The organism is Deinococcus aquaticus (assembly GCF_028622095.1).
GTDB lineage: Bacteria > Deinococcota > Deinococci > Deinococcales > Deinococcaceae > Deinococcus > Deinococcus aquaticus.
In genome coordinates this window covers 172,864-230,534 of the sequence record NZ_CP115166.1, presented here as the reverse complement: position 1 = coordinate 230,534, position 57,671 = coordinate 172,864, and the positions used below count along the sequence as shown (strand labels likewise).

The 57,671-nt window shown below is 70.2% G+C and carries 46 protein-coding genes (2 of these 46 only partly in view); 21 read left to right on the top strand and 25 right to left on the bottom strand.

Features of this window, described 5'->3' with window-relative positions:
• Together allE and M8445_RS15925 are read left to right on the top strand one after the other, a co-directional pair.
• On the top strand, positions 1-474 hold the 3' portion of the coding sequence (gene allE / locus M8445_RS15930) for a (S)-ureidoglycine aminohydrolase (RefSeq protein WP_273990968.1). The gene continues 303 nt to the left of window position 1, outside the view; 474 of the gene's 777 nt are visible here — the last part of the coding sequence; its start codon lies beyond the left edge, outside the window; the stop codon is at positions 472-474.
• Between the two features lie 11 nt (positions 475-485).
• Positions 486-2,198 carry an NAD-dependent malic enzyme gene (locus M8445_RS15925; protein WP_273991275.1) on the top strand — a complete coding sequence of 571 codons (1,713 nt, stop codon included), beginning with the start codon at positions 486-488 and terminating at the stop codon, positions 2,196-2,198.
• A 58-nt stretch (positions 2,199-2,256) separates the two neighbouring features.
• On the opposite strand, the gene M8445_RS15920 is transcribed toward M8445_RS15925, so the two are convergent.
• From M8445_RS15920 to urtA, 12 genes are all read right to left on the bottom strand, one after another.
• Positions 2,257-4,299, bottom strand: coding sequence for a beta-galactosidase (locus tag M8445_RS15920; RefSeq protein ID WP_273990967.1), 2,043 nt, complete (start codon positions 4,297-4,299; stop codon positions 2,257-2,259).
• A 192-nt stretch (positions 4,300-4,491) separates the two neighbouring features.
• Complete coding sequence (gene rocD, locus M8445_RS15915; protein ID WP_273991269.1) at positions 4,492-5,727, bottom strand: ornithine--oxo-acid transaminase; 1,236 nt, start codon at positions 5,725-5,727, stop codon at positions 4,492-4,494.
• A 241-nt stretch (positions 5,728-5,968) separates the two neighbouring features.
• Positions 5,969-6,739 (bottom strand): ABC transporter substrate-binding protein, encoded by a 771-nt coding sequence (locus M8445_RS15910; protein WP_273991268.1) that lies wholly within the window; start codon positions 6,737-6,739, stop codon positions 5,969-5,971.
• Between the two features lie 193 nt (positions 6,740-6,932).
• Positions 6,933-8,456: a MocR-like pyridoxine biosynthesis transcription factor PdxR gene (gene pdxR / locus M8445_RS15905; protein ID WP_273991267.1), complete on the bottom strand. Its 1,524-nt coding sequence runs from the start codon at positions 8,454-8,456 to the stop codon at positions 6,933-6,935.
• A 157-nt stretch (positions 8,457-8,613) separates the two neighbouring features.
• Positions 8,614-9,387 (bottom strand): ABC transporter permease, encoded by a 774-nt coding sequence (locus M8445_RS15900; protein WP_420704112.1) that lies wholly within the window; start codon positions 9,385-9,387, stop codon positions 8,614-8,616.
• A 58-nt stretch (positions 9,388-9,445) separates the two neighbouring features.
• Positions 9,446-10,228 carry an ABC transporter ATP-binding protein gene (locus M8445_RS15895; protein WP_273991273.1) on the bottom strand — a complete coding sequence of 261 codons (783 nt, stop codon included), beginning with the start codon at positions 10,226-10,228 and terminating at the stop codon, positions 9,446-9,448.
• Between the two features lie 47 nt (positions 10,229-10,275).
• Entirely contained in the window at positions 10,276-11,283 is a 1,008-nt protein-coding gene (locus M8445_RS15890) for an ABC transporter substrate-binding protein (RefSeq protein WP_273991266.1), read from the bottom strand.
• Between the two features lie 94 nt (positions 11,284-11,377).
• Positions 11,378-12,082: an urea ABC transporter ATP-binding subunit UrtE gene (urtE, locus tag M8445_RS15885; RefSeq protein WP_273991265.1), complete on the bottom strand. Its 705-nt coding sequence runs from the start codon at positions 12,080-12,082 to the stop codon at positions 11,378-11,380.
• 75 nt (positions 12,083-12,157) lie between these two features.
• A complete protein-coding gene (gene urtD, locus M8445_RS15880) occupies positions 12,158-12,928 on the bottom strand; it encodes an urea ABC transporter ATP-binding protein UrtD (protein ID WP_273991264.1) in 771 nt (256 codons plus the stop codon).
• A complete protein-coding gene (gene urtC, locus M8445_RS15875; protein ID WP_273991263.1) occupies positions 12,918-14,006 on the bottom strand; it encodes an urea ABC transporter permease subunit UrtC in 1,089 nt (362 codons plus the stop codon). The genes urtD and urtC overlap by 11 nt, the downstream gene beginning before the upstream one ends.
• Positions 14,006-14,908, bottom strand: a complete 903-nt coding sequence (gene urtB, locus M8445_RS15870; RefSeq protein WP_273991262.1) for an urea ABC transporter permease subunit UrtB — start codon at positions 14,906-14,908, stop codon at positions 14,006-14,008. Before urtB ends, urtC begins: the two co-directional genes overlap by 1 nt.
• Positions 14,909-14,985: 77 nt before the next feature.
• Positions 14,986-16,170: an urea ABC transporter substrate-binding protein gene (gene urtA, locus M8445_RS15865; protein ID WP_273991261.1), complete on the bottom strand. Its 1,185-nt coding sequence runs from the start codon at positions 16,168-16,170 to the stop codon at positions 14,986-14,988.
• Between the two features lie 245 nt (positions 16,171-16,415).
• Here urtA and M8445_RS15860 point away from each other — a divergent pair, with 245 nt between their 5' ends.
• The 8 genes from M8445_RS15860 (at position 16,416) to M8445_RS15825 (ending at position 22,695) form a co-directional block, all read left to right on the top strand.
• Entirely contained in the window at positions 16,416-17,102 is a 687-nt protein-coding gene (locus M8445_RS15860) for an urease subunit beta (protein ID WP_273991260.1), read from the top strand.
• A 163-nt stretch (positions 17,103-17,265) separates the two neighbouring features.
• Complete coding sequence (gene ureC / locus M8445_RS15855; RefSeq protein WP_273991259.1) at positions 17,266-18,987, top strand: urease subunit alpha; 1,722 nt, start codon at positions 17,266-17,268, stop codon at positions 18,985-18,987.
• Positions 18,988-19,035: 48 nt separating this feature from the next.
• The gene (locus M8445_RS15850; RefSeq protein ID WP_230286857.1) at positions 19,036-19,398 is read left to right on the top strand and encodes a hydrogenase maturation nickel metallochaperone HypA/HybF; all 363 of its coding nucleotides are present in this window, start codon (positions 19,036-19,038) and stop codon (positions 19,396-19,398) included.
• A complete protein-coding gene (hypB, locus tag M8445_RS15845; RefSeq protein WP_273991258.1) occupies positions 19,395-20,060 on the top strand; it encodes a hydrogenase nickel incorporation protein HypB in 666 nt (221 codons plus the stop codon). The genes M8445_RS15850 and hypB overlap by 4 nt, the downstream gene beginning before the upstream one ends.
• Positions 20,057-20,518 (top strand): urease accessory protein UreE, encoded by a 462-nt coding sequence (locus M8445_RS15840; protein ID WP_273991257.1) that lies wholly within the window; start codon positions 20,057-20,059, stop codon positions 20,516-20,518. Before hypB ends, M8445_RS15840 begins: the two co-directional genes overlap by 4 nt.
• Positions 20,515-21,159 (top strand): urease accessory protein UreF, encoded by a 645-nt coding sequence (locus M8445_RS15835; protein ID WP_273991256.1) that lies wholly within the window; start codon positions 20,515-20,517, stop codon positions 21,157-21,159. The genes M8445_RS15840 and M8445_RS15835 overlap by 4 nt, the downstream gene beginning before the upstream one ends.
• A gap of 25 nt (positions 21,160-21,184) precedes the next feature.
• A complete protein-coding gene (gene ureG, locus M8445_RS15830) occupies positions 21,185-21,853 on the top strand; it encodes an urease accessory protein UreG (protein ID WP_273991255.1) in 669 nt (222 codons plus the stop codon).
• Positions 21,781-22,695: an urease accessory protein UreD gene (locus M8445_RS15825; RefSeq protein ID WP_273991254.1), complete on the top strand. Its 915-nt coding sequence runs from the start codon at positions 21,781-21,783 to the stop codon at positions 22,693-22,695. Before ureG ends, M8445_RS15825 begins: the two co-directional genes overlap by 73 nt.
• Before the next feature lie 30 nt (positions 22,696-22,725).
• Here the strand turns inward: M8445_RS15825 and M8445_RS15820 are convergent, their stop codons facing one another.
• Positions 22,726-23,604 (bottom strand): LysR substrate-binding domain-containing protein, encoded by an 879-nt coding sequence (locus tag M8445_RS15820; protein WP_273991253.1) that lies wholly within the window; start codon positions 23,602-23,604, stop codon positions 22,726-22,728.
• Between the two features lie 103 nt (positions 23,605-23,707).
• On the opposite strand from M8445_RS15820, the gene M8445_RS15815 reads away from it, so the two are divergent.
• Positions 23,708-24,832: an SLAC1 family transporter gene (locus tag M8445_RS15815; protein WP_273991252.1), complete on the top strand. Its 1,125-nt coding sequence runs from the start codon at positions 23,708-23,710 to the stop codon at positions 24,830-24,832.
• A 55-nt stretch (positions 24,833-24,887) separates the two neighbouring features.
• On the opposite strand, the gene M8445_RS15810 is transcribed toward M8445_RS15815, so the two are convergent.
• The 10 genes from M8445_RS15810 to M8445_RS15765 form a co-directional block, all read right to left on the bottom strand.
• A complete protein-coding gene (locus M8445_RS15810; protein WP_273991251.1) occupies positions 24,888-26,816 on the bottom strand; it encodes an ATP-binding protein in 1,929 nt (642 codons plus the stop codon).
• 11 nt (positions 26,817-26,827) lie between these two features.
• The gene (locus M8445_RS15805; RefSeq protein ID WP_273991250.1) at positions 26,828-27,139 is read right to left on the bottom strand and encodes a hypothetical protein; all 312 of its coding nucleotides are present in this window, start codon (positions 27,137-27,139) and stop codon (positions 26,828-26,830) included.
• A 317-nt stretch (positions 27,140-27,456) separates the two neighbouring features.
• Entirely contained in the window at positions 27,457-29,541 is a 2,085-nt protein-coding gene (locus tag M8445_RS15800; protein ID WP_273991249.1) for a hypothetical protein, read from the bottom strand.
• Positions 29,542-29,573: 32 nt separating this feature from the next.
• Positions 29,574-31,355, bottom strand: coding sequence for a VgrG-related protein (locus tag M8445_RS15795; protein WP_273991248.1), 1,782 nt, complete (start codon positions 31,353-31,355; stop codon positions 29,574-29,576).
• Between the two features lie 133 nt (positions 31,356-31,488).
• On the bottom strand, positions 31,489-32,127 hold the full coding sequence (locus tag M8445_RS15790) for a CIS tube protein (protein WP_273991247.1): 639 nt from the start codon (positions 32,125-32,127) through the stop codon (positions 31,489-31,491).
• A gap of 76 nt (positions 32,128-32,203) precedes the next feature.
• Positions 32,204-36,994: a protein kinase domain-containing protein gene (locus tag M8445_RS15785; protein WP_273991246.1), complete on the bottom strand. Its 4,791-nt coding sequence runs from the start codon at positions 36,992-36,994 to the stop codon at positions 32,204-32,206.
• Complete coding sequence (locus tag M8445_RS15780) at positions 36,991-37,977, bottom strand: FHA domain-containing protein (RefSeq protein WP_273991245.1); 987 nt, start codon at positions 37,975-37,977, stop codon at positions 36,991-36,993. Before M8445_RS15780 ends, M8445_RS15785 begins: the two co-directional genes overlap by 4 nt.
• Positions 37,977-40,106, bottom strand: a complete 2,130-nt coding sequence (locus M8445_RS15775; RefSeq protein WP_273991244.1) for a putative baseplate assembly protein — start codon at positions 40,104-40,106, stop codon at positions 37,977-37,979. The genes M8445_RS15780 and M8445_RS15775 overlap by 1 nt, the downstream gene beginning before the upstream one ends.
• Positions 40,107-40,209: 103 nt before the next feature.
• Positions 40,210-40,722 carry a GPW/gp25 family protein gene (locus tag M8445_RS15770; protein ID WP_273991243.1) on the bottom strand — a complete coding sequence of 171 codons (513 nt, stop codon included), beginning with the start codon at positions 40,720-40,722 and terminating at the stop codon, positions 40,210-40,212.
• A gap of 196 nt (positions 40,723-40,918) precedes the next feature.
• The gene (locus M8445_RS15765) at positions 40,919-41,824 is read right to left on the bottom strand and encodes a Pvc16 family protein (RefSeq protein WP_273991242.1); all 906 of its coding nucleotides are present in this window, start codon (positions 41,822-41,824) and stop codon (positions 40,919-40,921) included.
• Between the two features lie 304 nt (positions 41,825-42,128).
• On the opposite strand from M8445_RS15765, the gene M8445_RS15760 reads away from it, so the two are divergent.
• From M8445_RS15760 to M8445_RS15735, 6 genes are all read left to right on the top strand, one after another.
• Positions 42,129-43,769, top strand: coding sequence for a phage tail sheath family protein (locus tag M8445_RS15760; protein ID WP_273991241.1), 1,641 nt, complete (start codon positions 42,129-42,131; stop codon positions 43,767-43,769).
• A gap of 92 nt (positions 43,770-43,861) precedes the next feature.
• Complete coding sequence (locus M8445_RS15755) at positions 43,862-44,320, top strand: phage tail protein (RefSeq protein ID WP_273991240.1); 459 nt, start codon at positions 43,862-43,864, stop codon at positions 44,318-44,320.
• A gap of 23 nt (positions 44,321-44,343) precedes the next feature.
• The gene (locus M8445_RS15750; RefSeq protein ID WP_273991239.1) at positions 44,344-44,814 is read left to right on the top strand and encodes a hypothetical protein; all 471 of its coding nucleotides are present in this window, start codon (positions 44,344-44,346) and stop codon (positions 44,812-44,814) included.
• Positions 44,811-44,996, top strand: coding sequence for a hypothetical protein (locus tag M8445_RS15745; protein WP_273991238.1), 186 nt, complete (start codon positions 44,811-44,813; stop codon positions 44,994-44,996). Before M8445_RS15750 ends, M8445_RS15745 begins: the two co-directional genes overlap by 4 nt.
• A gap of 175 nt (positions 44,997-45,171) precedes the next feature.
• On the top strand, positions 45,172-45,852 hold the full coding sequence (locus M8445_RS15740; protein WP_273991237.1) for a phage tail protein: 681 nt from the start codon (positions 45,172-45,174) through the stop codon (positions 45,850-45,852).
• A gap of 4,262 nt (positions 45,853-50,114) precedes the next feature.
• Positions 50,115-51,890: an eCIS core domain-containing protein gene (locus M8445_RS15735; protein WP_273991236.1), complete on the top strand. Its 1,776-nt coding sequence runs from the start codon at positions 50,115-50,117 to the stop codon at positions 51,888-51,890.
• Positions 51,891-52,067: 177 nt separating this feature from the next.
• On the opposite strand, the gene M8445_RS15730 is transcribed toward M8445_RS15735, so the two are convergent.
• A complete protein-coding gene (locus M8445_RS15730; RefSeq protein ID WP_273991235.1) occupies positions 52,068-52,355 on the bottom strand; it encodes a PAAR domain-containing protein in 288 nt (95 codons plus the stop codon).
• Positions 52,356-52,406: 51 nt separating this feature from the next.
• Positions 52,407-52,718, bottom strand: a complete 312-nt coding sequence (locus M8445_RS15725; protein ID WP_273991234.1) for a recombinase family protein — start codon at positions 52,716-52,718, stop codon at positions 52,407-52,409.
• A 276-nt stretch (positions 52,719-52,994) separates the two neighbouring features.
• Between M8445_RS15725 and M8445_RS15720 the strand changes: the two genes are divergently transcribed.
• The 4 genes from M8445_RS15720 to M8445_RS15705 all read left to right on the top strand — a co-directional run.
• Positions 52,995-53,588 (top strand): TetR/AcrR family transcriptional regulator, encoded by a 594-nt coding sequence (locus tag M8445_RS15720; protein WP_273991233.1) that lies wholly within the window; start codon positions 52,995-52,997, stop codon positions 53,586-53,588.
• Positions 53,589-53,928: 340 nt separating this feature from the next.
• The gene (locus M8445_RS15715; RefSeq protein ID WP_273991232.1) at positions 53,929-55,410 is read left to right on the top strand and encodes a TolC family protein; all 1,482 of its coding nucleotides are present in this window, start codon (positions 53,929-53,931) and stop codon (positions 55,408-55,410) included.
• Positions 55,407-56,507 carry a TolC family protein gene (locus M8445_RS15710; protein WP_273991231.1) on the top strand — a complete coding sequence of 367 codons (1,101 nt, stop codon included), beginning with the start codon at positions 55,407-55,409 and terminating at the stop codon, positions 56,505-56,507. Before M8445_RS15715 ends, M8445_RS15710 begins: the two co-directional genes overlap by 4 nt.
• Positions 56,504-57,671: the 5' portion of an efflux RND transporter periplasmic adaptor subunit gene (locus M8445_RS15705; protein WP_273991230.1), read on the top strand. Its footprint extends 179 nt past the window's final position; the window shows 1,168 of its 1,347 coding nt (coding positions 1-1,168); it begins with the start codon at positions 56,504-56,506; its stop codon lies beyond the right edge, outside the window. The genes M8445_RS15710 and M8445_RS15705 overlap by 4 nt, the downstream gene beginning before the upstream one ends.

Below are 57,671 nucleotides of genomic sequence, written 5' to 3'. Positions count from 1 at the left end.
CCGGCAGGCGTGGCGCACACGCTGGCAGCACGCGAGGCCACGCGGCTGGCGGTGTTCGAGAAGCCGTACGAGGCTGCGCCGGGCGTGGACGCCCCCCCGGTCTGCTGGGGGAACGAGCGGGAGAATCCGGGTACGCCGTTCGAGGGCGATGAAGGGCTGATCGCCCGCAAGTTGCTGCCGGACGACCCGCGTTTCGATTTCATGATGAGCACCATGAGTTTCGCGCCGGGCGCGACCCTGCCGTACCCCGAGATTCATTACATGGAGCACGGCCTGCTGATGCTGGAGGGCGAGGGCCTGTACAAACTCCAGGAGGCGTACTACCCCGTGACGAGCGGCGACGTGATCTGGATGGGCGCGCACTGCCCGCAGTGGTACGGCGCGCTGGGCAAAGTATGGAGTAAGTACCTGCTGTTCAAGGACATGAACCGCCACCCGCTGACCGTCCTGCCTCAACCCGGAGGAACCCGATGAGCCGACGCACCCTGCCCCTGACCGACCATTACGACGTGAGACGCGGCGAGGACGGCCACCGCCGCCTGCATCCGCTGGTGCGCGGCTTTCCGCTGCTGCGTTACCCGCTGCTGAACAAGGGCACGGCGTTCACCGAGGAGGAGCGCGTGGCGCTGGGCCTCGACGGGCTGCTCGCGCCGCAGGTGGACACCCTGGAGGCGCTGGTGGAGCGGCAGTACGCCGAGTACCGCCTGATCGCGGACCCGCTGGACCGGCACGTATTCCTGCGCAACCTGCAGGACCGCAACGAGGTGCTGTTCTACGCGCTGCTGTCCGCGCACGTCGAGGAGATGCTGCCCGTCGTGTACACGCCCACCGTGGGACTGGCCGTGCAGAAATTCAGTCAGATCTACCGCTACCCGCGCGGCCTGACACTCAGCACCCGCAACATCGACCGGGCCGCGCAGGCGCTGGCGAACGTGCCGCTGAACGACGTGCGGATCATCGTGGCGACCGACTCCAGCGCGATTCTGGGTATCGGGGATCAGGGGTTCGGGGGCATGGCGATCAGCATCGGGAAGCTCTCGCTGTACACCGTGGCGGGCGGCGTGGGGCCGGACAAGACCCTGCCGGTCGAACTGGATGTCGGCACCGGCCGCGCCGACCTGCGCGAGGACCCCGCGTACCTGGGCGTGAAACACGACCGCCTGACGGGGGGCGAGTACCTGAGTTTCATCGACCGCTTCGTGGAGGCCACGCTGGAACGCTACCCGAAGGCGATCATCCAGTGGGAGGACTTTTCAAAGGACGCCGCCTTCACCATCCTGCACCGCTACCGGCGGGTCGTGCCGAGCTTCAACGACGACATTCAGGGCACGGGCGCGGTCGTGCTGGCGGGCGTCCTGAACGCCTGCCGACTCAAGGGCGAAGCGCTGAAGGATCAGGTCGTGGTCGTGCACGGGGCTGGGGCGGGCGGGGCGGGCGTGGCCGCCGCCATCCGCGAGGGCATGCGCCGCGAGGGCCTGAGCGATGAACAGATCGCCGCGCGGGTGTTCGTGCTCGATTCACGCGGCCTGCTCACCGACGACCGCGCCATGGAGGACTACAAGAAGCCCCTCGCCACGCCCCGCGCCCTCACAGGTGGCTGGGCCGGACTGGACCTGGAAAGCGTGATCCGCGAGGGCAAAGCCACCGTGCTGCTGGGCCTGAGCGGACAGGCGGGCATCTTCAGCGAGGCCGTCGTGCGGGCCGCGCACGCCAACACGCCCAGGCCGCTGGTGTTCCCGCTCAGCAACCCCACCGCGTTCGCGGAGGCGCTGCCGGCCGACATTCTCACCTGGACGGACGGGCAGGCCATCGTCGCCACCGGCAGTCCCTTCGACCCCGTCACGCATGCGGGCGTCATGCACGAGATCGGGCAGGGCAACAACGCCTTCATCTTCCCGGGGCTGGGCTTCGGGGCGGTCCTGGCCCGCGTGCGCGAGATTACCGACGAGATGGTCACCGCCGCCGCCTACGCCCTGGCCGGGTACACGGCCGCGCACTGGCCGGAGCGCACCTACCCGCCCGTGTCCGAACTCGGCGCGGCCAGCGTGCAGGTGGCCGTGGCCGTCATCCGGCAGGCCCTCGCGGACGGCGTCGCCACCGAGTTCAGCATCCGCGACCTGGGGGACGCCGACCTGCTCGCCCTGGTGCAACGCAAGTTCTGGCAACCCCGGTACCTGCCGTTCCGCACGGAGGGTTGATGGTTGATGGGCGTCCCCGCTTGCCACGGGGACGCCCATCATCGTAGGTGGGGCTGGTCTAGCTTCCGCTGACCTGCACGTCACTGATCTGCACGGCGTGCGGGTAGTGGATCAGCGTGACGCCGTGGGGCGGCAGTTCGATCCAGGTGCCGGCGTCGCCGCCGTCCGGAAAGAGAGTGCCTCCGGACGGAACGGTTAGGGTCAGGGTCTCGTGAGGGTGGGCGTTCAGGACGTGCAGCAGCTGCGTGCCGTCCGGGAGGGCCGAGACGCTCAGGTCAGCGTGGGTGGGCAGCAGGGTGTAGGGCACGCCCGCGCCGTCCAGCACGCCACGCAGCACGTCCCGCAGCGCGGGTTGCGGCAGTTCGGTGCCCACGTACCACGCCGTTCCCTGCCCGGTGGCGTGGCGGGTCACGGCGGCCTGCCCGGCGTAGAAGCGTTCCCCGTACGTGGCGACCGCCTCGGCGCCGTCCAGGTGCAGTACGTCACACCAGTCGGTGACGGTCACCGGGGCGCCGTTCAGGGTGACGGTGTTCGTCTGGCCGGGCAGCAGCACGTCCCATTCCTCGACCCACAGGCCCAGCACGTCCCGCAGCGGGCCGCCATAGCCGCCCAGGTGAATGTGTTCCTGGCCATCCACGACGCCCGTGAAGTACCCGGCGATCAGGTGCCCGCCTCGCTGCGTGAAGGCGCGCAGGTCCGCGCCGGTCGTGTCGTCCATCAGGTACAGGTTCGGGAGGACGACCACGTCGTAGGCGCCGAGGTCGCCGCCGGGCGCGACGAAGTCCACGTTCTGCCCGAGCGTTCTCAGCGCGGCGTACCAGCGGCCCAGCAGCGGCAGCAGCGGGATCACACCGGGTTTACTGTCGATGTTCAGCGCCCACCAGTTGTGCCAGTCGAACATCACGGCGACCCGCGCGGGCACGCGGGCGTCCAGCAGGGGCGTCAGGGTCTTGAGTTCCGCGCCGAACGCCGTCACCTCACGCCACACCCGCGACCGCTCTGGCCCGACGTGCTGCACGAGGCCGCTGTGGAATTTCTCCGCGCCGGCTTTCGAGGCCCGCCACTGGAAGAACATGATCCCGCTGGCCCCCTTCGCCAGCGCGAGGTGGTTGAGCATCCGCATCTGCCCCGGCGCCTTGGGAGCGTTGCGCGTTCGCCAGTTCACGGCGCTCGTCGCCTGCTCCATCAGGATCCAGCGGTTCCCGCCGCCCAGCGACCGGGTCAGGTCGAACACCATCCCGGCCTCCAGGTGCGAGTCCGGCTGGCCGGGGTCCGGGTAGGCGTCCAGGGACACCACGTCCTCCTCCTGCGCCCAGCGGAAGTAATCCAGGCCCGGCAGGAACCCCAGGAAGTTCGTGGTGGCGGGCACGTCCGGCGTCACTTCGGTCAGGATGCCGCGTTCCAGGGTGTGCAGTTCCAGGATGTTGTCGCTGGAAAAGCGCCGCCAGTCGAGCTGCTGCGTGGGGTTGGCGTAGGTGGGCGCGCGGCGCGGGGGTTGAATCTCGGCCCAGTCGGTGTAGCGCTGACTCCAGAAGGCGGTGCCCCAGGCGTCGTTCAGCGCGTCGATGGTCACGTAGCGGGCTTCCAGCCACGCGCGGAAGCGGCGGGCGCAGTGCTCGCAGTAACACTGGTCAATGTGGCAGCCGTACTCGTTGTTGATGTGCCAGAGTTTCAGCGCCGGGTGCCCGGCGTAGCGGGTTGCCACCGCGCGCGTCAGGCGGGCCACGCCTTCACGCAGCGCCGGGTGGCTCGGGCAGTACAGTTGCCGCCCGCCGACCTCCAGCCGCACGCCGTCCACCGTCACCGGACGGGAATCCGGGTACTTCAGCGAGAACCACGGGGGCGGCGAGGCCGTCGCGGTCGCCAGGTTCACGTCCACCCCGCCCGCGTGCAGCAGGTCCATCACCTCATCCAGCCACTCGAAGGTGAACTCCCCCTCGGCGCGTTCCAGCAGCGCCCACGAGAAGATCCCCAGCGACACCAGATTCACGCCCGCCTCGCCCATCAGGCGGACGTCCTCGGCCCACACCTCACGCGGCCACTGCTCCGGGTTGTAATCCGCTCCGTAAATCACGCCATCAAACCGACGAATATCGAACATACGCACGCCCCTCAGAGCCGGGCCGCCCCCACCCACGGCGGGAACGCCCGGCACCACACTGCAAACTGACCCGGACTGTAGCAGGCGAGTCCCGCTGCGAACAGCGGGGGGGGTATGGGCAGCTGGACAGCGCACCCAACTGGTAGCGGCCCCGCACCGTGAAGGAGGGGGCCGCTGCCGGGCAGGAGGGGGTCAGCCTCGCAGCACCTGTTCGATGCGTTCCAGCGCCCAGTCGAGGTCCTCGCGGGTGGTGACCAGGGGCGGGGCGAGGCGCATGGTGGTCTCGTGGGTTTCCTTGCACAGCACGCCCAGGTCGCGCAGCGCCTCGCAGTACGGGCGGGCCGGAACGTGCAGTTCCACGCCGATCAGCAGGCCGCGCCCGCGCACTTCCTTGACCAGGGGGCTGTTCATGGCGCGCAGGCGCCCCCGCAGGTACTCGCCGAGTTCGGCGGCGCGGGCGGGCAGGTTCTCGTCTTCCAGCACTTCCAGGCTGGCCTGCGCCACAGCGGCCGCCAGGGGGTTGCCGCCGAAGGTGCTGCCGTGATCGCCGGGCTGGAACAGGTCCATCACGGCGCGGCTGGCCAGCACGGCGCTGACGGGGTACACGCCGCCGCCCAGCGCCTTGCCGAGAATGACCACGTCGGGGCGCGCGGACTCGTGATCCCCGGCCAGCCACTGTCCGGTGCGGCCCAGGCCGGTCTGGATCTCATCGGCGATCATCAGGACGCCGTGACGGTCGCACACGCCGCGCAGCGCGGTCAGGAAGCCCTCGGGGGGCACGATCACGCCCGCCTCGCCCTGAATGGGTTCGTACAGCACGGCCGCCGTGTTCGGCGTGATGGCCGCCTCGATGGCCGCCGCGTCACCGTACGGAACGCGCACGAAGCCGGGCGTCAGCGGGCCGAAGGCGTCCTTGTACTGACCCTCGCTGCTGAAGCTGACCAGGGTGGTGGTGCGCCCGTGGAAGTTGCCGTCCATGACGATGATCTCGGCCTGGTGGTGCGCCACGCCCTTGACCTCGTACGCCCACTTGCGCGCCAGTTTGATGGCGGTCTCCACGGCCTCGGCGCCGGTGTTCATGGGAATCACGGCCTCGAAGTTCAGCAGACGGGTGACGGTCTCATAGAACGCGGCGAGGCGGTCGTTGCGGAACGCGCGGGAGGTCAGCGTGACCTGCTGCGCCTGCTCGGTCAGCGCGCCGATGATGCGCGGGTGGCAGTGCCCCTGGTTCACGGCGCTGTACGCCGAGAGGCAGTCCAGGTAGCGGCGGCCGTCGGTGTCCCACACCCAGGAACCCTGGGCGCGGTGAATGACGACGTTCAGCGGCTTGTAGTTGTGCGCGCCGAGGGCGTCCTCGCGGCGCAGCAGGTCGGCGGCGGTGCCGGGGCGGGCGGGCGTCTGGCGGGTCTGTTCGAGGGTACTGGTCATGGTGCTCCTTCGCGGCGCGCGGGCCACGGTCCGGGTCAGTGAACGGCCCACGGGGAGGGCCGGTGCGGTTCTTCACCCTGATGGTAAGGGCCGAACTGGCTGGCGAAAAGAGCCAGAACCCGCCAGAAATGACCAGCCAGTTGCACATGGCCCGGCGCAGAAGCGACCGGAAAAAGCCCCCTCCCACGCGGGAAGGGGGCCGGGACCGGCAGCGCGGGTCAGCCAGTTACTTGCAGGGCGCTCACTTGCAGCGCACGTCCTGCCCGAAGTACGACTTCGAGATCTTCGCGTACGTGCCGTTCGCCTGCACGGTCTTCAGGTTCTGGTTCACGGCGCTCAGCAGGGTGCTGTTGCCCTTGGCGACCGCCATGGCCAGTTTCTCCTGGAACATCATCTCGCCCTGCTGCAACTTCTTGCCGTTCAGTTTCAGGGCTTCCAGACCGTAGAACTTCTCGTTCACCATGGCGTCCACGCGGCCGCTCATCAGGGCCTGCAGGGCGTTGGCGTTGTTGGGGTACACGCGCAGGTTCTTCTCACCCGTGACCTTCTTGATCTGATCGACGTAGGTGGTGCCGACCTGCGTGGCGACCGTCTTGCCTTTCAGGTCCGCCGCCGTTTTCGGGCCGCCGGGACGGCTGACGATCAGGCCGCCGCTGCAGTAGTGCGGGGCGCTGAAATCCACGGCTTTGGCGCGCTCGGGCGTGACGCCGTGCGAGGAGATCACGAGATCGAAGCGGTTCTGGTTCAGGCCGATCAGCAGGCCGTCGAACGGCTGGTTGATCCACTCGGCCTTCACGCCCATCTGCTTTGCGATGGCGTTCCCGAGGTCGTACTCGAAGCCTTTCATGGTCTTGCCCTCGAAGTACGTAAACGGTTTGAATTCGGCGTTCGTGCCGATCTTGATGGTGCCGGAGGCCTTGATTTCCTTCAGGGTGCGGGCCTGCGCGCCCGTGGACAGCAGAGCGGCGGAAAGAACGGCGGCGCCGGTCAGCAGGGGAAGAATTCGGGTCATGATGCCTCCAGGGGAGCGGGGTAGGGGGAGCAGGTGGGGAGTGGGCGGTGCAGGACGTGCGGGGGCCGGTGCCCCGTGAACCCCGGTCGGGCCGGGGGCCGGAACCCGCAGGGGATCATAGCCGAGGTTTCTGTTGAGGATCTGATAGGAGGGTTCAGGCTGACCGGACGCTGCCAGTCTCTTCGCAGCCCGTCTATTCGCGGCTGGCCTGCTCGATGGCGCGCACCAGCACCGCCGCGCCGCGCCGCAGGTCCGGCAGGCTCAGGCCGCCGTACCCGAGCAGCAGGCCGTTACGGTCCGGGGCGTTCAGGTAGTACGGGCTGAGGCTGGGGACCGTCACGCCCTGCGCGCGGGCCAGTCCGGTCACGCGGGCCGCGTTCAGGTGCGGCGCGAGTTCCAGGTGGGCGTGCAGGCCAGCTTCCAGGCCCATCAGCCGGGCGTGCCCGTCGGCCGTGTGCAGGGCCTCGCTGAGGGCGGCGCGGCGCGCGGCGTACGTCTTGCGCATGCGGCGGATGTGGCGTTCCAGGTGCCCGTCCGTGATCATCAGGGCCAGGGCGCGCTGCACCGGCCAGGATGTGTGGAAGTCCGCCTTGCTCTTGATGCGCAGCAACCGCTCGCGCAGCGGCCGGGGCGCGACGACGTACCCGACCCGCACGGACGGGGCCAGCACCTTCGAGAAGGTGCCCAGGTACACCACGTTCCCGCCGGTATCCAGGGACGCCAGCGATGGCAGCGGACTGGCCCCGTAGCGGAATTCGCTGTCGTAGTCGTCTTCGAGGATCAGGGCGTCGTGCGTCTGCGCCCAGTCCAGCAGCGCCAGCCGGCGGGCCACGGACAGCCGCACGCCCAGCGGGAACTGGTGGCTGGGCGTGGTGTACAGCAGGATCGGGGCGTGTGCGGGCCGCGCGGTCAGCAGCGGCTCCAGGCTCAGGCCGTCATCGTCGACGGGGAGCGGCACGATCCGCGCGCCCGCCTCCTGAAAGATCTGCCGGGCCAGTCGGTAGCCGGGTTCCTCGAACGCCACGTGGTCACCGGGTTGCAGGGTCGCCTGCGCGATCAGGTTCACGCCCTGCACCGCGCCGCCCGTGATGATCACGTCGTCCGCGCGGCACGCGAAGCCACGGGCGCGTTTCAGGTACGCGGCGACCGCCTCCCGCAGCGCCGGGTCGCCCGCCGGGTCCCCGTAATCGCCGGGCAGCGCCGTCAGGGCCGCCTCGCGCCACACGCGCCGCCAGCCGCTGCCTTCCAGCGCGGCCGTGTCGGTCTGCCCCACCCGGAATTCCAGCGTTCCGGCCGGACTGGGAGCCTCAATCAGCGGTTCCGGCACGGGCCGCTGCAACCAGCGCGCCCCAGTCGCCGGAGCGGGCCGCGCCGCCTGGGCCGCCTGCGTGCCGTCCGGCAGGTCCGGCGCGACAAACGTGCCCGAGCGGTCCCGGCCACTCAGGTACCCCTCGGCCAGCAGGTGCTCGAACGCCTCGAACACCACATTGCGGCCCACGCCCAGCGACGCGGCCAGCGCGCGGGTCGAGGGCAGACGCTGGCCGGGTTCCAGCAGGCCGCCGCGCACCGCGCCCCGCAACTGATCGGCCAGTTGCCGCGACAGACTGCCGGGCCAGGCGCGGTCCAGCGTGAGAATCAGGTCGGCGGGCAGGGTCGGGCGCGCGGCCGGGCGTCCCTGCGGTCCGGTGACCGGCGGCCTGGGCTTCGGGGCAGGCATGGAGTTCAGTGATACCACGCGGGTCAGGGAACACCGCCCGGCCCCTCCTCTCTGCTGCCCGTGTCTGTGCGTCCGCGACAGGTCGTTCGCAACAGGGTCGGCCATCCCCGTTCAGCCATGTCCCGGCGGTGTTCAGCTCCGCCTCTGACGGCCGCCGTCAGCCCTGCCCGCGGTACGCCCAGCCGGTCAGGCGGGATTCGATCAGTGCGAAGATGGCGTACAGCACGACGCCCATGGCACTGACCAGCAGCACGCCGCCGAACACCAGCGGCACCTGGAAGGAACTGGCCGCCTGGTTCATCATCACGCCGATGCCCTTGTTGCTGGCGGCCAGTTCACTGATGATGCTGCCCACGAAGGCCAGCGTGACCGCGACCTTCAGGGACGCGAAGAAGTACGGCAGGGCGCGCGGCAGGCTCACCTTGGAAAAGACCTCCCAGGGGGTCGCGCCCAGCGCCCGCAGCAACTCGCGCGGTTCGGGCTCCACCGTGGCGAGGCCGGTGGCGACGTTCACGACCACCGGGAAGAACGAGATCAGGAACGCGGTCAGCACGGCCGGAACGGGTCCCACGCCGAACCAGATGACCAGAACGGGCACCAGCGCCGCCTTCGGCACGGCATTGAAGCCGATCAGGAGCGGGTACAGCGCCTGATACGCCGTGCGGTTCAGACCCACCAGCGCGCCCAGCGCCACGCCCAGCACGACGCTGAGAGCGAAGCCGATCAGGGTGGTCGTCAGCGTCTGCGCGGCGTGCCCGGCCACGGCGGGGGCGAACTGGAAGACCGACGCGATGGACGCGCTGGGTGTGGGCAGGATGAACGGCGGGATCCGGAAGATCCGGCACGCGAGTTCCCAGATCACGAAGAAGCCCAGGATCGCCAGCGTGGGCGGCACCAGCGGGCGCAATCTGCTCAGGGCGGCGGACGGCAGGGCGCGCGACACCGGGGCCACGCCGGGCGTTCCGGTTTCCAGACTCACGGCAGTACCTTCACGAGACCGCCTCCATGAGTTCCTCGGCGCGGATGGGCGAGCGCAGGCCGCCCACGCGGGCGCGCAGGTCGTGGATCACGTCCGTGAACTCGGGCGTGAAGGTCAGTTCCAGCGTGCGGGGCCGCGCGAACGGCACCTCATGCTGCGCGGTGAACGTGCCGGGCCGGGGGCTCATCACGTACACCGTATCGGCCAGCAGCGTCGCCTCGCGCAGGTCGTGCGTGACCAGGATCACGGTGGGCCGCGCGCCCATCCACAGCGCCTGCAGGGCCAGCCACAGTTCCTCGCGGGTGAAGGCGTCCAGCGCGCTGAACGGCTCGTCCAGCAGCAGGAAGTCCGGCGCGTGGATCAGCGAGCGCACCAGGTTCACGCGCTGCTGCATCCCGCCCGACAGCTCCCACGGGTGTTTGTCCACGAAGTCGCCCAGCCCCACCGCCGACAGCAGCCGCCCCGCGCGGGCCACGTACGGCGCGGGGTCGCGGCGATACGCGGCCTTGTGTTTCGGTGAGACCTCCAGCGGCAGCAGCACGTTCTGCAAGACCGTGCGCCACAGCAACAGGCTGGGATTCTGGAACGCGATGCCGGTGTTCCCGGTCGCCTTCGGGGCCGCGCCGCTGATCAGCGCCGTGCCGGACGCCGCCGGCATCAGCCCGGCCACCAGCCGCAGCAGCGTGCTCTTGCCGCAGCCGGACGGGCCGACGATCGCCACGAACTCGCCCTGATGGACGGAGAGGTTCACGTCCTGCGCGGCCAGCGTGCCCGTGGCGCCGCCGTAACGCATGGCCACGCCCCGCAGGTCGATGGCGAGCGGGGGCGCGCTCCCGGCCGTCACTTCACCTTCCGGTCAGCGGCGGACGGCAGGTACGACGTGTCGAACACGTTCGTGGGCGTCAGGCCCCTGGGCAGGTCGAAGGCGTTCTGCACGACCGTGATGCTGGACTTCAGGCGGTCCGGGCGCACCAGCCCCAGGCCCAGCGCACGGGTGTCCTTGGTCAGGACGCTGCCGCTCAGGGCCAGTTTCAGCCGCTCGGTCTCCAGCGCCGGGTTGATCAGCGCGTTCTTCTTCTGCAGCGACGCGATGGCCGCCGCTGGATCCTTGATCGCGTCCTTGAGGCCCTGGTTGATGGCCACCAGCATGCCCTTCACGACCGCCGGGTTCTTCTTCGCCCAGTCGGCCCGCACGATAATCGCGTTGCCGTACAGCCCGCTGATGCTCTGCGCGTACGGGAACACCGTGACCTCGTCGGGCTTCACGCCCAGTTGCCCCAGGCTCAGCAGGGACGTGAACGTGAAGCCCGCGATGCCGTCCGTCTGCTTGCGGGCCAGCATCGGCTCGCGCAGGCCGCCGTCCACGCTGACCCACTTCACCTTGCTGGCGTCGATGCCGTTCGCCTCGGCAAACGCCGGGAACAGGCGGCGCGACGCGTCCCCGACGGGGGCGGCCAGCGTTTTGCCCTCCAGATCTTTCGGGGTTTTGATGCCGCTGCTCTTGAGGACCAGGATCGAGTGCGGGGGCGCGTTGTACACCATGTACACCGCCACCAGCCGCTGCGCCGGGTTGCGGGCATTGAATTCCATCATGGCGTTGATGTCGCCGAAGCCCATGTCGTACGTGCCGCTCGCGATCTTCGTCACGGCGTCGCCGGAACCGAAGCCGCGGTCGATGGTCACGTTCAGGCCCTGCTTCGCGAAGTACCCGCGGTCGGCCGCGAGCAGGTACGGCGAGCCGGGCCCCTCGAAGGCCCAGTCGAGCGTGAAGCGCACGTTGGTGCCCTGCGCGGCGGCCAGCGAGGAGAGCGTCAGGGCGAGGGTGGCGGTCAGGGTACGTCGGATCATGAATAACCTCAGGGGGGAGTGGTGAAGCTGGAGAGGGTGAAGGGTAATCAGAGGAGGGTGGTGACCGGCCTGCACAGCGCCGGGCCGGATGTGCTTACACGCCCAGGTACCGCTGGACGGCGTGGGTGGGCGTGTCGGCGGTGGTGCCGGTCTCGACCACGCGCCCCTTCTGCATGACGTAGTAACGGTCGGCGAACGACCACGCGAAATCCAGGTACTGCTCGACCAGCAGCACGGCGACGCGCAGTTCCGTGCGGACACGCGTCAGGGCCACCTCGATCTCCTGCACGATGCTCGGCTGGATACCCTCGGTGGGCTCGTCGAGCAGCAGGTAACGCGGCTGCGTGACCAGCGCCCGGCCGATAGCGACCTGCTGCTGCTGCCCGCCGGACAGGTTCCCGGCCCGGCGCCCGGCCATGTCCCGGCAGATGGGAAACAGGTCGTACACGAGTTCCGGAATCTCACGCTTCGCCGTGGCGCGGCCTGACAGCGCCGGGAGGCCCATCAGCAGGTTCTCCTCGACGGTCAGGTGCCCGAACAGCCCGCGGCCCTGCGGCACGTACGCCAGGCCACTGCGCGCCCGGGTGAACGCCGCCTCCTTCTCGACCTGAGCGCCGTTCAGGCGCACGCCGCCCCCCGTGACCGGATGCAGGCCCGTGATGGTTCGCAGCAGGGTCGTCTTGCCCACGCCGTTGCGGCCGATCAGCGTGACGGCCTCGGCGTCCGCGACTTCCAGATCGATGCCGAACAGCACGGGGCTCTGCCCGTACGCGGCGGTAACGCCTTCCAGTTTCAGCATGGGGGCTCCTTTGAAGTGCCGAAGGCAGAAGGTGGATGGCAGAAGGCCGACAGATGCGGGAGGAGCTTTCTGCGTTCAGCCATGCGCCATCAGCTCCCTGGGCCTGCCCAGGTAGATCTCCATGACGTCCGGGTCGGCGCGCAGGGTCTCCAGATCGCCCTCGCGGAATACCTGTCCCTGATGCAGCACCGTGATCGGGGCGCCCAGCAGTTCCACGAAGTGCATGTCGTGGTCGATCACCAGCACGGTGTGACGCCCGGCGAGCGCGTGGATGAGTTCGGCGGTCTGCGCGGTCTCCTGAGCCGTCATGCCGGCGGTGGGCTCGTCCAGCAGCAGCAGCTGTGGGTCGGCAGCGACGACCATGCCGATCTCCAGCCACTGCTTCTCGCCGTGCGCCAGCGACGCCGCGAGCACACCCGCCCGCTCGGTGAGGCCGGTCAGGCGCAGCAGCTCGTCGGCGCGTTCCTGCTCGGCGCGGGTGGGGGCCTTCAGGATGCCCAGCACGCCCTTGTCCTTCCGGGCGGTGAGCAGCAGGTTCTCGCGCACCGTCAGGCCCTCCAGCACGCCGGGCGCCTGGAACTTGCGGCAGATGCCCAGGCCCGCGATGCGGTGCTCGGGCAGGCGCGAGATGACCTGCCCGGCGAAGCGCACCTCGCCCGTGTCGGGCCGCACCTTGCCGATGATGGTGTCGAGCAGCGTGCTCTTGCCCGCGCCGTTCGGCCCGATCAGGACGCGCAGGCTGCCCTTCGGCACGGACAGGCTGAGGTTCGTGATGGCCTTGAAGCCGTCGAAGGACACCGTGATGTCCCGCACGTCCAGCAGCGTCTCTGGCAGCTCAGACGGCATCGCTCACCTCGCGGGTCACGGGATTCTGCGCCACGGGGTTCTGGGGCGCTGGCATCGGGGCAGGGGGGCGGCGGCGGTTCTGGATCAGCCCAGCCACGCCCTGTGGCATGACCAGCACCACCAGCACGAACAGCGCACCCATGACGTACAGCCACGCGTCCGGCGCAGCGCTGGAGATGCGGTCCTTGGCGAGTTGCCCCAGCACCAGACCGGCCGCCGCGCCGATCAGGCTCGCGCGGCCGCCCAGCGCCACCCACACGACGAGTTCGATGCTGAACGCCGTGCCGATCATGGCGGGCGAGATGGTGCCCAGGTGCAGCGTGTACAGCGCGCCGGACACGCCCGCGAGCAGGCCGCCCAGCATGAACGCCGCGATCTTGAACGCCGCCGGGTTGAATCCCAGGAAGCGCGTGCGGTTCTCGTTGTCGCGAATGGCGGTCAGGATCGCCCCGAAGGGCGTGCGCAGCAGGGCCGCCGTGCCGCCCAGTGCGAGCGCCACGAACAGCAGCGTCACCCAGTACAGGCCGTGCGCCACATCCGGGCCGCGCAGGCCCACGCCCAGGAAGGTCTGATAGTCCGTGATGCCGTTCGTACCGCTCGTCAGGCCCTGCGAGCCGTTCAGCCACGTCACGAACGCCAGCAGCAGCGCCTGCGTGATGATGCTGACGTACACGCCCGTGATCCGGCGGCGGAACATCAGCCACGCGACCAGTCCAGCCGCCGCCGCCGGGAGGATCAGCACCATCGCCAGCGCAAACGGCGCACTCGCGAACGGCGCCCAGAACCACGGGAGCTTTTCCACGCCGTTGTACAGCATGAAATCCGGCAGTTCACCCTTGGGGGTCGCCACGAGCTTCAGGTGCATGGCGAGCGCGTACCCGCCCAGCCCGAAGAACAGCCCCTGGCCCAGGCTCAGGATGCCCGTGCGGCCCCACACGACACTGACGCCGATGGACGCGATGGACAGCGCCAGCACCCGCCCCAGCAGCGTCAGCGGGTATGCGCCCAGGTACAGCGGCGCGAAGGCCAGGGCGATCAGCACGGCGATCACGGCGATGGTGGACGTTGAGGGTCTCATCACGCTTCCTCCAGCGCCCGTGATTTCGTGGGGATCAGGCCGCGCGGCTTCCATTGCAGGAAGGCCACGACGAGCACGAGCAGGATCGCCTGCGCAAGACTGCTGCTCGTGAAGCCCTCTGCCAGCGCGGTCACGAAGCCGAGCAGCACGGCCGCCACCGCCGCGCCCAGCACGCTGCCCACACCGCCTACCACGACGACCAGGAAGGCGTTCACGATGTACGCCGCGCCGACCGTGGGATTGACCGGGGCGATCAGGGCGAGGCCCACGCCCGCGACGCCCGCGATGCCTGCCCCGAGCGAGAAGACGAGCATGTCCAGCGAGCGGGTGTTCACGCCCAGCGCAGCGGCCATCTCGCGGTTCTGATTCACGGCGCGGACGTGCATGCCGAACGGGCTGCGGTTCAGGAGCCACCACATGCCCGCCAGCACGATCAGGGCCAGCGCGATCACGAATAGGCGCACGAACGGCAGGGTCACGTCCCCAAGCGTCAGTGCGCCGCCCAGCCACGCGGGGGCGGTCACCGGCACGCCGGTACTGCCAAACAGTTGCCGCGCGGCCTGTTGCAGGATCAGGCTGATCCCGAAGGTCGCCAGTAGCGTGTCCAGCGGGCGGCCGTACAGGCGGCGGATCACGGCGAACTCCATGACCGCGCCCAGCAGACCGGCGCCCAGGAACGCCAGCGGGAACGCCACCCACAGCCAGGCGTCTCCCAGGGTTGGCCCCGCCCACTGCGCGGCGAGGTACGTCAGGTACCCGCCCACCATCAGGAATTCGCCGTGCGCCATGTTGATCACGCGCATCAGCCCGAAGCTCAGGGCCAGGCCCAGCGCGGCCAGCAGCAGAATCGACGCGACCGACAGGCCCGTGAACAGCTGCCCGGAAATAAAGGTGAAATCCATCGTCCCTCCTCGAAAGGGTGAGCGGGACGCAGAAGTGGCGTGAAGCCGCTTCCCGCGTCCCGCTCAGCCGTGGTGGCTCAGGGGCAGGTCTTGCCGGGGAAGGCGAGCTTGTCGTACGGCTCGGGTTTCACGACGCCCTTGCTCTGCGCGACGACCTTGAACTGACCGCCCGCGCCGGAAATACCGGTGTACACGGCCTGCGTCAGGCTGCCGTTGGGGGCGACGGTGATCTTGCCGAGCGGGCTGTCCATGCTGATGCCCACGATGGCCTTGCGCACCGCCATGGGCTCGAAGGACCTGGCCTTCTCGACGGCGGCCTTCCAGAGGTACACGTCCATGTACGCGTGGGCCATGGGGTCGGTGATGGCGGCGCCCGCGCCGTGTTTCTTCTGGTACGCGGCGACGAACTTCTTGTTGGCGGGGTTAGGGAGGCTCTGGAAGTAATTCCAGGTGGCGTACTGGCCGTTCAGCAGCTGCGTACCGATGGCCTGCGCTTCCTGCTCGGCGATGGAGAACGAGATCACGGGCAGGGTGCTGGCCTTGTACCCGGCAGCCTGGTACTGCTTGAAGAACGACACGTTGCTGTCGCCGTTCAGGGTGTTGATGATCACGTCGGGCTTGGCAGCCTTGATCTTGTTGATGACGCTGCTGAACTCGGTGCCGCCCAGCGCGACGTACTCCTCGCCGGAGAGCGTGGCCTTCATGTCCGTGATGTGCTTTTTCAGGATCAGGTTCGCAGTGCGGGGGTACACGTAATCGCTGCCCAGCAGGAAGATCTTCTTGTACCCCTTGCTCAGCGCCCACTCCAGGGCGGGCAAGGCCTGCTGGTTGGGCTGCGCGCCGGTGTAGATGATGTTCGGGCTGCACTCGTTGCCCTCGAACTGCACGGGGTAGAAGAGCAGGCCGCCGTTCTTCTCGAACACCGGGAGCATGGATTTGCGGCTGGCACTCGTCCACCCGCCGAACACGGTGGCCACCTTGTCCTGGGTGAGCAGTTTCTCGGCCTTGGTGGCAAAGGTGGGCCAGTCGCTGGCACCGTCTTCCTTCACGACCACGATCTTCTTGCCCAGGACGCCACCTTTCGCATTGATCTCGTCGATGGCGAGTTGCGCGGCGTTGGCGACGGTGATCTCGCTGATGGCCATGGTGCCCGTCAGGGAGTGCAGGACGCCGACCTTGACGGTGCTCTGGGCGCTGGCGCTGCTGGCGGCGGCAAGGATGAGGCTCAGGGTGGTGGTGCAAACGGAACGGAGCTTGCTCATGAGGGTCTCCTTCTGGGTGCGCGTTGCACGCACCGGCGCTGCCTTGAGGTGGATCGTAGTCTTTTTCTGCGTTTTGTTCAAGAATCTCTTAACAAACTGCACAGATGAGTGAAATATAGGAGAGAGCGCCCCGGCCGCCATGCAGGTTGTTTAGAAAAACGAGCGTTCCTTGACGCCCAGGCAGGTACGCTGCACACTGACAAGCCGTCACGACAACCCACACCCACCCAGGAGGTCAGCCAGGGATGCAACTCACCGAACGCGAACGCGACAAACTCCTGATCCACGCCGCCGCCCAGGTCGCCCGTGACCGCAAGGCACGCGGCCTGAAACTCAACCACCCCGAAGCCGTCGCCCTGATCACCGCCGCCGTGCTCGAAGGCATCCGCGACGGCCGCCGCGTGGAAGACCTGATGGGCTGGGGCGCCACCATCCTCAGCGCCGACGACGTCATGGACGGCATCCCCGAACTCATCCACGACATCCAGGTCGAGGGCACCTTCCCCGACGGCACCAAACTCGTCACCATCCACGACCCCATCCGCGGCGGCCACAGCGCCGTGGTCCCCGGCGAGTACCTTCTGGAAGACGGCCACATCGACCTCAACGCCGGGCGGCCCGTCACGCCCCTCACCGTCGCCAACCGCGCCGACCGCCCCATCCAGGTCGGCAGCCACTTCCACTTCTTCGAGGTGAACGCCGGCCTGCACTTCGACCGCGACAGCGCCTACGGCCAGCGCCTGAACATCCCCGCCGGCACCGCCGTCCGCTTCGAACCCGGCGAGGAAAAGGACATCGAACTCGTGCCCCTCGGCGGCACCCGCGAGGTGTACGGCATGAACGCCCTCGTCAGCGGCGAACTCGACGACGCGGGCATGAAAGATGCCTCGCTGAAACGGGCCAGGGAACAGGGATTTGGGGGGGCGGAATGAGGGCAGAGCGGCGTGCGAACCCCTCCGCCCTTCGGGCACCTCCCCTCAAGGGGAGGCAGGGAAGTGATTTTCTGGCTCCCCTTGACTTGCAAAGCTCCGCAGGAGAGGGAAGCTGGCCGCGAAGCGGAGTGAGGGGTTCGCCTTCGACCCTACCGGAGGCCATATGAAAGTCACCCGGAAGCAGTACGCCGACCTGTACGGCCCGACGGTGGGTGACCGCGTGCGTCTGGGCGACACGGGCCTGCTGATCGAGGTCGAGCGGGACTTCACGACCTACGGCGAGGAGGTCAAGTTCGGCGGCGGGAAGGTCATCCGCGACGGCCTGGGGCAGAGCAGCACCGCCACCCGCGAGGATGCGAACGTGCCGGATCTGGTGATCACGAACGCGCTGATCCTGGATCACTGGGGCGTCGTGAAGGCGGACGTGGGCGTGAAGAACGGGCGGATCACGGCCATCGGCAAGGCCGGGAATCCCGGCACGCAGGACGGCGTGACGCCGGGCCTGACCATCGGCGCGAGTACCGAGATCGTGGCGGGCGAGGGGCACATCCTCACGGCGGGCGGAGTGGACACGCACATCCACTTCATCGCGCCGCAGCAATGCTGGACGGCGCTGGAGTCCGGCGTGACCACCATGATCGGCGGCGGCACCGGCCCCACGGCCGGCACGTCGGCGACGACCTGCACGCCGGGCGAGTGGCACATCCACCGCATGCTGGAAAGTCTGGCCGGATTGCCGCTGAACTTCGGTCTGCTCGGCAAGGGCAACGCCAGCACCCAGCCTCCCCTGGCCGAGCAGATCCGTGCCGGGGCGCTGGGCCTGAAGCTGCACGAGGACTGGGGCACCACGCCCGCCGCCATCCACGCCGCCCTGAGCGTCGCGGAGGACTACGACATTCAGGTCGCCATTCACACCGACACCCTGAACGAGTCCGGCTTCGTCGAGGACAGCATCAGGGCCTTCGCGGGCCGCACCATCCACACCTTCCACACCGAGGGGGCCGGCGGCGGGCACGCGCCGGACATCATCAAGGTCGCGGGCCTCCCGAACGTCCTGCCGAGCAGCACCAACCCCACCATGCCGTTCACGGTGAACACCATCCACGAGCACCTCGACATGCTGATGGTCTGCCATCACCTCTCGCCGCGCATTCCCGAGGACGTATCTTTCGCCGAGAGCCGCATCCGCCCCGAGACGATTGCCGCCGAGGACGTCCTGCACGACCTGGGCGTCTTTTCCATGATGAGCAGCGACTCGCAGGCGATGGGCCGCGTGGGCGAGGTCATCACCCGCACGTGGCAGACCGCGCACAAGATGAAACTCCAGCGCGGTCCGCTCGGCATTCCCGGCCTGGGGGCGGACACTCGCGCCGACAACCTCCGCGCCCGCCGCTACGTCGCCAAGTACACCATCAACCCCGCCGTCGCCCACGGCATCGCGCACGAGGTCGGCAGCGTCGAGGTCGGCAAGCTCGCCGATCTGGTGCTGTGGAAACCTGCGTTCTTCGGCGCGAAGACCGCCATGGTGATCAAGGGCGGGTTCGTCGTCGCCGCGCAGATGGGCGACGCGAACGCCAGCATCCCCACGCCGCAACCCGTGTACCCGCGCCCCATGTTCGCCGCGCACGGCGGCGGCCCGGACGCCACCTGCCTGCACTTCGTGTCGCAGGTCAGCCTGGAAGAAGGCAACCTGCCGGACCTGGGCCGCCGCTACAGCGCCGTGCAGCACACCCGCGACATCGGCAAGCGGGACATGATCCTGAACGCCGAGACGCCCGACATTCACGTCAACCCCGAAACCTACGAGGTCCGCGTGAACGGCGAGATCGTCACCTGCGAACCCCTCGACGAACTGCCGCTCGCCCAGCGGTACTTCCTGTTCTGATGCCGCCCGTCCTGTCGCCGCCCACCGTTCCAACCCCGGAGCCTGAACGTGCATGAGGCGTCCATTGCCCTGTCGCTGATCGACGTGGCATCCGAGGTGCTGCGCGAGAACGGCGGGGCGCGGGCGTCGGCGCTGACGGTGCGGGTGGGGGCGTGGTCGAGCGTGGTGCCGGAGGCGCTGACAGCGGCGTTTCCGGCCTGCGCGCAGGGCACGCCGCTGGAGGGCGCGCGCCTGAGCGTGGTGCTGGTGCCGGGCGTGGGCGAGTGCCCGACCCACGGGCCGGTGACGCTGGACGTGAGACGGGGCCTGCGCTGCCCGGCGTGCGGTGCGCCCACGCCGACGCTCTTGCAGGGCGACGAACTGGAGCTGGACGAGATCGAACTGGCTGAACCTGAACTGGAGGACTCATGACGACCACACAGGCGCCGCGCATCGTGACCGTGCGGCAGAACATCCTGAAGGCGAACGACCACACGGCGGCCGGGAACCGCGCGGCCTTCCGGGCAGCGGGCGTGCGGGCCATCAATCTGGCGAGCAGTCCCGGTGCGGGCAAGACGGCGCTGCTGGAACGCACGCTGCGGGATCTGGCGGGCAGCGTGCGTATGGGCGTGGCGGTCGGCGACCTCGCCACCGAGAACGACGCCGCGCGGCTGCGGCAGTGGGGCTCGCAGGCCGAGCAGATCGTGACCGGCACGGTCTGCCACCTGGACGCGGACATGGTGCAGAACATCCTGCCGCGCTTCGATCTGGACGCACTGGACGTGCTGTTCCTGGAGAACGTGGGGAACCTCGTGTGCCCGAGTTCCTACGATCTGGGCGAGGCGGCCCGCGCCGTGCTGATCAGCACCACTGAAGGCGAGGACAAGCCCCTGAAGTACCCGACGATGTTCAACACGGCGGACGTGGTGGTCATCACGAAGATGGACATCGCGGACGCCGTGGGCTTTGACCGTGACCTGTGCCGTGAGAACATCGACCGCGCGCGGCCCGGCGTGCCCGTGATCGAACTCAGCAGCCGCAGCGGCGCGGGGCTGGACGAGTGGTTCGCGTTCGTGCGGGGCGAGAGCGTTTGACCCGCCTGTCCGGTCTGCGCCGCCCGATCCTGGGCACCCGGACGGCTGTCGGGTCGGTGAGCGGTGCGGTGGTGGTCGTGCCGATGACGGCCGTGGATCGCCGCCGGGTACGCCGTCGCCTGCGCGCGCCGGACGGTGAGGAGCTGCTGCTGGCCCTGCCGACCGGGACGGTGCTCACGCCGGGCAGCGTGCTGGAGGTGCGTGGCGGCGTGAGTTACGTGGTGGGGGCCACGCCGGAGGACGTGGCCGCCATCCGCCCGCGCGACCTGCCCGAGGCGGCGGCAGTGGCGCACGCGGTGGGGAATCTGCACCGGGATTTTGTGGCATCGGGTGAGGACGGCGTGTTCCTGGCCCTGTGGGACGCGCCGCTGGAACTGCTGCTGTCGCGGCTGGGCGTGCCGTTCACGCGCGAGGAACGCCCGTTTTCCGGCCGCCCGGCCTGGGAGCACGAATCGTGAGCCTTCTGCGCCTGCTTCAGCTGTCGGACTCCGCATTCCCGACCGGGGCGTATGCCTTCAGCGACGGCCTCGAGACCCTGACGACGCGCGGCGCAGTGCGGTCGCCCGCCGACCTGACCGCGTTCCTTGCCGGGCAACTGACGCACGGCTGGGGCCAGCAGGACGCGCCCGCCTGCGCCCTGGCCTGGGGCGCCGACCCCGGCACGCTGGCGGAACTGGACGCCCTGCTGGACGACCTGAAGCTCGTGCCGGGGCCGCGCGGCGCGAGCACGCGGGTCGGAGCGAACCTGCGCCGCGCCGCCACGCACCTGTGGCCGGACGTGATGGCGGCGCTGCCCCTCACGCGGCACCACGCGACGACCTTCGGTGCGCTGGCCGCCGCACTGGGCGTCCCGCGCGGGGACACCGTCACGGCGTTCGTGAGCGGCTGGCTGCTCGGCCGCGCGACCTCCGCTACCCGCCTGATGAGACTCGGCGGCCTGGACGCCCAGCGCTGCGCCGCCCACTGCGAGATCGCCGCGCAGGCCTGCATCCACGCAGCCCTGCACGCCACGCCGGACGACCTGTGGACCTTCACGCCCCTGCTGGACCTCGCCGCGAGCGAGCAGCCCGGCCTGGACGCGCGGCTGTTCCAGACATGAAACCACCATTCCCAAAGGAGTCCCCATGACCCAACCTTCCTCTCCCCTGCGGATCGGCGTGGGCGGCCCGGTCGGCAGCGGCAAGACGGCGCTGCTGGAGGCGCTGTGCCGCGCGCTGCGGGACCGCTTCGAGCTGGCCGTCATCACCAACGACATCTACACCTTCGAGGATCAGCGGATCCTGACGGCGGCGGCGGCCCTCCCGGCCGGGCGCATCCGGGGCGTGCAGACGGGCGGCTGCCCGCACACCGCGATCCGTGAGGACTCCTCGCTGAACCAGGAGGCGGCCGAGGCGCTCACGGCCGATTACCCGGGCCTGGAGCTGCTGTTCATAGAGTCGGGCGGAGACAACCTCGCCTCCAGTTTCTCGCCGGAGCTGGTGGACGCGTGGATCTTCGTGCTGGACGTATCGGGCGGCGAGAAGGTGCCGCGCAAGGGTGGCCCCGGCATCCGCGCGAGTGACCTGCTAGTGATCAACAAGACGGATCTCGCGCCACTGGTGGGCGCCGACCTGCGCGTGATGGACGCCGATGCCCGCGCGGGCCGCACCGTTCAGGGTGAGGTGCGGCCGTACGTGTTCACGAACCTCAAGAGTGGGGACGGGCTGGCAGACGTGATCGCGTGGATCGAGCACGACCTGCTGTTCCGGGACGTGCCACCGCCCCGCATCGGCCTTCAGGGAGCGCCGGTCTGAGCCTGCGTTCAGGGAGCGCCAGTCTGAACCTTCTGGCCCGCACCCGCACGGGCGTCCTGCACCTGCACTTCGGCGTGCGGGGCGGGCGCACCGCGCTGCTGCGCGACATGCAGAAGGCCCCGCTGATGGTCATCCGGCCCTTCGAACTCCCGTGTGGCACGCTGATGGTCTTCATCGTGAACCCGACCGGAGGCGTGCTGGGCGGCGATCACGCCGAGATCCGCGTGACGGTCGAGGGAGGCGCGCGGGTGCTGATCCTCACGCAGTCGGCCACGCGGGTGCAGCCCTCGCCGGACGGGCGGCCCGCCACGCAGGACGTTCAGTTTCAGGTGGCGGCGGGCGGGCGGCTGGAGTACCACCCGGAACGCACGATTCCCTTTGCCGGGAGTGCCTTCGCGCAGACCCTGACCGCCGACCTGGAGGACGGCGCGCAGTTCGCCCTGACCGAGACGCTCGCCAGCGGGCGTGTGCAGACCGGGGAGCGGCTGGCCTTCGCGTCCTACGAGAGCCGCGTGCTGGTGAACGTGGGGGGGCAGCGGGTGTACCTGGACCGGCAGCGGCTCATGCCGGGCGAGTTCACCCGCGCGCCCGGCGTGTGGGGGGAGCTGGACTATCAGGCGTCCGGTGTGTTCGTCGGCACGTGCGAGGTGACGGCACTGCCCACCGTTATGGACTTCCCGGCGGCACCGGGCCTGATCGCCACCGGGCGCACGGCGGGTGGCGCGGTGTGGCTGCGCGGCGCGGCGGGCAGGGGGCCGGAACTCGACCGGGCGCTGCTGACCGCACGCGAGGCCCTGCGCGCTCAGTTATGGGGCGCGCCTCCGCTGGAAGTCCGCCGCTGACCGGCACGCGACCACTCCTGGGACCACCGGTCAGGGCCGCTGTTCCAGCAGGGTCAGGAAGGCGCGGGCCGCGCGGGACTGCCCGTCCGGGTGGGGGGTCACGCGGGTCAGGGGGCGGCGCAGGCCGGGCAGGGTCAGCGGCAGGCGCACCAGCAGGCCGGCCCGCAACTCGCGCCGCACGCGCAGTTCCGGCAGGAACGCCGCGCCCAGACCCTGGATCACGGCTTCCTTGACGGCCTCGGTGCCCGGCAGTTCCAGCAGGATGGGGGGATTCAGGCCCGCGCGGGCCAGGGCGGCCTCAGCGACCTCGCGCGTGCCGGAGCCGCGTTCCCGCCAGATCAGGGGCAGGTGATTCAGGTCCGGGGGGGGCGCAGCGGGCGTGTCGGGCGGCGCGACGAGGATCAGTTCGTCCTGCCCGAACGGCGCGGCTGTCCAGTCGGGTCCGGGCGTGCCGGGTGGTCCCTCGATCAGCGCGACCTCGGCCTGCGCGGCCTGAAGGGCGGCCAGGACCTCGCGGGTGTTGCCCTGCCGGACCTGGATGGTCACGCGCGGGTGCGCGGCGTGGAACGCGGCCAGCACACCGGGCAGGATCGCGGCAGCGATGGTGCTGCTCGCGGCGACGTTCAGGGTACCGCTGTCCAGGCCGCGCAGTTCGTTCAGGTAGTCCTGCGCGGCATACAGCGAGCGGGTCAGGGTGCGCGCGTGCGGCAGCAGGCCGGCCCCGGCGGGCGTGAGGGTCACGCCATGGCGGTGGCGGGTCAAGAGTGGTTCCCCGACCGCCTGGGTCAGGAGTTTCATCTGGGCGGACACGGCGGGCTGCGTGAGGTTCAGTTCGGTCGCGGCGGCGCTGAGGCTGCCGAGCGCCGCGACGCGGGTGAAGGTCAGCAGGTGGTCCGGGTTGAGGCTCACGCGCCGCAGCATAGCCCCCCAGTCCGGCTGATATCAATATTTTTTTGGTAGTTCCAACAGACTCTCATTTGAATTGAGATCAGCAGGCGCCTACGCTCGGGCCATGGTTCCCGCACGCCTGCGCCTCTCCTCACGCCCGGCTCTGCACGGCGACGTGATCCGGCACTTCACGCCGAACTGGTTCACGGCCGTCATGGGCACCGGCATCGTGTCCCTGACGCTGCCGCACCTGCCCGTGGCGGGCGCAGCGGCGGCGGGCGAGGCGCTGTGGTGGCTGAACATGAACCTGCTGCTGCTGTTCACGGCGCTGTCTGCCGCGCGGCTGATCCTGTTTCCCGCCGAGAGCCGCGCCACGCTGCTTCACCCGGTGCAGAGCCTCTTCCTGGGCGCCGTTCCCATGGGGCTGGCCACCGTCATCAACGGCCTGATCGTGTTCGGCGTGCCCCACTGGGGCGACGGGGCCGCGCAGGTCGCCCGCTCCCTGTGGGGTCTCGACGCGCTGCTGGCCGCCGCGACCGGCCTGCTCGTCCCGTACCTGATGTTCACCCGGCAGGACCACGCCCTGGACCGCATGACCGCGCTGTGGCTGCTGCCCGTCGTGGCGTCCGAGGTGGCCGCCGCCAGCGCCGGACTGATCGCCCCGCACCTCGGCGCCGCGCAGGCCGCCCCGCTCCTGTTTGGCGGGTACGTGCTGTTCGCGCTGTCCGTGCCGATCGCGCTGATGCTGATCACCATCCTGCTGCTGAGGCTCGCGCAGCACAAACTGCCCGGCGCGGAGGTCGGCGTCAGCATGTTCCTGCCGCTGGGACCGCTCGCCACGGGCGCCCTAGCCCTGCTGCAACTCGGGCACGCCGCGCCGCCCGTGCTGGGCACGCTGGGCCTCGCGGACCTCGCCCCGGTGTTCAGCGGGTTCGGGCTGCTGGGCGGGCTGATCCTGTGGGGGTTCGGCGGGTGGTGGCTGGCACTCGCTGCGCTCACGACCCGCCGCTACGTGCGGGGCGGCCTGCCGTTCAACCTGGGCTGGTGGGGCCTGACCTTCCCGCTCGGCGTGTTCACGGCCTCCACCTTCGCGCTGGGCGACCAGAGTCACCTGAGCGGATTCACGCACCTCGGCTGGGGACTGACCGGCCTCCTGGCGGGCCTGTGGATCCTGGTCGCGGCCCGCACGCTGCGCGGCGCATGGAACGGTAGCCTGTTCGCAGTGGGAGCCGCGCCGCGCCTGCCCTGAAACCGGCGGCCTGAACCCGGCAGCCTGCACCCGACCCCCTGCACCGGGCGGCAGTTCACAGCACCAGTCGGCCCAGCTTGCGGTACTCCAGGTGCAGCGCCTCCTCGACCAGCGCCTGACTGACGGGCACGCCGCGCGCCACGGACATGAACACGGCGTTCATGACCACGCTGCGGATGTTGCCGCCCGACACGTCCGCCTGCGCCAGCCGCGCGAAATCCACCTCGCCCGTGTCCAGCGCGGCCGGGAACGCGCCGCGCCACAGCCGCTCGCGTTCCGGGGCCTGCGGCGCGCGGAAGTTGATCACGAACTGCAGGCGGCGCATGAACGCCACGTCCATGCTGCTCTCCAGGTTGGTGGTCAGCAGCGCCAGCCCGTTGAAGCTCTCCAGGCGTTGCAGCAGGTAGTTCACCTGCGTGTTCGCGTAGCGGTCGTTGCTGTCGCGGACCTCGCCGCGCTTCCCGAACACGCTGTCGGCCTCGTCGAACAACAGCACGCAGCCACCCTGATCCGCCGCATCGAAGATCTTCTTGAGGTTCTTCTCGGTCTCACCGATGTACTTGCTGACGGTGCTGCTCAGGTCCACACGGTACAGGTCCAGGTTCAGGTCGCGGGCCAGCACCTCGGCGCTCAGGGTCTTGCCGGTGCCGCTGGGGCCGCTGAACAGCGCCGTGATGGAGCGGCCCCGTCCGGGCCGGGCCATGCCGAGGTCCTCGTACACCTGCGAGCGGTGCCGGACGTGCGCGGCGATCTGCTCCAGGGCCAGCCGCTCGGTGTCCGGGAGGATCAGGTCCGCCCAGGTCGCGCGGGTGTCGATGCGCTGCGCGAGGCTGCCCATCAGGCGGCGGTTCGCGCCGCGCGCGGCCTCCCAGGCGCGTTCCAGGCGGGCGGCGTGGCTGGCGTTGCCGCTCAGGCCCGCGCGGGCGTCGCGGGCCAGCGCGTCGATGCGGTCCAGGTTCAGGTGAAACTGGTCGCCCAGTTGCCGGAGCAGCGCCTGATCCTCGCTGACACCCAGCGCGTGCGCCCAGCGTTCGCGCTGCTCGGCGGGCGTGGGCGCCCCAATCTCAGCACTCAGGACCGCGCGCGGCGAGTCCAGCGGCAGCGGGTCAGCGGCCAGGATCACCACGGGGCCAGCGACGACGTCCAGCACGCGGTCCACCAGTCCCTCGGGAGGCTGTGCGTCGGGCAGGGGCGTGGCGGCGTCCACGGTCAGGCGGGTGCCGCGCAGGCGCGTGTCGCGGCGCAGGGCGCGCAGCACGCCCTCCTGCTCCTCGGGCGGGCGGGACGCCAGGACGGGCAGGTCCAGCAGGTGCGCGCCGTTCCCCAGCAACTGCGTGGCGACCGCCTGCATCCCGGCCACGTTCGTGCCGAACAGCAGCGCAGCCCGGTCCTCCTTCTTCAGGTGCCGTGCCAGCGTCTCGCGCTGCGCTTCCTGCGAGTCGCTCAGCAGACCGCCGGGCGGCAGGGCGCGCAGTACGCCGCGCAGGTCCGGCGGGACGTCCGACGCGCCCCGCAGGTCGGCCAGCAAACCCGCACTGAGCCGCAGGGGCGTCAGGGCCTCCAGCACGCTGGCATTCACGCTCGCGCCGAATTCGATCAGGCCGCAGGCCAGCAGGGGCCGCCCGGCGCTGAACGCCGCGCCTTCGGCCCAGTCGTCCCCCAGCAGCCAGCGACGCGTCAGGGACGGCGTCAGGAACGCCGCGTACAGACTGTCCATCTGCAACGCCGCCGCGCACGCCGCCAGCATCCGCTCGGGGAACAGCTCGGTCGACAGAGCCAGCGCCAGCACGCCCACCTCGAATTCCGTCAGCTCCAGCCGCGCCTGCACGTCCTCCAGTCGCGTTCCGCTCAGGTCCGGCGGGACCACCACGTACCGCACGTCCGGCTCGGCCTGCTCGTTCAGCGCCACGTCCAGTACCTGCGCGCTCAGGGCGTCGCACAGGGCGTGCAGGGCCTGCACTCGTCCCAGGTCCGCTGCACTCACCCCCCCGCCCATCACTCCTCCAGTCCAATCGAGTAATTCACGGATGAGTACCCCTCGCCGTCATCCGAGGTACGGAACGCTGCCACGTACCACCGCTGCACCCCCGCCACGCGCACCTGCCCCCGCCCGACCGTGCAGGTCGCCTCGGTCACCAGCGAGCGGTAACACGCCGAGAGTTTCTGTGCACTGAAGGGCGAGCCCAGCATCAGCCGCGTGAAGTTCCCCAGCAGATTCAACGTCGCGCCCGGCATGGGCGAGCGCACCTTCGTATCCAGAGCCAGATCCGCGAACAGCACGACGTTCTTTTCGATATGAACGGTCAACTCAGGGAAGAATGCGCCTTTGTATCGCTGGGCCAGAGCCTCACCGGATCGGGCAGCGACGGGCAGAACAACCCAGATTGCGTCACCTGTAGGAGCATCTGGCGGCTCAGTGATCACACACTGGTACATCCTGCAGAACCCGCTTTTTTCAACAGAGGGCAGGGCCTTGACGGAACCTTCTGGAGTCTGTCGCGTTGTGATCAACGCCTTACCGATCAGTGGGGTCTGGTCATTGATCGCCCTAGCGCAGGAGATGAGAACAAGACCAAAAACGCATGCGTGAAGAAAGTGGACCGTTTCTCCATTCATTTTCGTATTCATTTCTTCTTTACCACAGCCAGCCACAGCATCGGGTGCTCAGCCACGCTCTTCCAGCTCCAGACTGTGTTGTTACCACTGACATTCGCCTGATGCTCATACTTTCCGTACCGGTACTTAGGTTTGAGATTGTCGGTTCGGAACAACACGGACTTTCCGTAAGGGTCATCCACAATCAAGCCTTCGTCATTCATCCCCTGAAGCCTCACAATGTGTCCGTAGATGCTCATCATGACAGCCTCGCCTGCTGCGAGATGAGGTTTGATCTTTGCTTCCCAAAACGATCGATCTGGCGAAGTTTGCAGGTTGGTGTGCTGGGTGCCCATCAGGTCGAGCACCTTTCCCCAGCCTTCCTGTGTCGTCCGGTGAAACCGCCCGTACGAGTCCAGTTTTGCTTTCGCGGGCGACACCCCGGCCCTGAGCAGTTCCTGGTACCTGGCGTCCACGAACTTCCGGCGCAGGTCCTCCAGGTAGTCCTCGAACTGCGGGAAGTGTTCCGGGTCGGGGTTCTCGATGCCCAGCTGTTCCAGCACCATGGCGGCGCTCGTCAGATTGCACATGACGTTCCCGATCCTGCCGCCGGGCCTGTCGCCATCGACGGCGCGGCCCAGGCTCAGGTTGTTCCGCTGTGAGTGGTGTGGGGTCTTTTCCTGAAGCAGCAGGTACAGGTCGGAGCGTGCCGGTGCGGGCTGGATCTGGATGACCTGCCGGGCGATCCTCACCTGGGCGATCGTGTACTCCGGCGTCTCCTGCGTGAATTTCATCAGGCGGTCCAGGGCGTCCGGCGCGTCGGCCGGTTGGTGGTCAGCGGCAGCGGGGGCTGCACCTGCGGCAGGGGTCGGCGTGACTGCCGGGGGAGCGTCGCCCAGCGTGAACATCGGGTAACCGTTGTCGAATTTCGGGTCGTACACGTAGAACAGCTGCACCGTTCCGTTGAAATTCCGTCTGGTCGGGCGCAGGTGTCGGCTGCGGTCGTCCAGATTGGCCCGGAAGGTGGCCGTGAATTTTCCGCGCACCGTATCGGCCGCTTCCGTGGGAGTGTTGTTCCCATCCTGATCGGCGTCCATGGGATTCTGACGGTACGCGGGGCTGCTGGACGTCACCCAGACGTCCTTCTGCGCGTACCGGGCGCTGCCCCCCAGGTGCGCCATGTAGACCTGTTCCAGCGGGCTGGTCTTCCCTGCGGCCCTGTTCTCGACGTCCACCTGATGCATGTGGATCTTCAGGTGAATCTCGATGTACTCCAGTTGCTGAGTGGCGGTCATTCCCGTCAGGTCGGAGGTGGACTTGAGTGTCTTCAGACTCAACCCGTGCGAACTGATGTACCGGTTGATGTCTATCCGAGCAGCATCACCGATCTGCCCAAGACCCTTGTACTGAGTGTTTTTTCCCTTGTTGCTGGTGGGATCGAGGGTACTTTCCAGTGTCAGGAAGCCGAGTACGATTTCGGGCGTGGTGTTGATGGCGGCAGCGACCTGCCTCAGGCGCGGCAGGAACCCGGGTTCGCGCAGGGCTGGCAGGGCGGGCAGGGCGCTGCTGGCGCCCGCTGAGCCCGCACCTGCGGCACTCGCCGGTGCGGCTGCGGCGGCACTCGTGCCCGTGGCGACCTGGACGGTAGCGACTTGGACGGCGGCAGCGGCGGGCAAGCGCCGAAACCGCAGGTTGTGCAACTGGAACTTCCGGTTCTGAAAGTCGCTCACCTGGGGAATGCCGCCCCGCAGGCTACCGGTGAAGGTTGCGCCGTTCTGGGTGCCGTGCAGAGTAAACGAGTCGTCCCGCAGGAGTTGACCTGCGACAGGCCACCGTTGACTGCGAGGCTTGCCTTTGTTCTGGACGGTGTAGTACCCGCCGAGTGCGCCGCCACTGGTTCGTTTCAGGTGCAGGTTCATGATCAGTGTGCCGCTGGTCACGGTGAAGTCTCGTTCCCAGGTCTGACCGGTTTTCGGCTTGGCAGACGCAGCGGTGGCAGGTGCGGGGCCCTGGAGACCAAGTCCGGTCATGAGCTGCCCGGTGAGGCGCTGCGCACCGTCCTCAAGCTGGTGCAACACGCGTCTGGCTGGAGTGGTAGGCGAGGACTGGGTCATGAGATCTCCTGTCGGTTGTGGGCAGAGGTTGATCAGTTGAGGTTGATCATGACGCCCTTGACGTCCACGTTCCCGCCGCCCGCGTCGATCTTGATGCCGCTGCGGGCCTTGAGTTCAAGGCGGCCGGTGCTGGTGATGGTCAGGGTGTTGGTCTTGGTGTCGAGTTTGAGCTGGTTGCCGTTCTTGTCTTCCAGGGTCACGTGGGGGGCTCTGGGGTCGTCCATCAGGGTCAGGCGGTGGCCGGAGGTGGTGCGCAGTTGCAGGAAGGGTTTTTTCTTGTCGTCGTTGAGTTCCAGGGCGTGGTTCTTGCTGCTCTGGAGGGTGATGCGGGGCGGGTCGGGGTCGGGCGGGTCGTCGTACACGAGTTCGTGGCCCAGGCGGGTGCGGTAAACGCGCTGGATGACGCTGCCGTTCTTGACGGTCTTGCCGGTGGGGCGTGGGGGGGCGTCGCTGCCGTTCCAGAGGCCGCCGATCACGTACGGGTGGTGGATGTCGCCGTGTTCGAAGCCGATCAGGACCTCGTCGTTGACTTCCGGCGTGAACTGCGAGCCCCGGTTCGGGCCGCCGCCCAGGTTCACCACCCTGGCCCAGTCGCTCTCGTCGTCCTCGGTCAGGGCGGGGAATTTGACTTTCACGCGGCCCAGGTTGTCCGGGTCGTCGTTGTTGGTGACGACGCCGATCATCAGGCCGGGCGTGGGCGTGAACGGCGCGTCGTTGGGTCCGGCGGTACTTTCGCGGATCAGGGCGGCCAGCGAGTCGGGGCGGCTGCCTGTGACGCTGAATTCGGTGCTGTAGCCTTCGCCGTTGCGGTACAGGTGCCGGACGTTACTGGCGACGTACGCGCCGCTGAAGCGCTTGCCGACGTTGCGGACGTTCAGGGTGGTGCCGGCGGTCAGGCGGGGGTACCCGGCGGCGGTGCCACGCGCCTCGATCAGGTGCTCGGTCACGCGGTTACGCTGCGCCTGTGCGATGGCGGTGGCGTAGGACTGCTCGCGGACGATCAGGGTGCTGGTCGTGGCGGGCGTGTCCATCCCGAACGCCTGCTGCGAGACGCCCTCGCTGCGGCTGCTTTCGGGAACGTCCGCGCGTCCCTGGCCGCCGCTGCCCTGGCCGACCACGCTGCGTTTCTGTTTGGGGTCCCAGGAGCGCACGGTGCTCTGGCTGGTCTGGCCGAGGCTGGTCAGGCGGGGCGTGAACTCGGTGAGGGTGTCGCCCCACGTGAGCTCGATGGGGTCCTGGCCGCGCACGTCCTCGCAGTGCAGGGTGGTGCCGTCGGCGTACAGGATCAGGCCCAGGCGGGAGGCGCGTTCCCGCAGGAATTCCAGGTTGGTCTGGTTGTGTTGCAGGACGTACGGGTGCACGACGCTGCTGTCGGCCGTTTTGGCGGTCATGCCGGCCTCTGATGCGAGTTTCTTGACGAGGTCCATGTCGCTGACGTTCAGGAACGAGCGGGTGTGCGTGCCGCGCGCCAGGCGGTGCAGGCGGTCGAAGGCCCGCAGGCGCAGGTGCTGGGTGCCGCGCGCGAAGCGGGGTTCGACCTCGACGAGTTCACCGTCGAAGACGGTTTCCTGGTTGCTTTTCACCTGCGCGATCACGCGGATGCGGGCGCCCAGGCGGTAGGTTTCGTCGTCGATCAGCAGGCCCTGCGGGTCGCGCAGGGTGACGGTCGCCACGTCCGGGAGTTGCAGGCTGCTGTCCACGGTGATCTCGTCGATCATGCGCACGGCGTCCGGGGTCATGTCCTTGCCGTCGATGTTCAGGTACAGGGTGCTGACCGCGCCTTCCATCGGGTGGCGGGTCGCGCTGCGGGTCATACGGACTCCGATTGAGGGGGCTGCAAAGACCGCTGGGTCCGAGCGGATGCGAGTGGGAGCAGGGCGGGTTCCGGGCGTGGAGCTGGCAATCCGGTGAAGTTCCGGATTGTCAGCGAAACAGACGGAATCCGTATCACGTGCCCTTCCCGTAGGAGGTCTGGCGCAGGTCACCCACGAAGCCGCGCTGTCCGGCGGCGGCGCGGATGCCCTGGCTGATGTGGAAGGTCGAGGTGCTGCCGCTTTTTCCCTCGAAGCCGGTGCTGGCGTCGCCCTGTTCGAGGCTGACCTTGATGATGGACCGCACGGGCGTGCCGTCAGGCATGAACAGCGTGAACTGCTGCTCCATGCTCTTGATGACCGCCTGGAAGTGCCAGGTGGACCCCCACTGGAACAGCACCATGGGCGGGCGTTTCTTTTCCACGCCGGACCCCTTGGCCGTCTCGGAGGTCTGGGGGTCCATGCGGGTCAGGTCCCACAGCGGTTTGGTGTACCGGCGGACGTCCTCGACCGTGCCGGCCGACTGGCGGCGGGCGTAGGTGTCGAAGAACAGTTCGAGGGTCATGGTGGCGGGCTGCCCGCCCCGGAAGACCTTGTTGGCGCTGTCGCCGGTGTCGGTGGTCTGATTGTCGTACTGGACGCTGCGGGTGATGGTGTACTCGCGCGGGTTGAACATGCACTCGATGGGCGTGCGCTTGTTGCTGTTCTCGTCCATGGGGACGATCTGGGCCTTGGTGAACTGTCCGCCGGTGCCGCCTGCTGACGTGATGCTCATGGGGTTCCTCCGAGTGGATGCCTGAGTGGGTGCCTGTGGGTGTGGATCAGTGGGGTCCGGGAACGGGGGGGGAACTTCAGCGGCAGTCGGCGGGCTGCTGGACGGTGGGGCGGTACGCGCACCAGCGTTCGCTCTGGCCCTGCAGGGTGTACGGCCCGCGCAGGATCTTGCGGCCCGGGTCGATGGACGCCACGATCTTGAAGGTGTCCAGTTGCGGTGAGGTGACGGTCAGGGTGCCGCCGTTGAAGATCACGTTGATGGGCAGGTCCGGGATGTCGTCGCGTTCGCTGGCGAAGGTACCAGTCGCGCGGCGGCCCTCGATGTTGTAGATGGTCAGGTACCCGAACGGGTGCGTCCAGGAGCCGATCAGGTCGCTGTACTCGCTGCTCTGCGCGGCCGCGCGGGTGACGGTCACGGTGACGGGTTCGCTGCGCACGTTCCCGGCGACCAGTGTGTAGGTGGTCGTCTGGGCGGGACTGACCCGCACCACGCCGCTGCTGCGCAGACTTCCGCCCACGCCCTCGATGGTCACGGAGTCGGTGCCCGTGACCTTCCAGGAGAGGGTGGCGCTGCCGCCCGCGCGGATACTGGCGGGCTTGGCGCTGAAGTACGAGACGCTGACGGGCGTGGCGGCCGGTGGCGTGACGGCTGCAGGCGGCGTGACCGTCGTGGCGGGAGGCTTGGCAGGAGTGACCGGAGGTTTGACAGTCACGGTCTTGCTGGCCTGGGCGCTGCCGGCCGTGAGGACGAAGGTAGTGGTCTTGCCGACGTTCACGGTCGTTTCGCCGCTGGCGGGCAGGGCCTGCGGCACGCCACTGATGCGCACGGCGCTGGCGTTACTGACGTTCCAGCGCAGGCGCACCGCTCCCGGGGCGCTGAGGGCAGCGCTGGAGACCGTAAAGCTGTTCACGCGGGCCTGCGGGGCGGGCGTGACGGTCACGGACGCGGTTTTCGTGACGCTTCCGGCGCGCAGGGTGAAGGTGCGACTGGCCTTCACGGGCAGGGTGGTGCGGCCCGTGGCGGGCCAGGACCCGTCGGTGTTCGGGCCGCGCACGCCGTCGATGCGGACGGTACTGGCGTTCCGGACGGCCCAGGTCAGGACGGCCGTGCCGCCGCCCGTGAGCTGCGTGGGCGCGGCGCTGAAGGTGATGACGGGCGTGGGCGGCTTGACGCGCACGGTGACGCTCTGCTGCTGGCTGCCGACACTCAGGACGAACGTGCGGGTTTTCGGGACGGTCAGGGTGGTACTGCCGCGCGGGGGCCACTTGCTGCCGGGCAGCGGGCCGCTCAGTCCGGCGATGCGCACGGCGGGTGTGTTCGCCACGTCCCAGCTGAGCGTGACGGAACCGGGGGCGCCCAGGTCGGTGACGCTGGGTTTGAAGCTGCGGATCTCGACCGGGCGCGGCGTGACCTTGACCTTCCGTTCAAACGTTTTCTGCTTGCCGTTTGCCAGGTACAGCACCAGGGTGTAGGTGCGGCTGGTGTTGACCTTCTCGATGATCTCGCTGCCGCTGGCGTCGAACTTCCCGCTTTGCGGGCCTTTCAGCGGCAGGATCCCCACGGTCGTGAAGCCCGGCGCGTTCCAGTTGAGGGTCACGTCGCCCTCACCGGTGATGGCGGCGGGCTCTGCCGTGAAGGTCGTCTTCTCGATGTTGGCTTTCTCGGCGGCGGCGGCGGCACTGGCCGCTTCGGCGGCCGCCTCGGCTTCGGCTTTCTCGCGCTCGGCTTTCTCGTCGACAGGCGTGACCGTCAGGGGTTTCTTGACGATCACGGTGTCGCCGGCGTCGTTGCGGGCGGTCAGGATGATGTCCACGTCGGTGGTGGGCGCGGGCTTGATGGTCTGCCCTTCCGGGGCGCTGTCCTCGGTGCCGCTGCCGTACTGCACGTTCACGCTGCTGGCGTTCTTGGTCTTCCAGCGGATCGTGAAGGTCTGATCCGAGCGCACGGGACTGGGGCTGACCTCGAAGTCAAGGAATTCCGGGGCGGGCGAGGTGATTTCCAGGCGGGCGTTGGCGCTGTTGGTCAGGTTGTTCGCGCCGCTGGCGGTGATGGTGTAACTGGTGGATTCGCGCGGTTTGACGGTCTTCTTGCCCCTGGCGGGTACGATGCCCAGGCCCTCGATCATGACCGTGCTGGCGTTCTGCACCTCCCAGGACAGGACGGCGCTGCCGCCCCGCTCGATTTCGGCGGGTTCCAGCTTGAAGGTCTTGACCTGCGGCCCGAGCACCGTGACGCTGCGGGCGTCGGTCTCGCGTTCCGTGCCGTTCTGGGCGGTCAGGGTGAAGGTCGTGTCGCGGCTGGGCGAGAAGGTACGGGTGCCGCTGGCCGGAACCTTCCCGAGTTCACTGATGGTCACCTGCTGCGCGTTCAGCACCTGCCAGCGGATGGTGACCTTCTGGTTCCCGGCGACGCGGGCGGGCGTGACCTCGAACGTCTGGATTTCCGGACGGTCGAAGCGGGCCTGCACGGTCTGCGGGTTGATCACGGTGCGGCCCAGCAGCGAGCGGGCGGTCAGGGTGTACTTCTGGTCGCGGGTGATGCCGGGCACGGTCAGCTGACCGTCGCGCGGCAGGTTGCGGCCCGCCGCGCCCAGTTCCGGAATGGTCACGCGCGTGGCGTTCTGGGTGTCCCAGCGCAGCGTGAACGGCGTGCCGGGCCGCACGACGGTGTTGCTGTCGGCCCGGTCGAACTGCGTGATCTGCGGCGGGCGGGTCAGCAGCCAGATCAGCACGCCCAGCAGAATCATCACGATGGGCAGCATCCACAGCGGGATCAGCGGCAGGTGATTCAGTTCGGCGGTGGCGTGCGCGGCCGGGTGTTCGCCGCTCTCGCCGCTGGGCAGTTCCGGGAACACGTCCACGTGCATCTGGTGCTGCGTGGCCGCGCCCAGCCAGCGCAGCGGCACCCGCACCTTCAGGGTCTCCTCGGCGCTCTGCCCGGCCCCCAGGGGCAGGCGGGCGGGCAGGTCGGTCACGCGGATGCGGCCCTGGCCCTGCACGGCCTGACGGGCGGCGGCGACGGCGGCGTGCCGGGCCTCGGCCGTCGCCTGCCGGGCCGTTTCGCGCGCCAACTGGGTCGGGTCGACCGGCATGCCGGTGGTCGTGACCTGCGGGACCGTGATCAGGTCCTGCAGGCGCGGCAGGATCCGCAGTTGCCCCTCGTTGTCCCGCAGGCGCGGGTGGTACGTCTCGTCGGTATTGCCACGGTTTTCCAGCCGCACCGTGTACTTCGCGTGCCGCCACGTGCGGCGAAGCGGGGGCAGCATGGTGGCGACCAGTTCATGGAACGGCGCGACTGTCACGCCCAGCGGGGCCTGTCCGGTCTGCGCGGGGTCCTCGCGCGAGTGGGCGACGACGGTCACGTCGTAGTCCCCGGCGCGGCTGTCGCTGTGGCGGGGGGCCAGCAGGGTCAGGGTCGCGCCGCCCTGCATGCCGGGGTTCAGCTGCACCTCGGTGTGCGCGCCCTGCACCCACTCGGCCGGAATGCCGCGCAGGTCCACCCGGAAGTGATCCACGGTGGGGCCGGTGTTCGCCAGCATGACGTGCAGGGTCAGCGGCGTACCCGGCGTGAGGGTCACGCGGTCCCGTTCGGGTTTCACGACGATGCGGGGCCGCGCCGGGGCCTGCTGAGGTTCCAGCAGGACCAGCCAGTAGGGCCGCAGGTACAGCGGCGTGCGGTACGGCCAGCGCAGGCGGGTCATGGGCGTCAGGGGCAGGCCGTCCATGACCGTGCCGTTCGTGGCGGTCAGTTCGGTCACGTGCGCCTGCCCGCCCGTGAATTCCACGTTCAGGTGGTGGCGGCTCACGCCGACATGCTCGAGTTTCACGGCGTTGTCCGGCGCGCGGCCCACCGTGAAACTGGCCTGCGTGACCGGGTCGCTGCGCAGCAGTTCCAGGCGTTCGCTGAACACCAGCAGGGTGGGTTCCGGGCCGCTGGCGTGCCCGTCCAGGCCCGGCGCGGGCGGCATGACCGGCAGGGCACTCAGGCGCACGGTGGGTTCCGGCCCGCCGGGCATCAGGCCGTTCAGGACTTCCTGCAGCGCCGCTTCCAGCGCCGGCGCGCCCGCGTAGCGGTCCTGCGGGTCCTTGGCGAGGCAGGTCAGGATGATCTCCTCGAGGGCCGGAGGCAGGTCGGGGCGCAGCAGGCTGGGCTGGCGCGGCGCGACGTGCTGGTGCTTCTCGAGCGCCTCGGCCGCGTCGCGGATGTCGAAGGGCACCAGTCCGGTCAGCAGTTCGTACAGGATCAGGCCCAGCGCGTACAGATCGGTGCGCAGCTCGTTGCGGATGCCGCGGCACTGCTCGGGACTCATGTACGCCAGGGCGTTCACGACAGCGCGGTCGTGCGTGCCGTAACTCCCGGCGCGCAGCTCGGCCAGCCCGAAATCCGAGAGTTGCGTGACGTACCCGGTGTGGCCCAGCAGGGTCCGGCCGGGTTGCAGGATCAGGTTCTCGGGTTTCAGGTTGCCGTGCATCAGGCCCTGGTCGTGCGCGTGCGCCAGCCCGGCGGCCGCCTGCCGGATCAGGTCTACAGCCGTCACGACCGGCAGCGGCTGCGCGGCCCGCGCCTGCCCCTGCAGGAGCTGGCGGGCGCTGCCCTGCTGGCCCAGGTCCATGGCGTAGAAGGCGCGGCGGTCCCGCTGCTCGAGCGCCCCGGTGGGCAGGATGTTCGGGTGGCGCAGCGAGCCGACTTTCAGCAGCAGCCGCTCGAGCTGCATGATCAGGAAGGACTGGCCGCTGCTGGCGTCGTCCAGGACGCGCAGGGCGACCTCGCGGTTCTCGTCGAGGTCGGCGGCGGCGTGGACCGGCCCGAGCCAGCCTCCGCCGAGCAGCCGTCCCAGCTGGTAGTGGTGGAAGATGCGGTCGGTCATGCGGTACCTGCCTGGGGGCCGCCCGGCCCGCTGGGGGAGGGCGGCGGAGTGGTCTGGTCTGGAGTCTGGGCTGCGGTGTGGCCTGGGGGCGTGGGCGCGTCCACGAACTCCACCGTGACCTGCGTGTGCGCCGGGGCGTGGCGCTGCACGAAGGCGGTGATGGCCTCGCGGCTGGCCGTGTCGTCACCGTCCAGCGAGTCGAGCAGCGTGACGCGCAGCGTGTGCGGCTGCGCGGAATCCTCGCTCAGCACGGGCGTCAGGCCGAACACGGTTTCCAGGGCGCGGCTCAGGCCGTAGCGGGTGCCGCGCCAGCGGTACAGCGTGACCGCCTCGCGCAGCCACGCCCGCTGCCGCGCCTCGGGCCAGTGCGGGTCCAGAGGCACGCCCAGCCACCCGGCCATCCAGCCCAGCAGTTGCGGCGGCGACACGCGCGGATCGAAGTGCAGGTCCACGCTGTCCTGGCGGCGCTGCATGGGCTCCCACACGCCTTCCAGGATTTTCAGGAAGCGGCCCAGGAACTCGGATTCCTGAAAGTACGGCGGCAGGAACGACGTGTACAGCGCCGGGCCGCCCAGGGGGGGCCGCGGGGCCGGGAAGGTCGGGATGGGCGGCCGGGCCGGGTGGGCGGCCAGGGTGCCCTGCACGTCCGTGCGGCCCTGTGGGGCCTCGGCGGGCGCGGCGGCCGCCTCGCTGAGGAACGCGACCGTGAACGGCCCGATCTGGATCTCGTCGCCGTGCTCCAGTCGCCAGGGCTGGTGGGGGGTCAGGCGGTGGCCGTTCACGAAGGTGGAGGCCTCGCCGCCAGTCAGGTCGGTCAGCAGCAGCGCGCCGCCTTCCACGCTGATCTCGGCGTGCCGCACGGCCACGGACGGGTCGCGCAGCGGCAGGCCGTTGTCGGGCGTGCGGCCGATGGACAGCTGGCGCATCCCGAGGTTCAGGGTGCGCAGCACGTCCCCGCGCTGCCGGACCTGAAGTTGCGGCATCAGTGATCCACCCGCACGTGGTGAACGTCCGAGACGATCAGCGCCTGCGGGGGCAGCGGCAGGCTGCCGGTGATGGTTTCCCGCTGCTGCGGCTGGCCGGGTTCGGTCAGCACAACCTGCACGTCCTCGGCGACTTCCACGCCGCTCACGCCGCGCAGCAGGCCGTACAGTTCGCTGAGGCTCAGGGTCCGCCCGAACGGCCAGCCGCGCCCGTCCGGGCCGCCCGTGTAGGGGTTCAGGTAGCCGTACAGCGCCTGGGTGGCGCGGCGGCGCACGTCCTCACGGGCGGGGCGGCTGGCCCCGGCGTACGCGCGGATGGTGGCGGTCACGCTGACCCACACGTACTGCGGGGCGCGCAGGTCCAGGGTCGTGCCGACCGGGCGGCGCAGGTCCAGGTCCTCCTGCACGGCGCTTCTCAGTTCGGCGCTCAGGGTCAGGCGTTCCGGCGCGATCCGCCCGGTCAGCGGTGCGAACGGGTCGGTGCTGTCGTCGCCCCGCACGATCTGATCCTCGAAGGACACGCTGGGCAGCACGGCCAGCGTCACCTGTCCGGGCGGGACGTTCAGGGCGCGCAGTTGCCCCGGGTACGTCTGGCCGGGCGTGGCCATGTTCGGCGTGACGCTGCGGGCGCGGGCGACGCCCGGCACCTGCGCCGCCAGGTGTTCGTAATCGTCGGCGGTGACGGCGCGGGTGCGGGTGTGCAGCAGCGTCGGCACGCGCTGAATGGCGTCCTCGAGCAGTTGCCCGTTGCGGCCCCCGGCGGCCGGGGCGTGGTTGGTCACGCGGGCCACGTACGGGATGCTGCTTTTCAGGACGGTCAGCGTGCGGGCCGGGACGTTGCCGCTGGCCCCGCCGCCGTACTGGTAGCGGCGCATGCGGACCGTGGCGTCCTGAGGGGGCACCGCGCCGAAGCGGTACACGCTGCCGTCGGGTTGCAGGATGCTGGGCCCGAAGGACACCTCGCCGCTGCCCGTGTCGAGCGTGAAGTGCCGGTCGTCCGGCGCGGACGCCGAGAAGTCCGTGACCGGCGCGTACAGGTGCGCGTCGCCTTCCGGGGTCATGACCTCGATCACGTCGCGTTCCGGGTCGAGGTTCAGGACCGGGCCGTGCAGCAGCCGGAACCGCTGGCCGGGCACGCCGCTGCTCTGGCCCAGCAGTTCGCTGCGCACGATGGTCGCGTGCCGGGCGGGGACCGTGACGCCGCGCGCGTCGATCTGCAAGGTTTCGAGGTCGGGGCTGACCTTGTACCCGGCGTGCATCTGCTCGTTCGTCAGGCGGCAGCGCAGCCAGTAGCCGCTGGTGTCGAAGAACACGCCCTCGCGCATGGCGGGCAGCCGCAGAATCAGTTCGCCGCTCACGTTGAAGGCCTGGGTGCCGTCGTACTCGACCTCGCAGGTCGCCCAGCGGCCCACGCCGCCCTGCCACGCCTCCCACACGTACGGCGGGTGGTTGGGGTTCACGCCCGCCCCGCCCGCGAGTTCCACGCCGAAGGTCAGGGCCAGCACGTGATCACTGTGATCCCCGGCCAGCTGCACGAACAGCGCGTCACCGGGACGCGGTTCCGGCTGGAAGATCGGAAAACGGTGCCCCGGCAGGCCCAGTTGCGCCAGGTCGTGCTGGGTGCCCGCGCCACCCGGACCGGTCCCGGCGGTGACGCCTCCATCCGCGCCGGTCAGTCCGTCGCTGTCCATCCGCACCTGCGCCAGGGTGTTCGCGCTGAACAGGCCCAGCAGGGTGGGCGGGCGGACCACCCCGCCGCGCTCGGTGGAGAACACGATCGCCTCGTTCACCTCGGTGCGCAGCGTGGCGACCTCGGTGCCGGCCGCGATGGCCAGCGGCGTGTCCTGCGGGGCACTGAGGTAGAAGGTGACGGGCGCGCCGGCCGCGCGGGGCGGGGCCAGTTGCACGCCAATCATGTCCAGGAACGCGATCAGGAGTTTGTCCGGCACCTGATTCACGCGGTACAGCAGCAGGTCCGTCATCCAGGCGAAGATCTCGATGATGGCGATGCCGGGGTCGCTGGCGTTGTGGTCGGTCCATTCCGGGCAGTACTGCGGAATCAGCCGGCGCGCCTCGTCGAGAATGTCGTCGAAGCGTCGGTCGTCGAGGTTCACGGTCGGTAAGGGCACGGCGGGGTCTCCAGGGTGAGGAAAGTTGAGGCGGGCGCAGCGGCCCGGTTGGGTCGGGGTCGGGTGGGTCGGGTGCAATGGGGCGGTGCCTGGGGGGCGGGGGTTACAGGGAGCGGTAGAACGGGAAGACCAGCGAGCGGGGCTCCGGGTTGTCTTTCAGGCGGTAGCGGATGTCCACGACGATGCGGGCGGTGTCCTGCGCGTCCAGTTGCGCCTCGACCTGATCGACCTCGATGCGGGGCTCCCAGGCGCGCAGGGCCTCGTCAACGTAGTACGACGCGAGGCCCAGGGTGGTGGCGTCACCGGGCGCGAACACCAGTTCGTGAATGCGGCACCCGTACTCGGGGCGCATGACCCGCTGGCCGCGCGCGGTCATCAGCAGGCTCAGGATCGCCTGGGTCACGGCGCGCTCGCCGGACACCATGGCCAGCTGCCCGCGCGGGTTCACGCCGATCGGGAAGGCCACGCCGGTGCCCAGCACGTCGGCCCGGTCGCGCCCGGACCCGGCGACCCGCGCGACGCTGCTCTGCGTGGCCTGCAACTGGCCTGCTGGGCGGGACACCTGGGAAGCGGCCGGCGACGCGGCGGGCTGGGTGGGAAGTCTGGACTGGGTCACCGGGGGCCTCCTGTGTCCTGCGCGCGGCGCAGAGCGGGCCAGCTGAGAACGGAACCGGGAAGGGCGGAGGCCGGGGCGGGCCGGGTGGGATCGGCGGCACTGTAGCTCACGGCGGGCCGTTCCGTGGGCGAGATTGCGGCGCGGTACTCGGCGGGGCCAGGGGCGGAGCGGAGGGCGGAGCGGGGAACGGGGCGGGTCACGCGGACCCCGGCTCGGCAGGCGAGAGCGGCGCGCTGGGCGACGGTGATTCAGCGGGCAGCGCGTGTGGGCCGGGTGCGCCGGTGGTCGCGGCGTGGTCGTGGGCCGGGAGGGTCAGGGCGCGGCCGTCGAGGGTCAGCACGCGCAGTTGCTGCACCTCGCTGCGGCTGACGTTCAGGTGCACGACGCCCGCCTCGTCACTGAAGGCGCGCGCGCCGCTGCCATCGCGGCCACCCTCGCTGCGCACCAGGGCGTCCGCGATCGGCTGCCCGAGTTCGTCCAGCAGTTGCCAGCTGCTGCGGACGCGGCGGGAAACGGGGGGCTGCTCGCCGGGCGTGGCCTGCGCGCGGAAACTCAGGTCGCGTTCCAGGACCATGGGGGAGCGGGTCGTGACGCCCAGGTCGAGCGGGACGGTCACGGTGTAGTTCAGGTGGGGCCGCACGGCCTGTCCCAGACTGCTGAACACGCCGCTGCTGGCGTCACCGGGCGTGATCAGGCCCAGGATGCCCAGGCCCGTGTCGCGGGCGGCGGCGGGCAGATAGCGGTCCTCCCATTCGTCCTGGCGCATCAGGGCGGCCAGCACGCGCCACAGCACCTGCCACTCGTCGCGGCCCAGTTCGTCCAGTTGCGCCTTGAAGAACACCGTGACCAGAAAGCGCAGGTCCATGCGGCGCGGGGCCAGGGTGCGGGTCACGCCCAGACCGGTGTGGGCGTGCGTGAATTCCATGGACCGCAGCGAGGCGTTCTCGCGCAGGTCGTGCATGAAGAAGTTCAGGGTGGGGCGTGTCAGGCCCGACACCCAGGCCGGTGTGGGAGCCGCGAAGCGGATGTCGAGCGCGTCACGCGGCAGGCCCGCCTCGGTATAGACAAGTTCCTTCAGGGACTGCTGAACTTCGTCGATCACGCGCTGGACCCCTGCCCGGACGGGCCTGAAGACAGTGGATCCGGCATCCCCCCAGCGGCCCCCACCAGCGGGCGGCTTGTGGAGTTTCGCACTGAAATTTGTCGTCCTGCAACACTATTTTTCAAGTTTCGGCCTCGACTCTGAATGAATGACTGGTCAGTATAGGACCTACCCCCCGCCCGCGTCTGCTCAACTTCGCTTGAGTCGGTCCGGTCGGTCTGCCATGTTGGGTATCTCACAACCCGAGGGTGCCGCCAGACCCGGCGCGCCCCCCTTAACCCTGCTGTCTATCCGGAGGAACTCCATGGCCGAATACCTATCCCCAGGCGTCTACGTCGAAGAAACCCAGAGCGGTCCCCGCCCCATCGAGGGCGTCAGTACCACCACCGCAGCCTTCGTGGGCTTCGCCCCGAACGGTCCCGCCAACACCCCGGTGTTCGTGGCCAACTGGCAGAAATTCAAGGAAATCTTCGGAACCGTCACCGCCGGCGGCGAACGCAACCCCTTCATGGAAGGCGCGTACCTGGCGCAGTCCGTGTACGCGTACTTCAACAACGGCGGCACCCGCTGCTACGTCGTGCGCCTCGTTCCCAACCAGGCAGAAGCCAAGGGCGCGCGCACCGTCGAGGCCGCCCGGCCGCTGCAACTTCCCAGCCGCGCCAGCAAGGCCGTGCCCAGCCTCAGCATCGTCGCCCGCGACAGCCGCCAGAGCGACATTCAGATCGAGGTCCTCGCCCCCGACCCCGTCAAACCCGACCAGGCCCCCAAAGGCAAGGACGGCAAACCGGCCGACGGCGGCCCCGCCGGTCCCGACGAGGGCAGCGACGGCCTGTTCACGCTGCGCGTCACCCGCAACGACGTGACCGAAACCTTCCCGAACGTCTCGATCGGCAAGAAGCACAGCCGCAGCGTCGCGGACGTCATCAACAAGGAAAGCACCCTGATCACCATCGAGGAAGCCAGCTCCACCGGCCCCCTCGTGGAACGTGCACCCGAGGTCGGCAGTTACGTGCTGCAGGCCCACAGCAACGTGATCGAGGAAGGCCGCGAACTCAAGGGTCAGGACTTCGTGGGCAGCGTGGACAGCCGCAGCGGGATCGAGAGCCTCGAAATCGCCGAGGAAGTCAGCATGATCGCCGTGCCTGACCTGATGAGCGCCTACCAGGCCGGCATGATCGGCGCGGACGGCGTGAAGGCCGTGCAGCGCGCCCTGATCGACCACTGCGAACGCAACGCCAACCGCATCGCGCTGCTCGACACGCCCCCGGACCTGACCCCCCAGCAGGCCGTGCAGTGGCGCAACGTCGAGACGAACTTCGACTCCAGTTACGCCGCCATGTACTACCCCTGGGTCAAGATCGAAGGCCCCGACGGCAGCCCCATGATGGTCCCGCCCAGCGGCTTCGTGGCCGGCATCTACGCCCGCAGCGACGTGGAACGCGGCGTGCACAAGGCCCCCGCCAACGAGGTCCTGCGCGGCATTCTCGGGCCGGCCCTGCAGATCACCAAGAGCGAGCAGGACATCCTGAACCCCATCGGCGTGAACTGCATCCGCGAGTTCCCCGGCATGGGCGTGCGCGTCTGGGGCGCCCGGACGCTGTCCAGCAACGCCCAGTGGCGCTACGTGCCGGTCAGGCGCCTGTTCAACTACGTCGAGAAGAGCATCGAACGCGGCACCCAGTGGGCGGTCTTCGAACCCAACGACGAGAACCTGTGGTTCCGCATCCGCCGCGACATCAACTCCTTCCTGACCAGCGTCTGGCGTGACGGCGCCCTGTTCGGCAACACCACCCGCGAGGCCTTCTACGTGAAGTGCGACGCCGAACTGAACCCCGACGAGATCCGCGACCGTGGCGTCCTGCAGGTCGAGATCGGCCTGGCGCCCGTGAAACCCGCCGAATTCATCGTGTTCCGCTTCAGCCAGTACGCCGGCGGCGGACAGTAACCCGCACCGCCTGACTTCCGGGGGACGCCCTGTGTCCCCCATCCCGACTCCTGCGTCCCCCTGCTCCCCGCTCTTTCACTGGAGGTATTCATATGACCGCACCCACCCGTAAGGACCCCCTCGTTGCCGCCTACTTCAGCGTTCAGTTCGATAACAAGGTGGTCGGCGCCTTCCGCGAATGCAGCGGCCTGGGCAGCGAAAGTCAGGTCGTCGAGTACCGCGCCACCGACGCCAAGGGCCGCGCCGTCCTGATCCGCGAACCCGGCACCATGAAGTACAACGACATCGTCCTCAAGCGCGGCATCACCAACGACATGGACATGTGGGTGTGGCGTCAGCAGGTCGAGGAAGGCAACATGGACGAGGCCCGCCGCAGCGGCACCATCACCCTGCACAACCAGAAAGGCGAGCCCGTCGCCGCCTGGACCTTCGAGCGCGCCTGGCCCAGCAAACTGAACGGCCCCACCTACGACGCCAAGAGCAACGAGGTCGCCATCGAGGAACTGACCATCACCCACGAGGGCTACAAGCGCGTCCCCGCGGGCGGCTAAGCACCCGTGACCCGGACTGACGCGTGAACGAACTGTCTTTCATGCTGCCCGCCGGACTGCACACGTCCGACGGGCAGATTCACCGCGGCGGCGTGATGCGCCTGGCCACCGCCCTCGACGAGATCGAGCCGCTGGGCGACCCGCGCGTGCAGCGCAACGAGGCGTATTACCCGCTGCTGCTGCTCTCACGGGTCGTCACGCGCCTCGGGCCGTTCGCACCCGTGACGCCCGACGTGCTGGCCGTCCTGCCCGCCGCCGACTTCGCGTACCTGCAGACGCTGTACGCGCAGATGAACGCCGCGCCCACTCCCGCCCCCGCCTTCACGCAGCCCCAGTTCACCAGCCCGTTCAGCAGCCCGGTCGGAGCGCCCGGCGCGCCGCAGGGTGCGCCCGAGTTCATGAGCGGCCAGATCGAGACGGAATGCCCGCACTGCGGAGCCATCCTGGAACTGGACCTGGGCAGTGACCTGACCGGCGCCGGCAACCCGGCGTGACCCACCCACCCCGCCCGGCCGCACCGCCCCGCCCATCCGGCGCGGCGGGCGCCTCCGTTCCGGTCGGCGCGCGCGCCCAGACGCCCGTGACCATCGATCTGGACGAGGTGACCCGCCGCGTGTACCAGCTGATGCTGGACGACCTGCGCCTGGACCTGACCCGCCGCACCGGCCGGAGCTAAGGACACTGCGTTTATCTTGTAGATAAACCGCGCGGAGCGCGGAGCAGCAGAAGTACGTTGAAGCGGGAATGGAGAGGTTTCGGCGCTTTCCCGGAAGCTCGCAATGTCAGCTTCAACGTACCTAGAGGCCCGGTCCTCCGCACCCGACCGGTACCCGCCCCACAGGAGAGTGGCCATGACCTTCCGATCCAACGCCAGTTTCAACGGCGGCCGACCCCGCGTGAGCGCGTCCCTCAGCGTCGGCCCGCTGGGACAGATCAACTTCAGCGCCGGAGCCGATCTGCGCCACCCGGCCGGGCAGACCTTCCAGCCGCGCCCGGTCGCGCCGTCCGAACGCACCATGACGCACGCCAGCCAGTTCCGGAACGTCACGCCGCAGCAGACGTCGGTGCACGTCCTGAGCAACCACCGCTATCAGGTGTCCATCGACGGCCTGGAGCACGCGGCGTTCAGTGAAGTCAGCGGCCTGCAGGTCGAAACCGAGACCATGGACTTCATCGAGGGCGGCGTGAACGACCGCGTGCTGCGCCTGCCTGTGCGCTCCCGCGTGGGGAACCTGATCCTCAAGCGCGGCATGGTCGCCGGGAACGAACTGCTCGAATGGCACCTGAACGTCGTGCAGGGCTATCTGGACGTGCGCAACATCACCATCACCGTGTACGACCATCCCACCAGCGTCCGGGACAGCAGCAACCACTACCTCCGAACCGCCGACCCGCAGGTCCGCATGCGCTTCGAGCTGCTGCAGGCGTACCCGGTCAAGTGGAGCGGCCCGACCTTCAACGGAAACGGAGACGCCGTCGCCGTCGAATCCCTCGAACTGGCCCACTCCGGCTTCCTGCAACTCAGCCGCTGAGCCGCCCGGTTCGCCGCTCCCCGCTTCACCCGGACTGACAGGTCGCGCAGACGTGTCAGCCGGAATTCGTACCCGACCAGCGGCCCGGCCCCCGCCCGGCCCCCCAAAGGAGTCCTGTGAGTATCTTCGACGAGCGGCTGCGCCGCCTGAAACACGCCTCGCAGATGGCCGTCACCCAGCGCGACCATCCCCGGAGTGACGCGGCCCTCGCGGCGATTCCCACCCCGCCCACGCCCCTGAGCCCCTGGTCACCGGCCCTGCCCTCCCGGCCCGGCGGCGCCCAGCCCAGCGGCGCAGTGGCCATCACCCGCAGCGGCCCACGCCGCGTGACGGCCCGGCTGCTCTCGGCCCCCAGCGGTCCCGCCGGGCCAGACGACCTGACGGACTGGCCCCCGGCTGCCCAGCCCGAATGGAATGCTCAGCCCAGTCTGGACGCACCGCTTCTGACGGAGGCGCGCCGCAGCCCGGCCCCACCGCCCGGCCCGGCGGCAGCCCAGCCCAGTCCAGCTCCCCGACCACCAGCCAGCCCCCCTGCACCCCTGATGAACGATCCGTACGGGGACGTGGAGGAGGCCCTGGCCGCCGGGCTGAGCGCGCACCCGCCGCTGGGTCTGCTGCCGCCGGAACCGCTGCCTGCCCGCGCCGCGCCGCGCGGGGAGGACGCCAACCGTCCCTCCCCACTACGGCCCGCGTCGTTCATGGAAACCATGGCCCTGAACACGCCGCCCGCAGAGGCCCCCGGCAACCGGGAAGACGGACCGGAACCCGCCCAGAAACCAGCCCAGGAAACCAGCCCCGCCACCCGGCCGCAGGAGGCCGCACCCGCTGAACAGGCTACGCGCGCCGTTTCCGCTGCGCCCGCCAGACTGGCAGCCCCGGCCGGGGAACCCACCCGCGCCCCCGGGAACGTGACGGGACCGGTACAGGAGGCGCCCGCCCCGGCCGAGGTGACGGCCCGGACTCCTGACGTTCCGGTCTCCCCCGCTGAACAGGATCTCCCGGGCTCTCCCACGCCGGCACCCGCCTCGCCTGAACGGCCCCTGGAGTCCGCCCCGGCCGCCGTTGCCCGCCCACCTGGGCAGACTGCCGGGTCCGACGGGACCGCACCTGATGCCACGCCTGACGGGGAAGAACCGGCCCTGATCTTTCCGGAGGTTCTGCCGCCCGACGTGCGGGAACGGCAGCAACAGGAACGCCGTGAACTGGAACAACTGCTGAAGTCCGGGAACAACGATATTCCGGTGCGTCTGCCGCGCCGGCCGCGCCCGCAGGTGGCCCCCATCGCCGCGCCGGTCGTCGAGGAGGACGTCAAGCCCGCGCCCCCCATCCCTCAGGAGGTCTCCCAGAACATCCTGGCGCGCCTGAACCGCTTTGCGGAACTGGAGGAGAAGGGAGAGGTGGAGGCCTCCGCGATGGGCGTGGGGCAGCTGCACACCTGGCAGGATCACCACCCGGAACGCAACGTGTCCCTGCCCCCGGCCGGACTGGACGCCGACGCAGCCGTGGACCGCGCCGCCCCACCCCGCGCCGACCAACCGGGCGCGCGCGGAAGCGTGACGCCGCGCCTGCGCGCCCGTGCCAGCCGCAGTGGGCGCAGCGCAGACCGCAGCGCCCCGGACGGCGGCCCGTCCGACCCGGACGAGGAACCGGACACAGCGGGCCGGGCCCGCACCGGAGGCACGCCACCCGACGCCGCACCCAGCCCGGCACGCCCCACACCAGACCGTGTTGGGGAGGCCCGCGCCGGGGAAAGCAACACGGAAGCGAGCGCGCCGCCATCGGCACCGCTCGCAGCCCAGCCTTCACGCCCGGCCGAACCGCTGACCCGCGCCGCACCCGAACGGGCCGCCCCTGACCGACCGCAGCCTGACGCGTACCAGACGGACCCGGGCGGGGTCGCCGCGCCGCCCGTGACGCCGGCTCCGGTCCCGGGACGGCCTGACGCGGTGAGCCCCGGCCCGGACCCTGCCGCCGGGAGCGTGCAGCGCCGCACGGCAGACATACCGTTCCCCAACGGGCCGGCAGTGGAGCCCACCAGCCAGCCTGGACCGGCTTCTGCGCCGGTGAGGCCGGACGTGTTCACGGAACCGTCAGGCGAGCCGGACGCACCGTCAGTCATGCGGCCCGACACCGACTGGCCACTGGCCGACGCTCCAGCCGACACCAACGCGACCAACACAAACGCGGCTGACACCGACGCGACCGGGACAGCCGCCGGCAGCCGCGAGTCGGTCATGACACCGTCCGTCCCGGTCATCCTGCCCCGCGTGGTCGCGCCGCTGGAATCCGACCACGCCGCACAGCCACCGACTCCAGTGGTCTCACCGGCGCTGGCGGAGCCGACGGCCGGGAGCGCGGCGCCGACCGCCGGACCGACCCGCGTGTCTCCCCTGACGGCCGCTTCAGTCGGGCCGGACCCCCTGCCCAGTTCCGCCGCGCCGCCCTTCCTGGGGCGCCGCACTCCACGACCGGAGACGCCACCCGCGCCGGTGCCGGTGCGTCCAGCGGAACCGCGACCCACGCCGGTGATCCCGACCCCTGAAGCGGCCCAGCCGGATCGGGTGCCTCCCGGCCCGCTGCGCGCGGAGCGTCCGGCAGACCCGGTGGTGACCGGGCGACCTGACGACCGTCCTACAAACCGTGCTGACGACGGTGCCGCCGCGTCGGCCGCCGTGCTGCCGGTGGGCGTGCTCCCGGGCGCCACATTGCCGTCCGTGCGTCCGGCCCCGTCATCGGCCGACGCCGTCCTGCCCGGTGCGCCTGCGCCACTGGACCTGGGGGACCGGTCCACGAATCCCGCGGAGCCGAGCGCTCCCGGGCCAGTCCAGCCCGGCCCAGTCCAGGCGGAGGATAGGCCCGTTACCACCAGTCTTCCAGTTGCCGACGCCCCGCCGGTTCCACCGCAGGACGAGGCCGTGCGGGATGACGCGCGGGCCAGCGAGCCCCCCACTCACACGCTGCCAGCACCCGTGGCACGCCCAGCACCCGTGGAGTCGGCCGCGCCCACCGCGCCGCCAACCCCAGCACTGGTATCAGCACCGGCACCCGCAGCGGAGGCGGCCTTGCTGGATCACTTGCCGGATCAGCTGAATGCCGCCCAGCGCCCCCTCCAGAACGCACCCGTGGCAGCGGACGGGCTGGTTCAGCCGCCCGCGCCCGCCGTGCCGTCTGCCCAGGCTCCCGAGGCCGCCGCGCCCCACTTCGCCCAACCGACGCCTGCCCCAGCACCCTCTGCCCCGCGACCAGATGCCCGGCCACCATCCCCCCCACCGTTCCCGGTCACACCCGTGGCGATCCCTCCTGCGCCTGAATGGCCTGCGCTGGAATCCCCGCTCCTGACGGCCCCGGTGCCGGTCAGGCCCGGTGACGCGACTGGTCTCTTGAACCCCACGCCAGTGCCCCTGGAGGCGCGCCGGGACGCATTTTCCGGTCAGCCACTCCCGGAAGGGCGCAGCGCAGCGTCACCGGTTCGCGGCGAGCCGAGGCTCAGCGCGCCCGCACCGGCACCCGCCGCGTTCCCCGTTCAGGCGCCAGTTGAAGGAACCACAGAGCTTCCGGGGTTACCAGGGGGGCAGTCAGCGCAGCAGGAGGCCCGAGCGCCCGTGAAGGCCGCCCCCGGGCCGGCTGGTGTGCAGGCGCCGCCCACTCTCCCGTCGCCGCACCAGCGTGAAGCCCCACCGGTTGAAGGTGCGCCGGTGGACGTGACGCCGACCGGAGCGGTGGCAGCGGCTCCCGGCCCGCAGTCGGTCGGGACGGATGGACAGCCGCAGGCGCCGGACCCGGTGAGCGCAGGACCGGTGCTTCCGACCTCCGCTGTATCCCGTCTGGCCGCAGAGGACACGGTCACCGGACCGGTGAGCGCTCAGCCGGCCCTTCCTGCCCCCTCCCTGTTCGCCCCTTCACCATTCACACCATCACCGTCGGCCCCATCTCTATCAGAATCGCCGCTGCCAGAATCGTCGCTGGCCGCACTGTCGCCGCTGCGGCCAGTCCCGCCGGTCGAGGTCACCGACGGGAGCGATCCGGTGCGCCCGGTTTCGCCTGCGGCCAGCCTGTCTGCCCGGCCGCTTGCTGCGGCGCCCCTCACTGCCGCCCCGGTGCCGGTGCAACGTCTGCCCCAGGTGGAGACCCCGGCGCCCGGCCAGCCAGACGTTCAGGTGAAGGGAGCCCGGGGAAGGGCGGAGGCGCCACAGCAACTGCGCCCGCCGGCCCCGGTGCAGCCCGTGCCAGTGATGCCCGCGCCGCCCGCCCTGGAGGTGCCGGTGACCGACCTGCCCGTGTCGGCGGCGGCCACGCGTCCGGTCGAGTCTCTGCCAGCACAGACCATCCCCACGCCGGCCCTGACCCTGCCGACGCTGCCCCAGCCGGTCCTGCCAGTGCCGCAGGTTGTGACGCTGCCGGTACAGGCAACCGGTCCGCTCAGCCCGGAGGCGTGGCCCGTTGCGGCCGCACCGGCTCCCGGTCAGCCGTTTGCCGTCGCGGTGCCACCTGACCGGGTCCCGGCTGTGGCAGTGGCCCCTGACGCCTTCGCGGCGGACAGCCCGGGCGCGCCGGTTCCGGCCCGCGCCGCTTCAGGGCCCGGCGAGTTCGCGCTGCCGGCGCCTGTCGTGCCGTCATGGTTCCCGGCCAGTCCGGCACCGGTGCTGCCCGCATTAGGTGAGGCTTCCGGGCCCGGCGAGACCAGCCTGGAGGGTGTGCTGGAGGGGCCGGCGGGGTCCGGATTCCAGCCGGCCGGGACCGCGCCGCCTGCCGGACTCACCGTGCCGGTGACCGTGTCTGTACCGCTCCCCGTGTCTGTGCTCCCCGTGTCTGCACCGCTGCCGGAGTCCATGCCGGGCCTGCCGGGTGTGGGGCGGTCACCAGTTCTGCCGGTCAGCGGGTCAACCCTGCCGCTGCCCGGAGCGGTCCCGGTGCCGGAGACGGTCAGCGTGCCCGTCCCGCCGGTGGGCGGGTCGCCGGCCCTGTGGGACGACGTGGTTCGCGCGGCGCTTCCGTCGCTGTTCGGGGCGGGTCCGCAGATCCGGGCGGCAGTACCGGGGCTGGTGCCGGTGGTCCTGCCGGTCGTGGGGGCAGCGGCGCCGCAGGCGGTCCTGCCGGGCGCGCAGACCGGTCCGCTGACCGGGTCACGGCCGGGCGCCGAGCTTCCCGTCGTGCCGGGCGTGCAGGCGGTCACGCCGCTGGGTGTGCCGCTGGCCGGTGCGCCGCAGGGGCCGGGTCTGAACGGTCCGCAGTCGCAGGTGCTGCGGGCGTTGCAGGCGGCCGTGCGGCAGGACGGGCACGGGCAGCCGCTGGCGCCGGGCGCGCAGGCGTCCCTGGCGCAGCTGATGGGCACCTCGGTGGCGGACGTGCGGGTCATCCGGAATGCGGGCGTACCGGCGGCCCTGCAGGCGGCGCAGGCCGACGCGCTCACAGTGGGGCGCACGGTGTTCCTGTCGCCGGACACGCCGCTGGATTCCGGGGCGGGGCGGGCCCTGGCGGCGCACGAGTTCACGCACGCGCTTCGCCAGAAGACTGCCGGGTTCGTGCCGGACGTGCTGCGCCGCGCGCCGGGCCGCCCGGACAGCAGCGCCGAGGAGGCCGTGGCGCTCGCGACCGAGCACGCCAGCGTTCACGGGCCTGACGGTGCCGGCCAGCCCACGCGCCGCCTGCCGGGCCTGCCGGCCCCGTGGGAGCCGCTGCCGTGGGAAACCGGATCGTTCGGCGCGGGTCACGGCGACCGCCCGGACCCCTCGACGTGGGGGGAGGCGCATCCGGCGCGTGAATTCCAGTCACCGCTCCCGGCGGCGGACCGGCCGGCGCTCCCGCCAGCGCTGGGGTTGCAGAGTGCGGGCCTGGCGGGTCCGGGTGGGCTGGGCAACGTGGTGAACGCGGCGGCCACCGACCGCGCGAAGCCGCAGGAGGCCAGGGACACGCAGGCGGGCGCGCCTCCAGTGGGGCGGCGGGCGCAGGGAACGCCGTCCGTGGACCTGGATCAGGTGGCGCGTGAGGTGTACGCCCGCCTGCGGGAGCGCCTGAGCAGCGAGTTGCGGCGCCACTGATGCGCACTCCGGTTGAATGGTTTGCAAAAACCGTTCAATCCGAGTGGAAGCAGGGCGGATTCCGGGCGTGGAGTTCAGGTCGGTTGGATGGGTTGTTCCCGCAACCGACCTGAATGGCGTGAGGCGAAATCCCGCTGTGACAGGGTGGGGACGCTGCGCCGACCGGCGCGGGCAGGCTCAGCCGCCGATGTTGACGGTGGGCGCTCCGGCGCTGATCACGCCGCCGTGCGCGGTGCTGTCGCCCAGGCGGGCGGCGGGGCGGCCGTTGATGCGGACGGTGGCGCTGCCCTGCGCGACCGTGTCGGGCGGGCCGACGCACACGCAGGGGTCTCCGGCGCGGGCGGCGGGCTGTCCGCCGATCAGGACGTTCACGCTGCCGCTGCTGATGGGGCCGCCGACGTGCGGGTTCCAACCCTGGTAGAGGGGGCAGGTGTGGTTGTCTCCGACGCGCGCGGCCATGGGCATGGCTTCATGGTACGGCCTGGGTGGGGGCGGCGTGCGCGCAGGTGCCGGGGGTCAGGGTGCGGACGTGGCGGGCACGGCGCGGGGCGTTTCGTGCAGGAAGCGGGCGTCGGCTCCCTGCTGCGCGACGCGGCCGAGCAGGATGGTGGTCTGGGTGGCGTTGCGGCTCAGGCGGTCGCGGTTTTGCATGATCAGGGTGTCGCCGGGACGCAGGCTCTCGATGGCGCGGTGCAGGACCGGGCGTTCGAGGTGGTCGCCGCTGTTGTTGTCGATGAAGATGGACTGGCAACCGGCGCTGAGCAGTTCCTTGATCTGGGTGATGGGTTGTTTCTGGGCCTGGATGGAACGTGCGTAGCCGATCAGCATGAATGTGAACCTCGGGTTGGGAATGTGGGTGCGGGGCAGGTCCGTGAGTGTACGCCCTGGGGGGCCGCAGCGTGCTGAACATTGACTGAGCTGAACAGTGCCCGAGCTGGTGACTGAGCAGTGGCGGTGCGGGAAGGCCGGGTGTACAGACTGGGGGCTGAAGGGGGGGGCGTGCCGTCATCATGCCTCACCGGTGGGGGGGATTGGGGGAGTCGCGCGTGAACTTGTGAGGCGGCACACACCACGCCGCCGGGTTAATGGGGTAAATACTCAGGTATGGCCCGTCCCCGCTCGATCACCGATGAACAGATAGTGGAGGCCGCGCACGAGGTCTTTCTGGAACAGGGATTCTCGGCCACGACCGCCGCCATTGCCCGCCGCGCCGGGGTTTCCGAGGGCACGCTGTTCAACCGTTTCCCGACCAAGGAGGACCTGTTCATGGCGGCCATCGGCCTGAGCAACTACGGGCGCTGGCGGCCGCAACTGCTGGAGCAGGTGGGGCAGGGCGAGGTTCGCCGCAACCTGGAACGCGCCATGATGAGCGTGCTGGACGAGGCCGAGGTGCTGATGCCCAAGCTGATGGTGATGTTCTCGCGCGGGCACGATCCGGGGCACAATCCGCTGCTGCAACGCCTGGACGACCCGATCCGTTCGGATGCCGACGCGCTCGACACCTACTTGCAGGCGGAGGCGCAGCGGGGCCGGGTGCGTCCGCTGGACGCCTCGGTGACGGCGCTGGCAATGATGGGCGCGCTGACACATTACATCCACCGGGAGCGGATGCTGCCGCCCATGGGGCACGACTCGGTCGAGCGGGGGCGCTTCGTGCGCGGCCTGCTGGACGTGATGTGGCCGGGAATGGCGCCGTGACCGGCCTGCCGGCGGGGGTCATCCTTTCGGTGGTCGCGCGGCCCGGTCGCCTGCAGTGTCATTCATAAGTAAGTGTTCACTCTTTAATCTCTGACGGCCCACCCGCCCCCACCCATCGCGCCACACCTGCTTCTCCGCCCACGGCCTGTCTGCCCGGCCCGCCGCTCCGAGGTTCCATGTCCATGTCTATGTCCTCCCCCGCCGCTCCACGGCCCCTCCACCGGGCCAGAGCTCCCACCCCGCCCTCCGGCCACGCGGCACTGCCCGCTTCCCCCACCTCCGCTCCCCCGTCCGTGAAGTGCTCCGCGTTCCGGCGTTCCCGACCTCTGAGGTTTCCTGCATGACTGATTCACCCCCTTCCCTTCTGTCGCGGCCAGCGCGGATGACCCTGCTGCTGACCCTGAGTGTGCTGCTGGGCTTCGCCGGGGCGCAGCAGACCGCGCCGCCCAGCGCGGTGCCCACGCCCCCCTCTGCCGTCACGGCCCCGGCTGCGACTCCCCTGTCACCGACCACGGCGGCCGGCCTGACGCCACTGCTGGCGGCGCTGCGCGGCTCGCCCGACTGGCGCGCGGCGGACCTGAGTTACCGCGCGGCGCAACTGACGCTGGACAGCGCCCGGACCCGCGCCGGACTGAGCGTGACCGCCGGCGCGGACGGCACCCTGAGCCGCGTTCCCTGGGACGGCGGGACGTTTGCGGGTGCCACGACCCTGACCCTGAACGCCAGCCTGAACGTGCTTCCCTGGGCTCCGGCGCTTGAGGGGGCCCGCAGCGCCGAGCGGGCGCTGGCCGGGGCGGCGGTGGACCTGCGCAGCACCCGCGCGCGCCTGACCGTGCAGGCCCTTCAGGCCTACGAGGGTGTGCGCGCCGCCTCAGCGGGCCTGGAACTGGCCGGCGCGCAACTGGACGTGGCCCGCACGCAACTGAGTGCCGCGCAGTCGCAGCGCACCGATGGCGTGCTGTCGGCCGAGGGACTGCTGGCGCAGCAGGCGGCGTTCGAGACCGCGCAGGCCGCCCAGACCCGCGCCGAACGCGCGCAGGCGCAGGCCGTCCGCAGCCTGAACCGCCTGCTGGGCACGCCCGCCGCGCTGCCCGCCCAGGCCGCCGCGTTCGCGCCGCTGCCTGCCCTGACCGTCAGCGGTGACCTGGGGGCCCTGCTGGAACGGGCCCTGTCCCGCCGGCCCGAGGTCGCGCGCGCCCAGGCGGCGTTGGCCGACGCGCAGGCGGGCCTGAGCGCCGCGCGGCTGGACGCCCGCCTGCCGGACGTGAGTGCCAGCGTCCGCGCCGGGCAGCTCAGTGACGCGGCCGGTAACAGCGGCCGCCTCGTCAGCGGGACCCTGAACGTCAAGCAGGGCACGCTGGGCGCGCAGGTCAGCCTGCCCCTGAAAGACACCAGCGTCATTCCGGGCGGCGTGGTCCTGTCGCTCAGCGCGTCCCTGCCGGTGTTCGGGAACACGCGCGGCACGGCCCTGACGCAGGCGCAACTGAGCGTCACGCAGGCGCAACTGGCGCTGGACAGCGCCCGCCAGAGCGTGGAACTCGACGTGCGCGCCAGCCTCGACGCCCTGCAGAACGAGCAGGCCGCGCTGAGTGCTGCCCGCACGACCGCCGAGCAGGCCCGCACCGCCCTGGGCAGCGCCCGCGCCCGCCTGGACGCCGGACTGGCCACGGCCCTGAATGTCCGGCAGGCCGAACTGACGTCTCTGCAGGCCGATCAGGCGCTGCAATCGCAACTGAACGCCGTGACGCTCGCCACCCTGACGCTCGCCCAGGCCACCACCGATCTCGACCCGCTGCTCCTGACTGCCGGAGGTACCCCATGAACCACCTGACGAACCAGACCCTGAACCCCACGACCACCTCCCGCAACCTGAGCGGCGGCGCGTTCCGCCTGCTGGCCCTGACCCTGGCGCTGGCCGCCCCGCAGGCGTCCGCGCAGGCGGCGACCACCCTGACCCTGCCGGGCGCCGTGACCCGCGCGCTCGAGAACGGGGCGGACGTGACCACGGCGCGCGCCAACCTGCAGAAAGCCCAGGCGAACCTGCGGGCCGTGCGGGCCGACCCGACCTCCCCGATCACGGCCCTGACGCAGGCGGAGCAGGACGTGACCGCGCAGGCGGCGACGCTGGCCTCCACGAAACTGAGCGTGGCGCAGACTGTGGTGACGCAGTACCTGGGCGCCTTCGAGACGGCCGCGCGGACCCGCGTGTCGGCCGCGCAGGTCGAGCTGGACGCCCGGCAGCTGAAGATCGCGCAGGCGAAACTGGCGGCGCGCGTGGCGACCACGCTGGACGTGAGCCGCGTGCAGAACACCCTGGACAACGACCGGCAGGACCTGCAGAGCGCCCGCGACCAGTTGCCGGTGCTGGAAGCGCAGCTGGCCCGCAGCCTGAACCTGCCCGCCAGTACCGACCTGACCCTGAGCGCCCCGCCCGCCCCGCCGAAACTGAGCCTGACGCTGGCCGGGTTGCAGGCCGGGCTGGAAAAACGCCTGCCGGGGCTGGTGCAGGCCGCGAACGGCGCGGCGTTCAGCGCCCTGCAGGTGAAACTGGCCGATAACGACTACACGCCGGCCCGGACCCTGGAAGACGCCCGCGTGGCCGCGCAGAACGCGCAGATCAGCCTGGGTGACGCTCAGCGCAGCGCGCTGACGCAGGTGCGTGACGCGTACCGCAGCCTGCAGGACGCGCAGGAGCGCGTGGCGCTGTCGCGTGACAGCCTCGCGAACACGCAGACCAGCCTCACGCAGGCGCAGGCCCGCCTGAAAGCCGGCACGGCCGCCGCCGTGGATGTGCAGCAGGCGCAGGTGCAGGCGCAGCAGGCGGCGCTGGCCGTCACGCAGGCGCAGAACAACGTGTGGCGTTCGCTGGCCGCGCTGGGCAGCGCCGCCGGCACCGACGTCACGGGACTGGTGAAATGAGCCGCGCCGTTCCTGTGGGCCGCCGCCCCGCCGCGCAGCTGACGCTGGCCGTGATGCTCAGCGCCACCCTGGCCGCCTGCGCCGCGCCGGGAGGGGCGGACGCCGGTTCCGGCGAGGCCACACCGGCCAAGGCCACCACCAACAATCTGGACGCCGTGCCGGCCAAGAGCACCACGCTGGACGTGACGGTCGTGGAGGCCACGAGCGGCACCCTGAACGTGCAGCGCAGCGCGTCGGCGATCATCGAGGCGCAGCGGGACTCGCAGGTGGCCGCGCAGAGCGGCGGCAACGTGCGCGCCGTGCTGGTCGCCGAGGGTGACCGCGTGAACAGGGGCGACGTGCTGGTGCAGCTGGACGACACGCAGCAGCGTCAGGCCCTGGAGAACGCGCGCCTGCAGGTTCAGCAGGCGCAGATCAACCTGGATCAGACCCGCACGAACACCGGGCAGGCCAGCGCCGCGCTGAGCGCCTCGGTCACGTCCGCGCGCGCGGCGCTGGCGCAGGCGCAGAGCGGCGCGCAGAGTGCCGAGACGCTGTACGGTCTGGGCGGCGTGAGCCTCGCGGACCTGCAGGCGGCCCGCTCGCAGCTGGCGCAGGCGCAGAGCACCCTGGCGCAGGCGCAGAACGCCCTGGCGCAGAACGGCAGCAGCGCCAGCGGCAGTGTGCCGCTGCAGCAGGCCAGCCTGAAATCCGCGCAGGCCAGCGTGGCGCAGGCCGAGGAGAACCTGGCCCGCACGGCGGTCCGCGCGCCGTTCTCCGGGACGGTCGCCAGCCTGGCGGTCAGCGTGGGTGAGTTCGCCGGGCAGGGCTCCGCCGTGGCGCGGCTGGTCGATCCGGGCAGCATCCGCGCGAAGTTCAGCGTGCCCAGCGGGGACGCGCTGGCCCTGAAGGACGGCGCGCGCCTGAACCTGGGGTACGGCGGCGTGAATTACGTGGCGGTCGTGACGGGCACGCCCAACATCGCGGGCACCAACCGGCTGGTGCCGGTCACGGCGCGCGTCGAGGGGGGCGAGGCGCTGCCGGTCGGCGCGACCGCCCAGGCCCGCTACCGCAACACGCTGGGTACGGGCACGCTGGTGCCCAGCAGCGCCGTGCAGGTGGACGGCGGTCAGAACGCCGTGTACGTCGCGGCGGAAGGACTGGCGCAGCTGACGCCCGTGACGG

Excerpts from the sequence above, each read along its gene's own strand:
- M8445_RS15920 (WP_273990967.1), bottom strand. The coding sequence starts at position 4,299 with ATGTTCGATATTCGTCGGTTTGATGGCGTGATTTACGGAGCGGATTAC.
- rocD (WP_273991269.1), bottom strand. The coding sequence starts at position 5,727 with ATGACCAGTACCCTCGAACAGACCCGCCAGACGCCCGCCCGCCCCGGC.
- M8445_RS15910 (WP_273991268.1), bottom strand. The coding sequence starts at position 6,739 with ATGACCCGAATTCTTCCCCTGCTGACCGGCGCCGCCGTTCTTTCCGCC.
- pdxR (WP_273991267.1), bottom strand. The coding sequence starts at position 8,456 with ATGCCTGCCCCGAAGCCCAGGCCGCCGGTCACCGGACCGCAGGGACGC.
- M8445_RS15895 (WP_273991273.1), bottom strand. The coding sequence starts at position 10,228 with ATGCGTTACGGCGGCGCCACGGGCACGCTGGCCGCGCAGGACGTGAAC.
- M8445_RS15890 (WP_273991266.1), bottom strand. The coding sequence starts at position 11,283 with ATGATCCGACGTACCCTGACCGCCACCCTCGCCCTGACGCTCTCCTCG.
- urtE (WP_273991265.1), bottom strand. The coding sequence starts at position 12,082 with ATGCTGAAACTGGAAGGCGTTACCGCCGCGTACGGGCAGAGCCCCGTG.
- urtD (WP_273991264.1), bottom strand. The coding sequence starts at position 12,928 with ATGCCGTCTGAGCTGCCAGAGACGCTGCTGGACGTGCGGGACATCACG.
- urtC (WP_273991263.1), bottom strand. The coding sequence starts at position 14,006 with ATGAGACCCTCAACGTCCACCATCGCCGTGATCGCCGTGCTGATCGCC.
- urtB (WP_273991262.1), bottom strand. The coding sequence starts at position 14,908 with ATGGATTTCACCTTTATTTCCGGGCAGCTGTTCACGGGCCTGTCGGTC.
- urtA (WP_273991261.1), bottom strand. The coding sequence starts at position 16,170 with ATGAGCAAGCTCCGTTCCGTTTGCACCACCACCCTGAGCCTCATCCTT.
- M8445_RS15860 (WP_273991260.1), top strand. The coding sequence starts at position 16,416 with ATGCAACTCACCGAACGCGAACGCGACAAACTCCTGATCCACGCCGCC.
- ureC (WP_273991259.1), top strand. The coding sequence starts at position 17,266 with ATGAAAGTCACCCGGAAGCAGTACGCCGACCTGTACGGCCCGACGGTG.
- hypB (WP_273991258.1), top strand. The coding sequence starts at position 19,395 with ATGACGACCACACAGGCGCCGCGCATCGTGACCGTGCGGCAGAACATC.
- ureG (WP_273991255.1), top strand. The coding sequence starts at position 21,185 with ATGACCCAACCTTCCTCTCCCCTGCGGATCGGCGTGGGCGGCCCGGTC.
- M8445_RS15815 (WP_273991252.1), top strand. The coding sequence starts at position 23,708 with ATGGTTCCCGCACGCCTGCGCCTCTCCTCACGCCCGGCTCTGCACGGC.
- M8445_RS15800 (WP_273991249.1), bottom strand. The coding sequence starts at position 29,541 with ATGACCCAGTCCTCGCCTACCACTCCAGCCAGACGCGTGTTGCACCAG.
- M8445_RS15795 (WP_273991248.1), bottom strand. The coding sequence starts at position 31,355 with ATGACCCGCAGCGCGACCCGCCACCCGATGGAAGGCGCGGTCAGCACC.
- M8445_RS15790 (WP_273991247.1), bottom strand. The coding sequence starts at position 32,127 with ATGAGCATCACGTCAGCAGGCGGCACCGGCGGACAGTTCACCAAGGCC.
- M8445_RS15785 (WP_273991246.1), bottom strand. The coding sequence starts at position 36,994 with ATGACCGACCGCATCTTCCACCACTACCAGCTGGGACGGCTGCTCGGC.
- M8445_RS15780 (WP_273991245.1), bottom strand. The coding sequence starts at position 37,977 with ATGCCGCAACTTCAGGTCCGGCAGCGCGGGGACGTGCTGCGCACCCTG.
- M8445_RS15760 (WP_273991241.1), top strand. The coding sequence starts at position 42,129 with ATGGCCGAATACCTATCCCCAGGCGTCTACGTCGAAGAAACCCAGAGC.
- M8445_RS15755 (WP_273991240.1), top strand. The coding sequence starts at position 43,862 with ATGACCGCACCCACCCGTAAGGACCCCCTCGTTGCCGCCTACTTCAGC.
- M8445_RS15740 (WP_273991237.1), top strand. The coding sequence starts at position 45,172 with ATGACCTTCCGATCCAACGCCAGTTTCAACGGCGGCCGACCCCGCGTG.
- M8445_RS15730 (WP_273991235.1), bottom strand. The coding sequence starts at position 52,355 with ATGCCCATGGCCGCGCGCGTCGGAGACAACCACACCTGCCCCCTCTAC.
- M8445_RS15725 (WP_273991234.1), bottom strand. The coding sequence starts at position 52,718 with ATGCTGATCGGCTACGCACGTTCCATCCAGGCCCAGAAACAACCCATC.
- M8445_RS15720 (WP_273991233.1), top strand. The coding sequence starts at position 52,995 with ATGGCCCGTCCCCGCTCGATCACCGATGAACAGATAGTGGAGGCCGCG.
- M8445_RS15715 (WP_273991232.1), top strand. The coding sequence starts at position 53,929 with ATGACTGATTCACCCCCTTCCCTTCTGTCGCGGCCAGCGCGGATGACC.
- M8445_RS15710 (WP_273991231.1), top strand. The coding sequence starts at position 55,407 with ATGAACCACCTGACGAACCAGACCCTGAACCCCACGACCACCTCCCGC.